Raw genomic sequence first — 57,671 nt, forward strand, 5'->3', positions numbered from 1 at the left:
GGTTTGTGTTCCATTAGCGGTGAACATTGGCACAACACGTCCAGACATAACGGACATTAAAAATACCACTAATAAAACACCGGCATAACCTGAGTAGCTCAACGAAAAACTTTGTGGGTAAAGGGTTGCTAAGTGCATTTCTCCATTGGCGATGGTAAACATCACCAATAGTGGTACAAAAAATAAATTTCGATACTGCTTTATCGCTAATATAGGTTTGGCGAGTGTATAAGCGATAGCTAATAAGAAACTTAAATCTATCAAAGCGCTTAATGTTGCCCCTAATAAGTCGGGCATTAACATGACCACTCGGCCTAATAACCATAGCAAGAATAAAGCGGCGAGGGGTTTGCCTTTAACACTGGCAATACCTGTCCAATTTTGCACTGCGGTGAGTAAAAAACCAACAATGATGGCACTGCCGAAACCAAAAATCATTTCATGAATATGCCACCAATAGCCACCACCGTAAGGTGAAAAGCTAATGGTCCCTTTATAGATTAACAACCATAAAGTAATGGCAATTAAACTAAAAACAGCGCCACCTAAAAAAAAGGGTCGGAAGCCTAAGCGAAATATTGGCAGAATTTTCTGCTCTTCATTTAAATCAGTAATTTGCATTATAGTTTGTATTTCAAATAATCAGTAAAGCCATATTAGCGTATTTATCAGAATAATCGTTGTGATAAATCAACTCTTATTATAATTGCCGCTTGATAATACAATTTAAAATTAATCTTGCAGATAAAGGGTAGAGAATATTGCTAAGGCTCAAGTTAATTTATCTATTTTTGCTCAGTGGTCATTAGTTGGCTGGTTTTTCTAATTGATACATTTCATCAGAAATATAATCAAGTTTTTCTGTTAATAATTGCTGGGCATCATAAATACCTTGATTATAATAATGATTGCCCATTTCCTTAGTAAAAAAATCAAGCAAAAAGTCAGCGTCAAACTGAGCAAGCTCTTGATCAAGTTCGCTTGCAAAATAATGCTGTAGTTTTTGAACCAGTAACTCTTTTTGTGCGGATGAAAACTTAATTTCACTCATATTATTATCTGCTCTTTTAATAAAAATTCTTGACGAGATTATAACCATAATATTTCAATCAATTCTATCTTAAGGGATTATATTTCCTGCTGAAGTAGCGCCTTTGATGTATCATAGGTATATACTTATGACCAAGCGTTAAGGTGGGTGGTTTAAGTGAAAGAGACATTGAAAAAATGGTGGCAAACTGATTGTCAATTTTGCCTTAAATACCGAAGAATGTTTATTTGGTTAATTATCATGATTGCAATAGATGCATTGTGGTTTAATCTTTTATTTTAAAAGTTGGAGTTATATATGGGATATCGTTGGACAGACTCATTAGAGTTAGCATTAGACTTAATGGAAGAGCATCCGGATGCTGATCCACTTAAATTACATTTTCCAGAATTGATGCAATGGGTGATAGCCCTCGATAATTTTGATGATGATCCTAAGCATTGTGGTGAAAGAGTGCTTGAGGCCATTCAATTAGCGTGGATTTCTGAAGTCGATTAGCGGCAGATAAATTTAAGGGTAATTTTTAGTCTTGTTTAGGTAATTGATTGTTTTATAAACCTCATCTGGCTTATACTACCGCATATATCACTACCATGAATTTTGACTATTCATCAACCATATGGTCTACATCAAAAATTATTATGACAATAAATATTAAACGTCCGTTATATATCCACTATGCTGGTCCAAGTCTTTTAGAAACCCCCCTATTAAATAAAGGTAGCGCTTTTGACGAAGAGGAGCGCACTAATTTTAACTTAATGGGCTTATTGCCGCCCCGTTATGAAACAATAGACGAGCAAGTTGAACGTGCTTTTATGCAATATAATAAGTTTCGAACCAACTTAAATAAGCATATTTATTTACGTACAATTCATGATAACAACGAAACTTTATTTTTCAGGCTCGTTCAGGCGCACTTAGCTGAGATGATGCCGATTATTTATACGCCGACAGTAGGTGATGCGTGTGAGCAATTTTCAGATATTTATCGTAGCTCGCGTGGATTATTTATTTCTTATGAAGATAGACATCACATGGATGATATTCTTCGTAATGCGACAAAAAATAAAATAAAAGTCATTGTTGTTACCGATGGCGAGCGTATTCTTGGTCTGGGTGACCAAGGCATAGGTGGAATGGGTATTCCGATCGGCAAGCTTTCACTTTATACCGCTTGTGGCGGTATTAGCCCCGCGTATACTTTACCGGTAATGCTCGATGTTGGTACCAATAACGAAAAGTTATTGAATGACCCTATGTATATGGGGCGTCGTCATAAACGTATTAATCAAGAAGAATACAACGAGTTCGTTGACATGTTTATTCAAGCAGTGAAACGTCGTTGGCCACATGTATTATTGCAATTTGAAGATTTTGCTCAACCCAATGCCACACCATTACTTAATAAGTATCGTGATGAAATTTGTTGTTTCAATGATGATATTCAAGGAACCGCCTCAGTGACTGTCGGTACTTTACTAGCAGCATGCCGCATTAAAGGGCGTAAGCTTGCTAAAGAAACCACATTATCACAGCAAAAAGTTGTCTTTGTTGGCAGTGGCTCTGCCGGTTGCGGTATTGCCGAACAAATTATTGCGCAAATGGTCAGTGAAGGTATTTCTGCAAAACAAGCACGCAGTCAAATTTTTATGGTCGACCGTTTTGGTTTATTAACCGATGGTATGGCTGATTTACGAGACTTTCAGCAAAAACTGGTGCAATCACCTCGTACAATTTCTACGTGGGCTGTTTCAGGGCGATACGCGACATTATTAGAAGTGATGAATAATGCTCAGCCAGATATTTTAATCGGCGTGTCAGGTGTGCCGGGTTTATTTACCGAACCTGTGATTAGAGCAATGAAATCACACTGTCCAATGCCGATTATTTTCCCGCTTAGTAATCCTATTAAACAAGTAGAAGCTACGCCAACACAAGTCATTAATTGGACGCAAGGCGAGGTCATTGTTGCAACCGGCAGTCCATTTAAACCCGTTGAATATCAAGGTAAAACTTTTCCTATCGTGCAATGTAATAATAGTTATATTTTTCCTGGTTTAGGTTTGGGTATTGTTTCAGCCAATATTAACCGTGTTACCGATGAAATGTTAATGGTTGCCAGCGAAACTCTTGCTAAAGCTTCACCATTAGCCAACACCGGGCTGGGTGAACTCTTACCTCCACTCACTGAGATTGCCAGTTTAAGTCGAAAAATAGCCTTTGCTGTCGCGAAAGTAGCTTTTGATCAAAACTTAGCTTTACGCATCGATGATGAAAGTTTACTCGCAAAAATAGAACAGAACTTTTGGCAACCAGAATATCGACAGTATCGTCGAAGCAGTGTGTAGTTAGTATTTTGTTACTCATATAAATAAACTGACTCAATGTCAGTTTTTTTATGTCAGCTTATTTTACGCCTTAAAGTATGATTAAAATCGATGATGTTTTACTCAAGGAGATGAAAAACGCTAAGGTCGGTATGATCGCTTTTGCTTTAGAGAGTAAAAAGCAACTTACGTTACCCATATCTCTAGAAGGATTCGAGGCCGGATTCAAGACATTAAAATCAAAAAGAGTACTAAGTGAATAATATTAGTTTTTTTGTTCAAATTCGTCTATAATCGCGCCAAAATTTATACACCTATTTTATCTAAAATATATATAAGGGCTTATCATGGCTATCGAACGTACTTTTTCTATCGTAAAACCAGACGCAGTTGCTAAAAACTTCATTGGTCAAATTTATAACCGTTTTGAAACTGCTGGTTTAAAAATTGTTGCTTCTAAAATGATTCACTTAAGCCAAGAAAAAGCTGAAGGCTTTTACGCTGAACATAGCGAACGTCCTTTCTTTGGCGCTTTAGTTTCATTCATGACTTCTGGTCCAGTTATGGTTCAAGTTTTAGAAGGCGAAAACGCTGTTCTTAAAAACCGTGAAATCATGGGTGCTACTAACCCAGCTGAAGCACTTGCTGGTACTATCCGTGCTGATCTTGCTGATAGCATCGACGAAAATGCTGCTCACGGTTCTGACGCTTTAGAATCTGCTGCACGTGAAATTGCTTACTTCTTCTCAGATGACGAAATTTGCCCACGCACTCGTTAATCTGATATTAAACGTTGTTAATGGCGAAACTTCTGTAAGAAAAGTGCTCACTTACTAACGTAAGCTCCGCGCTATCCTTTTTGAATTGTCATCATTAACTTAGTTTAATCTAGAAATAGAATATTAAAGGGTTTTACTGTTTCCAGTAAAATCCTTTTGTTATTTTTAGAGTTATAATAAACCTTAAGCTTTTTAATTTACTAACCCTCTGTTTTACAAAAAGAGAAATTTAATTAAAAACGTTAAGGTTTGATATAATTTGATCTGTAAATTGTCATGTTTTGTATGAAAGCTGTACAATTGTTTTTTGTAATTTTGTTGTTTGAGAAGTAGTGAATCATGAGTGAAGTGACTGAAGTTGTAAGCCCGACCGTATCTGCGGTAAAGAAGAAAGTAAATCTATTAAACTTGGACCATCAAGGGATGCGTGAATACTTTGCTTCAATTGGCGAAAAGCCATTTCGTGCCGATCAAATGATGAAATGGATATATCATTTTGGTTACTCTGATTTTGAATTAATGACTAATTTGAACAAAAAATTACGTGAAAAATTACAACGTGAAACAGAAATTAGTGCACCAGAAATATCTGAAAAGCAAGTATCAACTGACGGCACGATAAAATACTCTTTACGCCTCGAAGGTGGTCAAGAAGTTGAAACAGTGTGGATCCCTGAAAACGATCGCGCAACATTATGTGTATCCTCGCAAGTCGGTTGTGCACTTGAATGTACGTTTTGTGCCACGGCGCAACAAGGCTTTAATCGCAATTTGTCTATGAGCGAAATTATTGGTCAAGTATGGCGTGTTGCTAATGATATTGGCGCGACACGTATCGCTGGAAAACGTCCCATTACCAATATTGTTATGATGGGAATGGGCGAGCCGCTTTTAAATATGAAAAATTTAATTCCAGCGCTTGATACTATGTTAAATGATTTAGGCTACGGCCTCTCAAAACGTCGAGTAACAGTGAGTACTTCTGGTGTAGTACCGGCGCTTGATATGTTAAAAGAAAAAATAGATTGTGCATTAGCCATTTCAATTCACGCGGGTAACAACGAGCTTCGTGATGTATTGGTCCCGATAAACAAAAAGTATCCTTTAGAAGAGTTTATTGCGGCAGCTGGACGTTATATTGATGGTTCAAAAGCTAATAAGCAGGCAACGATTGAATATGTGATGTTAGATCATGTTAATGACAGTACTGACCAAGCACATGAACTTGCTATCGCTTTGAAAGATTTACCGAGCAAAATCAATCTGATCCCGTTTAATCCTTACCCTGGATCGCCTTATAAACGTTCAAGTAATTCACGTATTGACCGTTTTGATAAAGTACTGCAGTCATATGGGTTAACCGTTATTACTCGTCGTACCCGTGGTGATGATATTGATGCAGCTTGTGGCCAATTAGCCGGTGATGTTTTTGATAGAACAAAGCGAACAGCAATGAACTCTTCAAAAAATGACGAGTCTAAAGCCCAAGAGATTTCAGTTAAACTGGTCTAACACTTTATTCTCGAGGTATTTATACCCGTTCGACAGCATGCTAGTTCAACAAGCATCTTGAAGTAGATCGGGTATAGGTATAATCTGTAATTATTACATTACGATAAGTGACATTCTGCCATATGATCAAATTTCTGCCGCGGTTATTTATAACGAGCGTTATCGCTTTGTTAATTGTCCTTTCTGGGTGTGTAACACAAAATTATGAGAACGACAGTACAATACCTGTAGTAGAAAGTGACTCAAGTAATAATGAAATGGCGATGACTCGAATTTCATTAGGCCTTGGCTATTTAAAAATGGGAAATACTAGCCAAGCGAAATTAAACTTGGAGAAAGCAAAGCGCTTTTCACCGAACTTATCCCAAGTTTATACGGCCTTTGCTCACTATTATGATGTGGTTGGCGAATCACAGCTTGCTACCAATGCTTATGAACAAGCGTTATCAATTGATGAAAAAAATCCAGATACCTTAAATAATTATGGGGTTTTTCTTTGTCGACATGAAAAGTATGCTGACGCTGAAAAATACACTTTAAAAGCGATAGCAATCCCAACGTACTTAATGGTCTCGCAAAGCTACGAAAACCTGGCGCTTTGTCAACTAAAAGCCGGTGAATTTGTTAAGGCTGAAAAATACTTTACAAAATCTATTCAGCATAGTCCTAATCGTGCATCAGCTTTATTACAAATGGTTCGCTTACAGTACGCTATTGGCGATTATAAATCCGCGCAACGTTATTTGAAACGTTATGAAAAAGCAACTCGTCGCTTTAGTCCTGAAGCACTTTCATTGGCTTATAAGGTTTTTGAAAAGCAGCGCAATTATCGTACAGCTAAAAATTATGCCAGTATGTTGGTAAAAATGTTCCCAACTTCTTACCAAGCTAAGCAATATATTTTAAATGCGCTTGAGCATACTGAAGCGGATGACTTAGCAAAGATTTATCAAGCATCGATATTAACAACTAGTGACGCTTTACCACCGAAACGTGTCGTTGTTTTGTCACCGAATAAGCCCCAAAAAAAACGGCTAAAACAACAGGCTAAAAAAGCAACAGTTGCTAAAGGTACTGACGTAGAGGTGATGAGTATCAAGGATACCCAAGAACAGCTAAAGGCTAACCTTGAAACAAAAATACATGTTATTGTCAAAGGTGACAGTTTATTTAGCCTCTCAAAAAAATACAATATTCATATGAAGACACTAGAGCGCTGGAATAATATTACTCGTAGCGATATTTTAAAGCTAGGCCAAACGTTCTATGTTTATTTACCAGAGCATACTGATACTATGCCAACCAACAATGCTACTAATAAAGTTGAACAAGAGAAAACCCAATGACCCATGTTGAAACGCCTAATAATATCAAAAAGGCACAAGCTACTGCATCATCAGAACCCTTGCATAACAGTTCCGAAGACGACCTTTCTGACAATAGTAAAATCATTGGGCCGGGACAAATTCTTAGTGATGCTAGAAAAAAAGCAGGCTTAACTCAGCAAGAGGTTGCGAGTAAACTCAATTTTCGTCTTACTTTAGTTAATGAGATAGAAAGTGAGCTGTTTAATAGTAATTTACCGGAAACTTATAATCGCGGCTATTTACGTAGCTATGCAAAATTAGTTAATGTTTCTCAAGATGATGTATTGGTAAGCTATGAACAATTAAATATAGCTAAAGCACAAGTTTCTAAACTACAAAGTTTTTCTAAAGGCACGGAAAAGTTAGCAGAAAGCAATCGTATTATGTGGATAAGCTATATCATTTTAGCCATTCTCATTGGTTCTACTATGATGTGGTGGTTGCAAAATAATAAAGAACAAGCTCAAACGCTGGCTGAAGATATTGAGATAATTACTCAAAGTGCTGACGATGTTAACGAAAATCAAACGAGTGATCTTTCGACAGTTAACATTGATAACGTGACTAAAACTATTACTGAGGCACCTTTAGCTACTGCCGTGTTAGAGCAGCAAAGTAATGATATTACACCCGCAGCGGTTAATGTAGAAAATAGTCAAGTGAGCGAAGCTGACATCATTGCAGTTGAAAATACCCCAATAGCAGAGGAAGCATTGACTGAAGTGCCTTTAACTGAAGTTACTTTTACTTTTTCTGGTGACTGTTGGGTAAATATTTCAGATTCAACAGGTGAGCGCATTGCTTGGGGTGTGAAAAAATTGGGTTACGTTATGACAATATCTGGGCAAGCACCTTTTGATGTTACCCTAGGAAGACCTGAATTAGTGGCAATAAACTTTGCCGATGAAGTCATTGATATGAGTCAGTTTAACAGTGGTAATATCGCTAAATTTACTTTGCCTGTTACCAATTAGTCATTAGCATTTTGTATAAATAACGTTTGTTGCGCTTAAGTGACAAACCACCAAAGTTGTGAATTATTATGTTTAAAGAATCTCCAATCATCCGCCGTAAATCTCGTCAAATAATGGTGGGTAATGTTCCTGTTGGTGGCGATGCACCGATAACTGTGCAGTCAATGACCAATACGTTGACGACTGATGTGGCAGCAACCGTTGCACAAATTAAAGCATTAGAAGGTGTAGGTGCTGATATTGTTCGGGTGAGCGTACCGACGATGGATGCAGCCGAAGCCTTTCGCGAAATTAAAAAACTAGTGAAAGTTCCACTGGTTGCTGATATCCATTTTGATTATCGAATCGCCTTAAAAGTTGCTGAGTATGGCGCAGATTGTTTACGTATTAATCCTGGTAATATCGGCCGCGAAGACCGAGTGCGTAGTGTTGTTGAATGTGCACGTGACTTAAATATTCCTATTCGTATTGGTGTAAATGGTGGTTCATTAGAAAAGGATATCCAAGAAAAATATACAGAACCAACGCCAGAAGCACTTTTTGAATCGGCAATGCGTCATGTTGATATTCTAGACAGGCTTAATTTCGATCAGTTTAAGGTTAGTGTTAAAGCCTCAGATGTATTTCTTGCGGTCGAATCTTACCGTTTATTAGCAAAACAGATTGATAACCCACTTCACCTTGGTATTACCGAAGCAGGTGGCTTGCGCTCTGGCTCAGTAAAGTCTTCTGTAGGTTTAGGCTTGTTATTAGCTGAAGGAATTGGCGACACGTTACGCATTTCTTTGGCAGCAGATCCCATAGAAGAAATTAAAGTCGGTTTTGATATTTTAAAGTCACTAAAATTACGTAGTCGAGGTATCAATCTTATTGCTTGCCCAAGCTGTTCTCGCCAAGAGTTTGATGTTATCGCCACCGTTAATGCGTTAGAACAACGTATTGAAGATATATTAACGCCAATGGATGTTTCTATTATTGGTTGTATTGTTAACGGTCCGGGTGAAGCGATTATTTCTGATTTGGGCTTAACGGGTAGTAGCCGAAAAAGTGGTTATTATTTAGATGGCATCCGCCAAAAAGATCGCTTTGATAATAATAACTTAGTAGACCAGCTCGAAGAGCGAATTCGTGCTAAAGCGAAACTTCTTGATGCGGCTTACAAAATAAAATTTAAAGAAATAGAGTAATAAAATAACTTTAAAAAGAGCGAAACGTTATAGCGGTGACAGTTCAGTTGAAACCTGCATTTTGAGGTATCACAGCTGTACTATTTACGTTTCGTCTCAAACTGCCTATAATGCGCGCTGCACTTAATTTTTCCCGTTTTATATAAATATCTATTTTATACAATAGATGAAAGAGAGCCTTACTTTGAGCAAAACATTACAAGCCGTCAGAGGGATGAACGACTGTTTACCCACTGAAACTCCTATTTGGCAAATGGTTGAATCAGTTTTACGCCGAGTTGCTAGTAGCTATGGTTTTGCTGAAATACGTATGCCGATTGTCGAGTCTACTGGACTTTTTAAACGATCTATTGGTGAAGTTACTGATATCGTTGAAAAAGAGATGTACACTTTTGATGACCGTAACGGTGATAGCTTAACACTGCGACCAGAAGGTACAGCATCATGTGTGCGTGCAGGCAATCAGCATGGTTTATTATATAACCAAGAACAACGTTTATGGTACATGGGGCCGATGTTTAGGCATGAACGCCCACAAAAAGGTCGTTATCGTCAGTTCCACCAATTCGGCTTAGAAGCCTTTGGAATTCGAACACCTGACATAGACGCAGAAATTATTATGCTAACTTCTCGTCTTTGGCGGGAACTTGGCATCAATGAGTTTGTCACACTAGAGCTAAACTCGTTAGGTTCAAATGAAGAGCGTGCAAATTATCGCGATGCTTTAGTTGTTTTCTTAACGGAAAAAGAAGATCAGCTTGATGAAGACTCTAAACGCAGAATGCATACCAATCCATTACGCGTTCTAGACAGTAAAAATAAAGATGTACAAGCCGCTTTAGTGGGCGCACCAAAATTAAGTGATTATTTTGATGATGAATCTAAAGCTCACTTTGCGGGTGTTTGTCAGCGTTTAGATGCCGCGGGTATCAAGTATGTGATTAATGATCGCTTAGTTCGCGGTTTAGATTATTACAATCGTACGGTATTTGAATGGGTGACTGACAGCTTAGGCGCACAAGGTACTATTTGTGCGGGTGGTCGTTATGATGGCTTAGTCGAGCAACTTGGTGGTAAAGCAACACCAGCATTTGGTTTTGCCTTAGGCATTGAACGCTTGGTACTCATGTTAACGAGCTTAGAAAAAGCTAACAATATTCGTGCACAAGTTGATGTTTATGTTATTGGTTTAGGTGAGGGGGTTGATATTCAAGCAGCGCTACTCAGTGAACAATGGCGTGACCAAGTTAAAGATATTCGCATACAAAACCACTGCGGTGGTGGTAATATGAAAAAACAAATGAAACGGGCAGATAAATCGAGTGCGCAAGTAGCAATTATCATCGGTGAAGATGAACTTGCTGAGCAAAGCGTGACGATAAAATATTTGCGTGGACAACAAGAACAACAGAAGGTGTCGCTTGAACAAGTGCCAGCTTTATTAAACAGTTTAATTTAAGGTGAAGTAGTGGACGTTTATCAAACAGAAGAACAACAAGTCGAAGCCATCAAAGGTTTTTGGAAAGAAAATGGTACTGCAGTTATTGCCGGTTTAGTTTTAGGTTTTGCTGGTTTTATTGGCTTTAACGTATATAAAGATACCCAACTTGAGAATGAAGTTTTAACGTCTGATGCTTATCAAACAGTGATGGAAAGTGCTGGTGTAGACGGAAAGGCTTTTTCAGCAAGTGCAAGTAAATTTATTGCTGAAAATAAAGACTCTAGCTACGCTTCATTAACGGCGCTTGCGCTAGCAAAAGAAGCGGCTACTCATAAAGATTGGCCACAAGTTGCTATTCACTTGGCAAGTGCTATTGAAAGCTCTACCAATCAAGGTATTAAAGCTATCGCAAGTGTTCGATTAGCGCGTGTGCAAATTCAACTTGAGCAATACACTGAAGCATTGGCAACCCTATCGGTTACACTGCCAGAATCATTTAAAAGTGCGATTGAAGAAACTAAAGGCGATGCCTATTTCAAGCAAGGTAAAGTAGAACTTGCTCGTAATGCTTATCAAGCAGCACTTGACGTTGAAGGTCAAACAAATAATGGTGCCTTACAAATGAAATTAAATGATTTAGCCCAATTATCATCGATTGCTAAATAAAGAGGCTAATCATTCATATGTTAAAAAAATTACGCTTTAATAGAAAGTTATTAGTGATAGCGCTAGTGTCCTTAGGGCTTGTCGCTTGTTCTTCAACTGACGAAGAAGATGAAGCGACTAAAGTTGCTGAATTAACAGAAATCAAACAAGCTTTTGATGCTGATGTGCTCTGGGAAACCAGTGTCGGTAATGGTGTTAGCGATTATTTTTCACGTATTAAACCTAATGTTGCTTACGGCAAACTTTACAGTGCTAGTCGTTACGGTGATGTTGTTGCTTTGGAACTAGAAAATGGTGAAGAAATTTGGTCAACAGATTTAAGTGATGTAAAAGGCGAACGCGGCTTTTTTGAACGTCGACAATCTGCTTTATTAAATGGCGGCCCGATTTTAGGTATTCAAAAAGTCTTTATTGGCAGTGAAAATGGCGAAGTATTCGCATTAGATGCTGATACAGGTAAGCTTGATTGGCAAGGAAAAGTAAAAGGCGAAGTTATTGCAGCTCCCGCTATTGATGCTGGTATTTTAGTTGTCAATACTGCTTCAGGTGTCATCAAGGCTTTTAACGCTTCGAACGGTCAAGATGAATGGCAAATCGAACAAGAAGTACCAGCATTAACGTTACGTGGTGTTAGTTCGCCAGCGATTTCTTCTGGTGGTGTGATGGTTGGTTCAGCTAATGGAACCATGAGCGTCTATATTCTTGAAACTGGTCAACAAGGTTGGACAGTAGAAGTTGGTGAAGCCGGTGGCTCGACACAATTAGAGCGAGTCATAGATGTTGACTCTGCGCCACTTATTTATGGCGATAAAGTTTATAGTATTTCTGTAAAGGGTAATTTGACCGCTATAGATTTACGTACCGGTCGGATGATTTGGGAACGTCAGTATTCGTCATATCATGATATGGCTATTAGTGGTAACAGCCTATTTTTAACTGATATTAAAGGTCATATTTATGCGGTTGACCGTTTAAACGGTTTTGAAAAGTGGAGCCAACTTGCACTGACTAATCGTGGTGTTACCGGTCCTGCTATTATTGGTGATTATATTGTTGTTGGCGACTTTGAAGGCTATCTTCATTTTATCGACCAAACAACAGGTGATATCGTTGCACGTCATGAAGTTGACAGTAGCGGTTTAAATATAGCACCCACTGTACACGAAAATATTATTTACGCACAATCACGTAATGGTGATTTGCAAGCGATAAAAATTCCATAAGTCTTTTTATCAGCTAGAATTAAACGGCTCCATTGCAGAATGCATTGGAGCCGTTGTTTGTTATTAAATAGAGTAAAAGTTTTGCATTTTGCATGACGTTGTTTACTCTACAAATGAATTTATAGAGGTAAACATGCTTCCAGTTGTTGCACTTGTCGGACGTCCTAATGTTGGCAAATCGACGTTATTTAACCGATTAACCCGAAGCCGAGATGCTCTCGTAGCAGATTATCCTGGCTTAACGCGTGACCGTCAATATGGTCAAGCGAAAGTAGAAGATCACCCATTTATTGTTATTGATACCGGCGGTATTAATGGTAATGAACAAGGTATTGACGCATTAATGGCCGAACAGTCATTAATGGCGATAGCAGAAGCCGATGCTGTTTTATTTATGGTTGATGCTCGTGATGGTTTAACATCAGCGGATATCGGTATCGCTGACTACCTTCGTAAACAAAATAAGAAAATATTTTTGGTTGCGAATAAAGTTGATGGTATTGATGCTGATTCTGCCGTTGCTGAATTTTATGAATTATCACTGGGTGATACCGTTCATAAAATTGCCGCCGCGCATGGTCGTGGTGTTACACAATTATTAACACTGGCATTAACACCTCATATAGAAGCACTTGGTGAAGCACGTGAAAATGATGAGTTTGATGGTGCACAAGAATTCTCAGCTAAAACTGATGAAGAAAAAATTGCCGAAGCACCGTTTGAAAATGATAAAATCAAACTTGCTATCATTGGTAAACCTAATGTGGGTAAGTCAACACTGACTAACCGTATCTTAGGTGAAGACCGCGTTGTTGTTTTTGATGCGCCAGGTACCACTCGCGATAGTGTCTATATCCCGATGGAACATGATGGCCGTGAATATACATTAATTGATACTGCAGGTATTCGTCGTCGTAAAAACGTGACTGATGTTGTAGAAAAGTATTCTGTTATTAAAACACTACGTGCCATAGAAGATGCCAATGTTTGTTTGTTAATTATTGATGCTCGTGAAGGTATTACCGATCAAGATTTAAGTTTACTGGGCTTTATTTTAGAAGCAGGTCGTTCTTTGGTACTTGCGGTTAATAAATGGGATGGTTTAGAAGAGCATGTTAAAGATCGTATTAAAACCGAATTAGATCGTCGTTTAGGTTTTATTGATTTTGCACGTATCCACTTTATCTCTGCTTTACACGGTACCGGTGTTGGCCATTTATATGAGTCAGTTGAAGAAGCTTTCATTTCAGCAACTAAACGTATATCTACCTCAATGGTTACCAAAATATTAGATATGGCCACGTTTGATCATCAACCACCGATGAGTCAAGGACGTCGCATTAAGCTTAAATATGCGCATGCCGGTGGTTATAATCCACCTATCATTGTTATTCATGGTAATTTAGCCAAAAAGCTTCCTGTTTCATATAAACGCTATTTAATGAATTATTACCGTAAATCATTAAAAATAATGGGTACGCCGATTAGAATTGAGTTTAGAGAAACAAGTAACCCGTTTGCTGGCAAGAAAAAGTTAACTTATACCGAGCAAAAGAAAATGGCCAGAGCTACTGAAGGTTATAAGAAAGACTAAAAACTTACGTTTTTTTTGATAATAATTTAACATTACTGAAGCCAATCATTTGATTGGCTTTTTGCTAAGTGCTACATTTAAAATACTTATTCTTAAATGTTAACATTATGGCAGCCACTCCTAAAAAAATTGCATTGGTTAACCGCTTAGACAGAAACCTTGGCTTATTGCAGTCAGGCTCAACGATTACTATCGATATAGCCACACCAGCCGGACAAAAAGCAAAGTTTCGTAGCACCTTCATTGGCTACCTCCCCAAGCATTATGTTTTAGTGCAATTTCCTGATGCAAATAAATTAGGGAATTTTTCCCAATATATTACCCAAGGTGCTGGTATTACGGTGCGAGGTTTAATTGAAGGGCATGAGGGCGCGGTGGTTGCTTTTATCAGTAATGTTAAACAAACCTTACAAATACCTTCGAGATTAATTGTCCTTGATTTTCCACGTTCTGTTAGCTTACAAAGCTTACGTTCAGCGATGCGCATTGATACCGATATTGTTGCTAAGATAAATATTGCTAAAGAATATTGGCAAGCGACCATTATAGATATTTCTGTTAATGGCTGCCAAGTATTGATCACTAACGGCGAGTCGTTAGTGATGGAAAAAAATAAATCTGTCGAATTAATTGTCGAAGACTTTCAAGGATTAGGAAATTTAAAGTTTTCTGCAGAAACCTGTAGCTACAAATCACAAGCTAATGGCCTTTGTATCGGTTTAAAGTTTGAAGAAAAAAGTAAAGCATCAGTGATAAAGTTACTTCAGCATGCCGTTATTGCTGAAAATTAAATCTTATCAATAACTTGGCTTAAAATACGACCATCACTGACTTGAATAGATATTTCATCGCCAATACTCACTTGATCTTTTGTGCGAACAATTTGCTGATGACTATTTCGACTGACACTATAACCACGGGCAATAGTCGCTAGCGGACTGACAATATGGAGCTGCTCAATAATGCTAACAAAGTGCTCAGATTTATTTTTTACGCTAACGTCTAATGCCCGTTGTAATCTGTCATCTAAATGGCGCAAGGTACTTTGATGTTGAATGATCACTTTTGTTGGATCTACATGTTGTAAATCTCGTACTAACTTTTCGGGTTTTTGTTTGAAGCGTGCCAATTCACGCTTTATTGCTTTATCTAAACGAATATTCAATTCATCTGATTTTTGTTGATGCTGCTGAAGTTTTCTTTCTGGATGAACTTGCGTTAAGCGATGATTAAGGTTTTGTAGGTATGAGTTTTCTTGTTTTACTTTTTGAGTAAATAACTGCTGAGCCCGTTTTGATAATTCTTGTAGGCGACTTTGTAATTCACTATTGTCTTGTGAAACCAGTTCTGCCGCTGCTGAAGGTGTTGGCGCTCTTAAATCAGCAACGAGATCACTTAATGTTGTGTCTATCTCATGACCAACAGCGCTGATAATTGGAATGCGACTATGAAAAATAGCATTGACTACATCTTCTTCATTAAAGCTCCATAAGTCTTCTAGAGAGCCTCCTCCACGACCAACAATTAATACTTGGCATTCTTCACGTTGATTAGCGATATCGATGGCATGAACAATGTCATTCTTAGCATGCTCGCCTTGCACAAGTGCAGGGTATATAACGATAGTAATTGCTGGATTACGTCTTTGCAAAACAGATATAATATCTTTAACTGCAGCACCCGTTGGCGAGGTAACTATGCCAACCGTGTTAATATTTTTAGGAATGGCTTGCTTGAACTGCTGAGCAAACAAACCTTGTGCATTGAGCTTACTTTTTAATTGCTCAAATTGTTGTCGCAATAAACCTTCACCCGCATCCTCCATCATTTCAATAATTAATTGAAAATCACCTCGTGGCTCATACAAAGAAACCTTGGCGCGTACTAACACCTGTTGGCCGTTGCGAGGCGTTGAACCATCCGCTAACCTTACTCGTCGATTGTTGCCCTTAAACATTGCGCAACGCACTTGCGATTTACTGTCTTTGAGTGACAAATACCAATGACCCGAGCTAGCAGCAATGAAATTTGAGATTTCACCACACAACCATACGGTATTAAGTTCACTTTCTAGCATGAACTTAACTTTTCTCGTCAGTTCACTTATCTGTAAAATGTGCTGCGTAGCCATAAAATACTTACTTTATCTAATGTTAAGGCGATTTGAGTCGATATATCCGCTCTGCTTAAATATACGAGTTTCAGCAAACCTAAGCGAATCATAATCTAAGCACATATTTTTGTTAAAGGTTATTCCCTTAAATAAAATGTAACGACGCGTATTACTTGTTCCGATTCCCCGAAAGGGGCTTATGAACACTTTATTTTACGTTATTGATTTCAATAATAGAATAACTATTATTTTCAATCAATATCTTGCTTAAAGGCGTTTATAATTCCCTTTGGATCTTACCTATTAAAGTGGAACCAGTAAATTATATATTCCTTTAAACTCCCCAGAGATAATTATTTCAGTTTATCGTTAAATTTAAGTTGTTCTTAAACCACAAAACGGTTAAAATTCTGCCGCAATATTCACTCCCTAACCAACCTTTTTAGAGAGATGTTGCGATGCTAAGAATTGCCCAAGAAGCACTAACTTTTGATGATGTATTACTTGTACCTGCTCATTCAGAAGTACTCCCACATACGGCCGATTTAAAAACTAAATTAACCCGTAAAATTAATTTAAATATACCTATGGTATCTGCATCTATGGATACAGTTACTGAAGCACCTTTAGCTATTACACTAGCGCAAGAAGGTGGTTTAGGTTTTATTCATAAAAACATGACCATCGCTGAGCAAGCGGCTAACGTATTAAAAGTTAAAAAATACGAAAGTGGTATTGTTTCCGATCCCGTGACCGTCAATGCTAACTTTACTATTGAAGAAGTCATGCATAAAGCTGATGATCTTGGCTTTTCAGGTTTCCCTGTTGTTGATGAAAATGGCAATCTTACCGGTATAATTACTGGCCGTGATTTACGCTTTGAAACAGACTTAACTAAGCCTGTCTCAGCGTTAATGACGACTAAAGAAAAATTAGTCACGGTTAAAGAAGGTGCCGCGCGTGAAGAAATACTTGGCTTAATGCACAGTAACCGTATTGAGAAAATTTTAGTGGTTGATGATGCCTTTAAATTAGTGGGTTTGATCACCGCTAAAGATTATCAAAAAGCTGAAAGTAAACCTAATGCTTGTAAAGATAAATTAGGTCGTTTACGAGTGGGCGCCGCTGTAGGTGTTGGCGCGGGTACTGATGAACGTATTGACGCGTTAGTTGCCGCAGGTGTTGACGTCTTATTAATTGATACTTCACATGGTCATTCCCAAGGTGTTCTTGATCGAGTAAAAGAAACCCGTCAAAAATATCCTGACTTACAAATTGTTGCTGGCAATGTGGCGACAGGGGCTGGTGCAAAAGCATTAGCCGATGTTGGCGTAGATGCGGTTAAAGTGGGTATAGGCCCAGGTTCAATATGTACTACGCGTATTGTAACTGGCGTTGGAGTACCACAATTAACGGCTATCTCAAATGCAGTAGAAGCGCTTAAAGGTACTGGCATTCCTGTTATTGCCGATGGTGGTATTCGATTCTCTGGTGATATTGCTAAAGCACTGGTTGCTGGCGCTCATTGTGTGATGGTTGGTAGTATGTTTGCTGGAACCGAAGAAGCACCTGGCGAAGTAGAACTTTATCAAGGTCGCTATTACAAATCATATCGCGGTATGGGCTCTTTAGGCGCAATGAGCCAGAAAGAAGGTTCAAGTGATCGTTATTTCCAAAAATCTGATGGCGAAGCTGACAAGTTGGTACCGGAAGGTATTGAAGGTCGTGTCGCTTATAAAGGACCTGTTTCTGCAATTATCCACCAGCAGATGGGCGGATTACGCTCATCAATGGGTTTAACCGGCAGTAAAGATATTGAGACCATGCGAACTAAACCCGAGTTTATGAAAATTACCTCGGCAGGTATGGGTGAGTCGCATGTCCATGACGTAACCATCACCAAAGAAGCACCAAACTATCGTATGGGGTAGTAATATCGGTTGAGTTATTTAACTCTATTTCTGCGTTGCAAGTGCTCATTGACTATCGTCAACTCCGCGCTATCGCCTTGAACTAGAGCTAAAATACTCTCAACTTGATGCACTGAAAATATTCTTAGTTACTTTTAGGTAACTGGAAAACAAAAGATTCTACAGGCTGAGTTATCAATAAATAACTCAGCCTGTTCATTTTATAAATCCGCCCTAAATGAATGAGCTTTAGGCAAGGCTGTTGAGTAATTAAACAAATGACTTATCTTATTATAAATAAGGTTTTATAAATTATTTTGTTTCATTACGAATACAACGCAGTATAAAGTTTAGACATAACGAGCGTTAAAGTAGGAAAACAACATGAGTAAAGACATTCATGATCACCGAATACTAATTTTAGATTTTGGTTCACAATATACTCAGCTAATTGCTCGTCGCGTACGTGAAATAGGTGTTTATTGTGAACTTTGGTCTTGGGATGTAACCGAAGAGCAAATTAAAGGTTTTAACCCGACAGGTATCATTCTAGCTGGCGGCCCTGAGTCGGTCACTGCAGAAAATTCACCTCGTGCACCTGAATATGTTTATAACGCTGGCGTTCCTGTTCTAGGTATTTGCTATGGCATGCAAACAATGGCTGAACAACTTGGTGGTGGTGTTGAAAGTTCAACGCACAAAGAGTTTGGTTATGCCGCGGTTGAACTTATTGCTAAATCTGCGTTATTCAACAATGTTGAAGACAGTATTGGTACTAACGGTAATGCTTTACTAGATGTCTGGATGAGCCACGGCGACAAAGTGTCAGCTATACCAACAGGCTTTGTTACGGTTGCACAAACAGCAAGTTGTGCTTATGCAGCAATGGCAAACGAAGAAAAGCAATTCTATGGTGTGCAGTTTCACCCTGAAGTGACCCACACTAAACAAGGTTTACGCATTTTAGAAAACTTTGTTGTTGAAATTTGCCAGTGTGAAAAATTATGGACTTCATCATCAATCATTGATGATGCTATTGCAAAAATGAAAGCTCAAGTCGGCGACGACGAAGTTATCTTAGGTCTTTCAGGCGGTGTTGATTCATCAGTAGTTGCTATGTTATTACATCGAGCGATTGGCGATAAATTGACCTGTGTATTTGTTGATAATGGTTTACTTCGTTTAGATGAAGGCCAGCAAGTCATGGATATGTTTGGTGATCACTTTGGTTTAAATATTATAAAAATTGAAGCTGAAGATAGATTTTTAGACCGCTTAGCGGGTGAAAGTGAGCCAGAAGCAAAACGTAAAATTATTGGTAATGTTTTTATTGATGTTTTCGAAGAAGAGTCGAATAAGTTAGATAATGCCAAATGGTTAGCACAGGGCACTATTTATCCTGACGTCATTGAATCTGCGGCCTCAGCGACCGGTAAAGCGCATGTTATTAAATCACATCATAATGTTGGCGGCTTACCTGATTACATGAAACTAGGCTTAGTTGAACCATTACGTGAGTTATTTAAAGATGAAGTACGTAAAATAGGTTTAGAGCTTGGCTTACCGTACGATATGCTTTACCGTCATCCGTTTCCTGGCCCTGGGTTGGGTGTACGTATTTTAGGTGAAGTTAAAAAGGAATATGCTGATTTATTACGTCGTGCCGATGCTATTTTCATTGAAGAATTACACAAGCATGATTTATACACTAAAGTAAGCCAAGCGTTTACCGTATTTTTACCGGTAAAATCAGTAGGAGTTATGGGCGATGCCCGTAAATATGATTGGGTTGTATCATTACGTTGTGTTGAAACCATCGACTTTATGACAGCACGTTGGTCACATTTGCCTTATGATTTCTTAGGTTTAGTGTCTAATCGGATCATTAACGAAATTGATGGTATTTCACGTGTCGTTTATGATATTTCAGGTAAACCACCCGCGACGATTGAGTGGGAATAAACAGCACTTTTATTACTTATAAATAATAATGGCCTTAGCATTTAAATGTTAGGGCTTTTTTTTATTATTTTTTTATAGATGGCTCTAATAAGTAAAAATAAAGTAGGTGATGATGAGAGATGTTAGGGATGAAAAGGAAATATATTTAGCCTTCAAAAGAGTTGAAGGCTAAATAAAGCATCTTAGTTTAGGTCAACTAGAAGCTATAAACGAGCGTTAACGCCGTTTGAGTATTGGTGTTTTCTTTGCCTTCTTCAACATCAGTATTATAATCAATCTTAAAACTAACTTTTAATTGTAACGTTGAAATAAGCTTAGTAGTTATTGAGCTTTCTGCTTGATAATTACTGTTTTCACCACTTTTAGTCGCATACTTAGCAACAAATCGCTGCTTAAATTTAACATGTTCGTTTAAATTACGTGTATACAAAGCTTGTGCTTGTATAATGAAAGCAGACTTGTTTTTAGTATACTCATTACCATTTTCATCTTCTAAACGTACAACGTCTTTTTTATAACCGGGTCCGATATCAGCATCAAATGTGCCTGTTTTACTTTCAAACCAACGACGACCCCAACCAGCAGAGATAGAGCTTTGAGTCTCAAATCCGCCAAAACGATTATCGTCGTGAGATACATTAGCGTATACGTAGTTAGTTTTTTTAGCGCCAATGGTATAGTTAGTTTGACCGACTATTTTCCATTGCTGATCTGTTGTTTGAGATTGTTGAACACCCTCTTCATCTTCAATCTCTGCTTTACTTGCAAGCAAGTCAAAGCGAACAGTACTTCGCCATAAACCTAATTCATGATCTAAATCGAAGCCAGCTTTTATATCTGTGCTTTTATTGTCACCCGTTTTAAATAGTGCGCCTAATTCAGCAGACATACTTAATGGATCTTTTGGAGCGACTGCTTCTTCGGCAAAAGCATTAAGTGATAAGCTGCTACATAAAGCAACCATTGCTAATTTATTGTTCATTTTTGGTCTCTTGATTAACATGTACAGAAAGTTGTGGAAAAGGTATTTCGATACCAGCTTTGTCTAATTCTATTTTAATCGCTTCTAGCAAATCAAAATGCACAGGCCAATAGTCTGCTGTTTTTACCCATGGACGAACGACAAAATTCACTGAACTATCAGCTAAGGCACTAACACCAACAGTAATAGCTTGGTCTTTTAATACTAAATCATGATTACTCACAACATCTTTTAGTATTTGCTTTGTTTGTTTTAAATCTGCGCTATAACCAACACCAATGACTAAATCTATTCTTCTGGTTGCTTTAGCTGAATAATTTGTAATGGTGCCACTTGTAATGCCACCATTAGGAATAATAACTGTTTTGTTATCACCGGTTCTTAACTGTGTTGAAAATACATGAACCTCTTCAACAATACCTGCGGTACCTGAAATCTCAACAAAATCACCAGCTTTAAAAGGCTTTAATGAAATTAACAAAATACCTGAGGCAAAGTTTGATAATGAACCTTGTAATGCTAAGCCTATTGCAAGACCTGCAGCACCAACAATGGCCACTAATGAGGTGGTATTAAAACCTAAGTGAGAAATCGCAGCAATAAAGGCAACCATCACAACTAAGCCATAAATTAAGCTAGCGATAAAAGAAGTTACGGTATTATCGAATTTTTTGTGAGTAAGGATTTTTTTTGTTGCAGAACTGATCAGTTTTGCGACAAATTTACCAATCACAAAGATAGCGATTGCGATGATAAATTTTATTAGATTTTCTTGTAACATAGCCTGGTTTTCAACTAACCAATTAGTAACATTGTCCATTTTTTGTACTCCGTTTAAAAATAGTCGAGTATTATAGTGAATTTGACAACATATTTCTAATAATATTACATTTTTCTAATAATATAACGAAAAATTTACAAAAAAAGGAGCCGAAGCTCCTTAATCTTAATGGCTAGCTGATGTTATTTTATAATAGCGTTCAGTTTGCCAGCATCATATAAATCAAACATAGTATCTAATGAAATGGGTTTGATTTTATCTGCATTACCTGATGCGCCAAATGAATCATAGCGAGCTATACAAATTTCAGTCATGGCTTTAGTGGTTTCAGCTAAAAATTTACGTGGATCAAATTCGCTTGGGTTGTGTGCTAAGAAGCGACGAGTTGCCCCCGTTGATGCTAAACGTAAATCAGTATCAATATTAATTTTACGAACACCATTTTTAATGCCTTCTTGAATTTGCTCTACTGGCACGCCGTAAGTTTCAGGAATATTACCACCATATTCATTGATGATAGCAAGCCACTCTTGTGGCACTGATGATGAACCGTGCATAACTAAATGGGTATTTGGGATACGGTTATGTATCGCTTTAATACGGTCAATCGCTAAGATGTCACCTGTTGGTGGACGCGTAAATTTGTAAGCGCCATGAGAAGTTCCACAAGCAATCGCTAAAGCATCAACTTGAGTTTTCTTAACAAAGTCAGCGGCTTCTTCTGGATCAGTTAACATTTGTTCTTTTGTTAATATCCCTACTGCACCAATACCGTCTTCTTCACCCGCTTCACCTGTCTCTAATGAACCAAGACAACCTAATTCACCTTCAACAGAAACACCACAAGCATGTGCCATTTCAACGGTTCTGCGTGTTACATCAACGTTGTATTCATAGCTTGAAGGGGTTTTACCATCAGACATTAAAGAACCATCCATCATAACTGATGAAAAACCCATTTGAATTGAACGCTGACAAACACTCGGCGAAGTGCCGTGATCTTGATGCATTACCACGGGAATATGAGGGAATTCTTCAATTGCTGCAAGAATTAAATGACGAAGAAAAGGAGCGCCAGCATACTTACGAGCACCTGCAGAGCCTTGTAAAATAACCGGGCTATTGGTTTTGTCTGCAGCGATCATTATTGCTCTAACTTGCTCTAAGTTGTTAACGTTAAAAGCGGGAATACCGTATCCGTATTCTGCAGCGTGATCTAACATTTGGCGCATAGAAATTAAAGCCATTGAATTACTCCTAAGTGTTTAAGATGTCATATATTATTTGCCCAATCTCAAAAAAAACAAGTTTCATTGTGAAATTTAAGCTTTCGTAACGTAAGTATATCAGATAAGAAATTGACATGGCAAAAGAAAAAATAATGCCATTAATGGTTTTTATCTGTTTATTTATAACGGTTTTAAATAATGTTCTATAATTACTATCAAGAAGGTCGATAAACTCGATTTATAGCGAATATTTGTGCTTTTGTTTTGTAAGTTTACAACGAAAGAGTGAAATGTAATGAAAGCGCCGTTGATGGTTTTTATGAAGTTTTTTAGAAATAATAAAGAAAGCTAAAAAAAACCGCCTTTTATAAAATAAAGAGCGGTTTGACGTTGATGATTTAATTAACGTGTTTTACGTTTTAGCGCGTTCTTCTAAGATAGCGACAGCGGGTAACACTTTCCCTTCTAAAAATTCTAAGAAAGCACCACCACCGGTTGAAATATAGGAGATTTTATCGGCTATATCATATTTATCAACAGCAGCTAAGGTATCGCCACCACCAGCAATTGAAAAGGCTGAGCTTTCGGCAATTGCTTTTGCAATAGTTTCTGTACCACTACCGAATTGATCAAATTCAAAAACGCCAACAGGTCCATTCCAAACAATAGTGCCAGCATTTTTAATTATTTCTACGAGTGCCTGCGCTGAATCTGGTCCGATATCAAAAATCATATCTTCATCGCTAACATCGTTAACTGACTTTAACGTTGCGACAGCCGTTTCTGAAAACTCTGTACCAGTAATAACATCTGTTGGCACTGGAATATCGCCATCATTTGCTCTTGCCTGCTGCGTTAAACGGTTAGCTTCATCAAGTAAATCGGCTTCGTATAATGATTTACCCACATTATGTCCGCTTGCTGCTATAAAAGTATTTGCAATGCCGCCGCCAACCACTAATTGGTCAACAATTTTCGCTAATGACTCTAACACGGTTAATTTTGTAGAAACTTTAGAACCACCAACGATCGCCACTAATGGGCGTGCAGGATTGTCTAGTGCTTTACCAAGTGCTGCTAATTCACCGGACAATAGTGGACCCGCACAAGCAATAGGTGCAAACTTTGCTACGCCGTGTGTACTAGATTGCGCGCGGTGCGCAGTACCAAAGGCATCCATGACAAATACATCACATAATGCAGCTAATTTTTTTGATAAAATATCATCATTATTTTTTTCGCCGACATTAAAGCGAATGTTTTCAAAAACAACTAATTCACCTACTTTTGCATCAACGCCATCTAAGTAATCTTTTGCTAGATGCACGGGGACATTTAATGCGGCAGCTAAATAGTCAACGACAGGTTTTAATGAAAATTCTTCGTTGTACTCACCTTCAGTTGGACGACCAAGGTGAGACATTATCATCACTTTTGCGCCCGCTTCTAAAGCAAGTTTAAGGGTAGGTAAAGCCGCTCTTAATCGAGCATCAGAGGTTATTTTTCCGTCTTTAAGAGGTACATTGAGATCTTCTCGGATCAAAACTCTTTGATTGGCTAGCGCCAAGTCGGTCATTTTAATTACTGACATTTGCTGTTTCCTATTCGATAAATTTTAAAGTTATGGGTGTTTTTTACTGTTATTATTTTTTAAGCTGAATATCTTTTGCCATGGTTTTTGCCGTATCTATCATACGATTTGCAAAGCCCCACTCGTTATCGCACCAGACTAGCATTTTCACTAAACGCTTGTGGCTAACACGCGTTTGGTTGCCGTCAACAATACAAGAATGTGGGTCATGATTAAAATCTACAGAAACCAGTGGTTCTTCTGTGTAGCCTAAAATTCCTTGTAGTCCATTATTTTGTGCACGAATAATGGCTTGGTTAATCGCGTTAATATCAACATCTGTCGACAAGGTTAGGCTTAAATCCATCGCGGTAACATTAATCGTTGGTACTCGCACGGCAATCGCTTCGAAGCGTCCAGCAAATTTAGGCAGTATTCTTTCAATACCTGCTGCTAACTTGGTGTCAACCGGGATGATAGATTGGCTTGCTGCTCTACTAAGACGAAGATCTGGATGGTAAGCGTCGATAACTTGTTGATCATGCATAGAGGAATGGATAGTGGTAATACTGCCACTTTCAACGCCAAAAGCTTCATCAATGACTTTTATGACAGGTACAACGCAATTCGTGGTGCATGAGCCGTTCGAGACTATTTTATCTTTTTCACTGAGTTGCTGATGATTAATACCATAAATAATGGTGGCATCAACGTCTTGTTCACCAGGATAAGAGTAAAGTACTTTACTGGCTCCTTGGCTCAAGTGAATATTTCCATCGTGTTGATTGGCAAATTTACCGGTGCAATCAAGAACGATATCTATGTTATGTTTTTTCCATGGCATGTCTTCGAGGGACTTTTCATGGCTAAGTTGTATGACATCGCCAGCGATAACTAATTGATTGTCAGCTAACTCAACTGAAAAAGGGAAACGACCATGGGTGGTGTCATATTTTAATAAATGCGCAATACCTTTAGGCTCGGCAAGCTCATTAATTGCGACAAGCTTTAAATATTGGTTATCAGCATTCTCATAGAGGGCACGAGCAACACTTCGACCAATTCGGCCAAAGCCATTAATAGCAATGTTTACAGACATAAGTTTATCGGCATAGGTTGATGGTATTAATTTAGGGTGTTGATAAAAGTCAAAGTCCTTCAAACGAGTATACATTTCGCTTGAAGGCTTTAACTTATAGGCTTTAGTTAATGACTAAAGCTGGTTTACAGTCTTAACAACATTTGCCACGGTGAAACCAAAATGTTCAAGTAACACGTTACCTGGTGCAGATTCACCAAAAGTTGTCATACCGACAACAGCGCCAGAAAAACCAACATACTTGTACCAAAAATCAGTGTGAGCAGCTTCGATAGCGACACGTTTTATCACAGATGAAGGTAAAACTGATTCTTTGTATTCGCTTGATTGTACATCAAAAGTATTGGTTGACGGCATAGAAACTACGCGTACTTTTTTACCATCAGCGGTTAATTGTTTTGCAGAATCAAGGGCTAATGATACTTCAGAACCCGTTGCAATGAGTATAACGTCAGCAGTACCCTCACAGTCTTGCAATACATAAGCGCCTTTGGCGATGTTTGTTACTTGTGAACTGTTACGCGCTACTGCCGGTAAACCTTGGCGAGAAAATATTAATGACGTAGGGCCATTTTTACGTTCAATCGCTGATTTCCAAGCAACAACAGATTCTGTTGCATCACATGGGCGCCAAGTATCCATATTCGGGGTAGTACGTAAATTCGTTAACTGTTCGATTGGCTGATGTGTTGGACCATCTTCACCTTGACCAATAGAATCGTGAGTGTAAACAAATATATTTTGAATACCCATTAAAGCCGACATACGAACTGCGTTACGCGCATACTCCATAAACATCATGAACGTTGCACCGTAATTAATGAAACCACCGTGCAATGAAACGCCATTCATAATGCCGCTCATACCAAATTCACGTACGCCGTAATAAATGTAGTTACCGGCAGCATCTTTTTCAATACCTTTAGAGCCTGACCATAACGTTAAGTTAGAACCCGCTAAATCAGCAGAACCACCCAATAACTCAGGTAATATAGCGCCAAAAGCTTCAATAGTATTTTGTGAGGCTTTACGCGAAGCAATATTTTCGCCTTTATCTTGGCAAGCTTGCACTAAGGCATTGGCTTTTTCTTCGAAATCGCTCGGTAAATCACCTTTAATAACTCGACGCTCGTATTCGGCAGCAAGTGCTGGGTGAGCTTGTTGGTATGCTGAAAATTGGTCATTCCAAGAAACTTGGCTCGATTGGCCTTTTTCTTTTTGATCCCATTCAGCATAAACATCGCTTGGAATTTCAAAAGGGGCATGTGGCCAGTTTAACGCTTTACGTGTCGCTGCAATCTCATCATCACCTAATGGTGCGCCATGACAATCATGTGTGCCTTCTTTATTCGGTGAACCAAAACCAATAATTGTTTTACAACAAATCATTGATGGTTTATCCGTTACTGCTTTAGCTGCAGTAATTGCCGCCGCTATAGCTGCTGAGTCGTGACCGTCAACGCTTATTACGTGCCAGCCATAAGCTTCAAAACGAGCAGGTGTGTCATCTGTAAACCAACCTTCAACTTTACCATCAATTGAAATACCGTTGTCATCCCAAAAAGCGACTAATTTACCTAATCCTAAAGTGCCGGCTAATGAACATACTTCGTGAGAAATACCTTCCATCAAACAACCATCACCTAAGAAACAATAAGTAAAGTGATCAACGATGTCGTGACCTGGACGGTTAAATTGTGCAGCAAGTGTTCTTTCAGCAATGGCCATACCAACTGCATTAGAAATACCAGCACCTAATGGTCCTGTCGTTGTTTCTACACCTGGGGTGTAACCGTATTCTGGGTGGCCTGGTGTTTTAGAATGTAATTGACGGAAATTCTTTAATTCTTCAATCGGTAATTCATAACCGGTTAAATGTAATAAAGAATATATAAGCATTGAGCCATGACCGTTCGACAAAACAAAACGATCGCGGTCGGTCCAATTTGGATCTGTTGGATTATGTTTTAGAAAATCGCGCCATAGTACTTCGGCAATATCTGCCATGCCCATTGGGGCTCCAGGGTGTCCGGATTTCGCTTTCTGTACGGCATCCATACTTAAAGCTCTAATTGCATTGGCCAGTTCTTGACGAGACGGCATATTGACTCCAAATCTTTATTATATTTATACTTAAAATGAACTAAGTATATGAGGGGTGAAAGTGCCACCATTTTCACCTAGACCACCACTAAACTGCAAACGATATTATGCAAATAAGTGTTTTTTTTGGTATTACTTAGACCAAATGGCTAAAAAGACCATTAATATAACATTCTCTCACTGGTCGATTGTTTATAATTTATCTGTTTTATTAATTTTAAATGGTTGAATTACCAATGTTAATCGTATAGATTGGTTGAGTTTTGTACAGATGTCAAAATAACAACTATAAAACCTGACACAGGAACATTTATGAACAGGTCATCTTCACGAGGATTTAAGCTGACAACAGTGATTTTTGCGGTAATCGTATTGGCTGTTTCAGCGGCATTGAGTAATATCTCAATCGTAGGTGACAAGGAAGTTACAATAGAAAAATCTACCAGTGAGTAGTCGTTGGTAATAAATTATATGAATTTTAAAGGCCTCGTTTACGGGGCTTTTTTATCTCTACGCTGCATTAGTGCATTCTGCACGTTATTTTTTTACGAAAAATTATAGACCCTCATCCATGGAGGCAATAGTACGGTGCTGTGACCGTATTGATGCAGGAAGTAGAGTAAAGCAGTAGCGGTTACCGAGGTGGCAAGGAGTGTCTATGTTCCGAATCAACCAGCGATCAAGCTAGTTCTTTCTGTAGCCATTTAAGTGCTTGCTGGCGACCGAGCTCTAAACCATTAAACTGCTTAACGTTTAACTTATCATTACTACGTTTATTGATAATATCTTCAGTGTTAGCAACACCTTCTTTAGAATAGTTGATTGAGGCTATTGATTTCATATGAATTAGAGAACCCATCGTTAACTGCGCCTCAAGTGAATAGGTGTAAGGATAAATTTTATTGACGATAACACCAAAATCAGTTTTAAAAAAAGTACAAAAAAAAGTTTCAATTTCTTCCATCATTTCAATTGAGATATAAACGCCTTTATCAAAAATCACTTCGGCAATCTTTTCATTTAAAAGGTTTATTTGAACAAAACTTAATCTGTGTTTTTCCATTTGGGGACTCATAGTGAAATGTATTTGATTAAGCAACAATTGTAGTCTGTTTTTGGAATTACTAGTAGGCTGATCTACGGATAAATTTATCGAGGGGCTAGTTAATAATAAAATAGCGGCTTTTAGGTTAATAGCTGATATTTAGTCATAAAACCACTTATTAGACATGGACAATTCAGAGTTGGGCGCAATACTATGATGTTATCTATAAAGTAGATTATGTGATGTATGTGATGTATGTGATGTATGTGATGGTAAATCAATAGAGGGATGCTCTCTACATTATAGGTGTTTCTTTGATTGTGACTTTATTATAGCAATGATAAGTGTGAGGGCTGTTAAAAGTGGGTTACCTAGCGATAAAAGGCTAGTTGTCTGTTTTTAAATTATCACTTGATTTAGTGATTTTGGTGTCCCTGAGACGATTCGAACGTCCGACCTAGCGCTTAGGAGGCGCTTGCTCTATCCAACTGAGCTACAAGGACATTATAACGCAAAAAGCGTTGTTAATTTATCTTAAAAGTTGTTGTTGTTCTAGTTTTATTTTCTCTGTATGTGGATGAAAAATAATTAATTAGAAATAACGGTTTATCATTCGCTTTAAATCGTTTTATACTGCAACTGAAGTTGATTAGACTATGGCTAAAACTATAAATAAGAGGTTGAATTTGTTAAAAAAACGTTACAAACAAGTTGCCTTGGTTTTTTGGTCTCTATTAAGCGCTTTGTTGATAACTACGCAAACATTTGCAGATAATGGCACAACCAATCGTGACTTTATCTTTTTTGTTGAACGCGTTGAAAAATTACAAAATACCAATGTTACCGATGCACTTGCGCTGTTAGATTCTTATCAAACCAACATCAATGCGTTAACCGTTGGGAACCAGGTAAAGTATTACCAAGTACTGTCAGAAGTTTATATTGAAGCCTCTCAATATAAATCGGCGTTTAGCGCCGCATCGCAAGGGTTAAAAATAGCACAACATTTAACTAGTCCTACAATATTGATTTCACAACTTTCATACTTACGTGGCTTTTCTTTAGAAAGTTTAGGTGATGCTAGTGGCGCGGTTGAGAATTATTTGAATGGCTTAGAAGTTGCCGAATCCTTAGATGCTAAAAAATTTATTGCCGATGGCTTTATCAACTTAGGTGCTATTTATTACCTAACTGAACAATATGAAAAGTCGTTGACTATGCTCAATAACGCGCTGGTTATTGCCAATACTCTAGATAATGAAGAACTTAAAGGTTCCGTTAACAGCGAGTTGGGTATTTTATACTCTTATATGTATAACCCTAAAAAATCGATAAAATTTTACCAAGCGTCTTACGAACATTATAAAAAAGCGGGTATGGCACTCTATGCGTTAAATAGTTTACAAAATATTGCAGTGAACTACATGGATCAAAGCCGATATGAACAAGCTATTGAGCTATTTGAAGAAGTCATAGCCAGTGCTAATAAATTTAGTAACAATGAAGTTATAAGTGGAGCTTATACTCGTTTGTCTATGTCGCACGCTAAGAAGAAAGATCCTGATTTAGATGTTGCTTATCAATATATTACCCTTGCTGAACAATACCTAAAAGGTGTACAGCAACATAATGCCTTATTATTTTTTAACGTTAATAAGGCATACGTACTTGAAGCCATGGAACGATATGATGAGGCGCTTGAAAACTTAGCTGTCGCTGAAAAAATATTAGCAAAAAATAGTCAAACAAAAAATACTTTTTCAAATTATCACTTGATGTATTTGCAGTCTGAAATTTATTATAAAACACAAAGATATCAGCAAGCTTATGAAAAACAATCTCAATTTTTAACGCGTTTATTTAAAGATCAAGAAAACATAAACATGGAACAAATTGAAGAGTTACGATTAAGTTTTGAAAGCAAACAAGCAGACTTAAAAAACAAAATACTTGAACAGGAGAAGTCTGTACAAATAATAGAACTTAACGATGTGACCTACTACGAAGAAAATTTACATTTGTTGATTATTTTTGTCGGTACGGTGCTTGTCATACTCGCTTGGTTTTTGCTTAAAATGTTACAAAGTCAACAACATCTTGTTCGAATTAGCCAAGTTGATGATTTAACAGGTGTTGCTAACCGCCGGCGTTTAATCGAATTGGGTGAGCAAATGTTTACGCGAGCAGAAGAAGAACAGGCACCTTTTAGTATATTAATGCTCGATGTTGATAATTTCAAAGCGATAAATGATAGCTTTGGTCATAATACCGGTGACAAAATACTCAAAGATATTGCTGACTTGGCTAACCATATTATGCGTCAAAGTGATTGTTTTGGCCGTTTCGGTGGCGAGGAATTTATTGCTTTATTAGCGAACACTTCACCCGAAAATGCTTATGATTTGGCTGAGAGATTACGCTTGAGTATTCAAAATAAAGTTTGGTCATATAAAAAGCTCACTGGGGTTACGGTCAGTATTGGTATATCTTCTTACCAAAAAGGAAGTACTACAAGTTTTGCTCAACTGATAAAAGACGCGGATATTAATATGTATCAAGCAAAAAATTTAGGTAGAAATAAGGTGTGTTTTTAATGAAACATTACTCTTTTTCTAATATATCACTGTGTGTCTTATTGAGCTTCTACTTGGCAAGTGCAGCATTTTCTCCAGTAGCGCAAGCTTATTCAGTTGGCGAAGCGTTAGCCGCAGAAGAGAATAAGAGTGACAATGCGCCTGCTGAGCCTGAAAATATTTTGAACAATAAAGAGCCGTTACCAATTAATGCTCGTATTTTGTCTTTGCTATCACTGGTTCAACAAAACGATCAAAAAGATGCTGTGCAAGTTACCGGTGTTTTATTACAACTAGAAGAAATCAACTCAACTTTTAACGCCGCAGAACAGTATTTAATATTTTTGATACACGCTTTAATCGAGCACCATGCACAACAGGATAAACAGGCTATTGCTTGGCTTGAGAAAACATTAATCTTACGAGATGAAATCCCTGAAAAGCAGCTTTATTTACCTGAATTCTCTGAAGTGAATCTGATTTTTGCTCGCTCATTTTCTGCTTTGGGTGACTTTAAGCAAGCGTTCGATTATAAGAAAAAATATATAAGAAATGGTTACCAATACTTTGATGGAACCCGAGCTGATAAAATTAAAGATCTTAATAAAACCTATGCAACGGATGAAAAAATTAAGCAAAATGAATTACTAGCCAATCAAAATAAAATTAAACGTTTAAAAATTATTGCTGCAGAGAATAAAAAGTTTGCTCAACAACGTAATATTTTAATACTAGTTGTCACTGTTATTGTTTTCTTTGTACTTCTGTTGAGACAAATAAAAGTCAGAAAAAAATTAAAATATTTAGCAAAAGTAGATAGTCTAACTAACTTATATAATCGACGTACTTTGTTTGAAAAAGGCGCTGAAGCAGTCGCCACAGCGGTCAATGAAAAACAGAGTTTAAGTGTCATTCTATTAGATATAGATCACTTCAAAAATATAAATGATACTTACGGTCATGATATTGGTGATGAAGTTATTAAAATAATTGCCGAACTAGGCAGTGAAACTATGCGCTCTCGCGATCTTTTTGCTCGATTAGGTGGTGAAGAGTTTGCCGGTATATTACCAGAGGTAGGCTGTGCTGAAGCTAAGGCAATAGCCGAGCGTTTACGTGAGAAAGTGGCAAGTAAAGACTGGTCTGAATTTAATATTAATGAACAAGTATCGGTATGTATTGGCGTTGCTTGTTTAGAGCAAGTCGAGTTAAATTTTGATGACTTACTTAATGCAGCTGACATAGCGATGTATTATGCTAAAGCTAACGGACGCAACCGCGTCTGTCAGTTTAATGATGAAGGCCAAAATAATAACGACTAATTTACAGATTTTGATAAAGAAGTGTTTTCCTGCCTTGTCTCCCTATTGTCATTCAAAATGTACTCTCAAAGGCGCATCTTGATTGGCAACAGCTATATAATCATATAAGCTAGAGTCTAGCTAAATGTAATCTAAAAATAATAACCAAAGTCACGGGTAGGGCTACTCCCTAACAGGTTGACAATTCAGGAATTAATTCATGTCAGACGCGCTTAATTTTAGCCTCGAAGGTATTGAACAGCGACCACTTCGACAATTTACCGAAGAGTCTTATTTAAACTATTCGATGTACGTGATCATGGATCGAGCTTTACCACATATTGGTGATGGCTTGAAGCCAGTTCAAAGACGTATTGTCTATGCGATGTCTGAATTAGGTTTGTCTGCCAACGCAAAATATAAAAAATCAGCGCGTACTGTTGGTGATGTGTTGGGTAAATTTCATCCACATGGCGACTCTGCTTGCTATGAAGCTATGGTATTAATGGCTCAGCCATTTTCATATCGATATCCGCTGGTTGACGGGCAAGGAAACTGGGGCGCGCCAGACGATCCGAAATCTTTCGCTGCTATGCGTTATACCGAATCACGTTTATCACGTTTTAGCGAAATATTACTCGCCGAATTAGGTCAAGGCACCGTTGATTGGACACCAAACTTTGACGGTACCATGAATGAACCTAAAACCTTGCCTGCTCGTTTACCTCATATACTCTTAAATGGTATTACCGGCATCGCTGTTGGTATGGCTACCGATATTCCGCCCCATAACGTTCGTGAAGTTGCTAATGCATGTGTGCATTTAATTGAACAACCTAAAGCGGAAATTAGTGATTTACTTGAGTATGTCAAAGGTCCTGATTACCCCACCGATGCTGAAATAATTACACCTAAAGCCGATATTGAAAAAATATATAGAACCGGTAAAGGTAGTATTAAGATGCGCGCCATCTTTGAGGTTGTGCAGGGTGATATTGTTATTACAGCTTTACCTCATCAAGCTTCTGGCGGCAAAATACTTGAACAAATTGCTGGGCAAATGAATGCGAAAAAACTACCTATGGTGGTTGATTTGCGTGACGAGTCTGATCATGAGAATCCAACCCGTTTAGTGGTGATCCCTCGTTCTAATCGAGTTGATATAGAACAATTAATGAATCACTTGTTTGCCAGTACCGATTTAGAAAAAAGTTATCGTGTTAATCTAAACATGATTGGCTTGAATAATAAACCTGCAGTAAAAGACTTGCGGGTTATTTTATCAGAATGGCTGGTATATCGTCGCGAAACTGTGCGTCGTCGCTTGCAGTATCGTCTCGACAAAGTGTTAGCTCGTTTACATTTATTAGACGGTTTATTGATCGCCTATTTAAATATTGATGAAGTTATCGAAATTATTAGAAATTTTGATAAACCCAAAGAAGAACTGATTTCTCGTTTTGATTTATCAGAACGTCAAGCAGAATCAATTTTAGAAATTAAGCTTCGCCAACTTGCTAAACTTGAAGAAATTAAAATAAGAGCAGAGCAAGCAGAGCTTAATATAGAACGTGAATATCTTGAAAAAATATTAAACTCAACAGCGCGAATGAATACGCTAATGAAAAAAGAAATTCAAGAAGCGGCTGAAAAATATGGTGATGACCGTCGTTCTGTTCTTATTGAGCGCAGCGAAGCAAAAGCACTATCTGAAAAAGATTTAGTCCCCAGTGAAGCCGTTACCGTTGTCGTTTCTCACAAGGGTTGGGCGCGTTGTGCCAAAGGTCATGATATTGAACCAGAAGCGCTGAGTTATAAATCAGGCGACAGCTACTTATGTTCTTCAAAAGGGCGCAGCAATAATCCTGTGGTCTTTATTGACTCAACGGGGCGTGCTTACACCACCGACGCTCATACATTGCCAACGGCAAGAAGCCAAGGTGAGCCGTTAAGTGGCCGTTTTAGCCTATCGACAGGAGAAACGTTTGTCACGAGTTTAATGGCAAGTGATGAAAGTAAATATTTACTCAGCAGTGATGCTGGCTATGGTTTTGTTGGTAAATTTTCTGACATGATCAGCCGCAATAAGAATGGTAAAGCATTATTAAGCGTGCCAGCAAATGCCAAAGTGAATACACCATTGCCAATTGCTAATATTGATAATATGTTAGTGCTTGCCATTACGTCTGAAGGTCGAATGCTGGTATTTCCAGTTAAAGACTTACCGATACTTAGTAAAGGTAAAGGTAACAAAATTATTAATATTTCTGCAGCAAGAGCGAAAAGCCGTGAAGAATTTGTTTCGATACTAAACGTTATTTCAGCAGAGAGTTCGGTAACATTGCACGCGGGTAAGCGTAAGTTAACCTTAAAAGCCAGCGATGTTGAGCACTATCGTGGTGAGCGTGGTCGCCGTGGCAATAAGTTACCAAGAGGTCTACAACGCGTTGACCGTGTCGAAGTGGGTATGATCGCCGAAGAAATTAACATGGAAGACGTGGTAATTCCAACAGCCAATGATGAGATATAAGTAACCGTAACTTTTAATCACTATTTACTTCATCATTTATTAAAAACTCAGGTAAAATAACATTATTATTTTACCTGAGTTTTTTATCTTTATGTCACAGCCTTTTACCTACTCAACAACCTACGAACTAGACAAAGCCCATTTTCAAGAATGTTTTAGCGAATCTGTTGTCATCGTTACTTCAATAAGTGCCTATAAAAAATCAATTGCCTTATCCGTTGCTGGAATGTTGTTAGTACTGTTTACCGAAATGAATCCCTATGCAGCTTGGTTTGTTTTTGCTTTAGGTATTCTTGAAGCCGTCAGTACCTATTATCAAAAACCGTGGTGGGTGATGCGACAAATGCTCAGTAAAGCCGCCAAAGGTAATGTTGATTTAACGATTGATGAACAGGGCATTGTGAGTAAATCATTTTACGCTAGCTTGACATTATTGTGGTCAGACGTGCAATTAATACAAAACACCCAGCTAGGTTGGTTAATAAGACACGCTCAGGGGCGTAGTTACATTTCTAATAAAAATTTATCGGCAGCAGCGATAACATTCCTTACCGATAAACAGGCTCAGCAAAGTAAGCGTTAATATTCAGTGAATTTTTTTCGCTTAAATAACCCTAAATTTATTTTAATATTCATTTCGATTTGGTTTGGCATGCTAGTAATGTCTCCTATAGCTATCGAAGATATTCGTGAGTATGGGGTCTTTAGTTTTATTGGCTTACTTGGCGGTATTTTTGCCAATTCAACGGGAGCAGGTGGCGGGGTTGTCTTTATCCCATTGTTTAATCAACTCAACTTTACTGAACAACAATCTATAGCGACCAGCTTTGCTATTCAATGTTTTGGTATGACTGCCGGCGCTTTTATTTGGTGGTTTCATTATCATAGTGAAAAAACACAATTACATTTATGGCAAGGGTTTAAACGTATTATCAGTGTGACCACAATAAGCTCAATTATCGGTATTTGGTTTGTTTATGGTAATCAACTTAGCTCACCCACTTCTTTGCATCACAGCTTTAGCTGGTTCTCTTTAGTGCTTGGCCTATTTATAATTGGCACTATCTTCTTTATTAAGCCACATCGCGAGCGTAGCCAACTCTACCTTTTTGATTGGCTCGCTTTAACCACCATAGGACTATTTGGTGGTGCGCTTACCGCTTGGCTATCGGTAGGTGTTGGTGAGTTATTGGCTATTTATTTAATTCTTCGACGTTTTGACATTAGTATGGCGGTGGCCGCAGCCGTGATTGTTTCAGCTTTTACTGTTTGGTCCGCCATCTGGCAGCATACCTTGATTCAATTTGAAGTTTATTGGCAAGTGGTGCTATTTGCAGGCCCAGGTGCCTTGCTTGGCGGTATTTTTGCTAAGAGCTTAGTGACGCACCTCTCAGCAACTAAGTTGAAATTATTTTTTGCTTTTTGGTTGTTAATAATAGGACTCATTGGTATCAAGTAAGTAGTCGCTAACCGCTCATCTTTTCTTCGAAATTAGCTAAAAAATTAATTGTATTACATATTCTGGGGCAAGGATCCACAAAACCCCACAAATTCATCAACTTTGCTCAAAGCCTTAATTTTATTGGCGTTCGGCCAGATCATTTATACCAATCTTTGCTTGACATGACTTCACTTTTCTCACTAAACTGTATCAATGTGGGAATAAGTGGGAATTAGTGGATCTTAAAGGATTACTAAAATAATAAAGCAGGATTATGTTTAGAGGCACAAGCGCAATTACGCTCGACAGTAAAAATAGAATCACGGTACCGACCAAGTACCGCGAAGAGCTATTTGCCGATTGCCAAGGAAAAATGGTTTGTACCGTTGATATTCAACATCCCTGCCTACTACTTTACCCGCTTCCTGAATGGGAAGAAATAGAATTAAAATTGTGTAGTTTATCGAGTATGAACCCACAAGAACGATTGTTACAGCAAGTACTTTTAGGCAATGCTTCTGATTGTGAAATTGATAAGAGTGGTCGCTTATTGATTAATGGTCCGTTGCGTTTACATGCCAATTTAGAAAAAGGTGTGATGCTGGTAGGACAATTAAAGAAATTTGAAATTTGGAGTGAAAATGCCTGGCAAGCGCAAATGCAAAAAGGCATTAGCCAAATTCAGTCGGGTGAAATTGAACTGACTGACCGCTTGTTAGACTTATCACTGTAAATAGCAAAAATAAGACTAAAAATAGTTAATAACCCGATACCGAATTGATCACTTGGTATTCAGTAACATGGTGTTACCCAAAATGAAATTAGATAATTCACATATCTCGGTATTGCTTGACGAAGCAGTGACCGGACTCGCAATCAACCCCGATGGTACCTATATCGACTGTACGTTTGGTCGAGGCGGGCACTCAGCCCTTATACTTTCTCAACTCTCTGAAAATGGTCGGCTTATTGCCATTGACCGAGATCTTACGGCAATTAAAGCAGCAGAAAAATTTGCTGACGATGCTCGATTCACTATTGAGCACGAAGGCTTTGCCGACTTACAAAACATTGCTGAAAAGCATCAATTACTTGGTAAAGTTGACGGTATTCTCCTTGACCTTGGCGTGTCTTCGCCACAGCTTGATGAAGCCGAACGTGGCTTTAGCTTTATGAATGATGGCCCATTAGACATGCGTATGGATACTTCGCGTGGACAAACCGCAGCAGAATGGATTGCTGTGGCTGATGTTGAAGATATTACTTGGGTACTACGTACTTTTGGTGAAGAAAAACACGCTTGGCGAATTGCTAACGCCATTGTTGATACACGTGAAGAAACCCCTTATACCCGTACTAGTCAGTTAGCCAAAATCATTCAAACGACAGCACCACAACGCGAAATTAAAAAGCACCCAGCGACACGAAGCTTTCAAGCGATCCGTATTTACATTAATAGTGAGTTAGAGCAAATTGAAAAAGTACTTGCGGCATCATTATCGGTACTTGCTGAAAATGGTCGTTTAGTGGTTATTAGCTTCCATTCATTAGAAGACCGTCTTGTTAAGCAGTTTATGAAAAAACACTCGCAAGGCAAAAAAGTGCCTCGTGGTTTACCGATCAGTGAAGCAGAATTGAATAAAGGTAAAAAATTAGAACTTGTTGGTCGAAGACTAAAACCCAGTGAAAGTGAAGTTGAAGAAAATAAACGTTCACGAAGTTCAGTCATGCGGGTTGCAATGAGATTACCGCTTTAATGCGGCTGATATAGTTATGGCAAACTCAAAAATGGCATTGCCATTAGAAGTTTGGTACGACATTCAGCGACATATATTTATATATCTGTTGTTAGTTATGGTGGTTATTTCGGCATTTTCGGTGATTTACTTCACCCATTTAAATCGTCAAACCACCAGTGGTTTAGAAATATTATTAACAGAAAGAGATGAGTTAGATATTGAGTGGCGTAATTTATTGTTAGAGCAAAATAGCCTAGCTGAGCACAGTACGATAGAAAGCAAAGCTAGAAAATTATTACAGATGAAAAGACCGAATATAAATTCGGAAATTATCATTCAACAACAATGAGCAAGTTAGTGAAGAAACAAGTAGATAAACAGCAAATTTCGGTGGCATGGCGTTTTTACGTTGTGGTCGGCCTAATAGTGTTTGTTTATGCAGGTTTGTTGGCTCGCAGTGCATATATTCAAATCATTGAACCCGACATGTTGAAAAAACAGGGAGATATGCGCTCATTACGTACCGCTGCTCATACAGTACAACGTGGTTCAATTGTCGATCGTAACGGCCGTGAACTGGCGATCAGTGTCCCGGTTGAAACCGTGTGGGCAGATCCTAAAATTATCATGGACAACAATGCGCTAGCAATGAAAGAGCATTGGCAAGCACTTGCCGATGTTTTAGGGCGTAATGTTAACAAACTAACTTCACGTATTGTTAAAAACCCAACTAAACGTTTTGTTTATGTTGAACGTAAAGTATCGCCAGCAATGGCTAAATACATTAAAGAATTAAAAATACCGGGTATTCATTTACGAAAAGAATCAAAACGCTTTTATCCGTCAGGAGAAATAAGCGCTCATGTTGTTGGCTTTACCAATGTAGATGACAAAGGTATCGAGGGTGTTGAACGCGTTTACGATCAATTACTGACGGGAACTGACGGCGAAAAACAATACCGTAAAGATGCTAAGGGCCGTAAAATAGAAATACTGTCTGAGCAAGAATCTACTCAGCCCAAAGATATCGTTTTGAGTATTGATCAGCGTATTCAAGCCATCGCTTATAAAGAATTAAAAGGTGCGGTAAAAGCATTTAAAGCGACATCAGGCTCAGTCGTTGTTACTAATGTTCATACAGGCGAAATTTTAGCGCTGGTAAATAGCCCATCTTATAATCCTAATAATCGTCGAAACACAGCGATCCATCGTTTTCGAAATCGAGCGATCACCGATTTTTATGAACCGGGTTCAACCTTAAAACCTTTAACTGCATTAACCGCCTTAGAGTTTGGTTCAGTAAAAGCCGACAGCATCATTGATACCAGTCCAGGTTGGATGCGTTTAGGTGGCCGCAGAGTTGGCGACCCAATTAACCGTGGCAAATTAAGTATTACTGATATTTTGGTGCATTCATCAAATATGGGCACGACAAAATTAGCACTTTCAGTACCGAAAGAATTTTTACTGAATAAATTCTTTGATGCTGGCTTTGGCGAAGAAACCGGTGTTGGCTTAGTTGGCGAAAGTTCAGGTATTATGCATGATCGCCAACGTTGGTCGAAATTTGAATTAGCGACCTTATCTTGGGGGCATGGTGTTGCGGCAACCCCGCTTCAACTAGCACGTTTTTATTCAACCTTAGCTAATGGCGGCATTAAAAAGCCGCTCACTATTATCAAAAAAGATACCTTGGATACTATTCCACTTCGAGATGTACGGATTTTTTCAGAGCAATCGAGTGAACAAGTTGTTGGCATGTTAGAAAATGTGGTTAATGAGCATACCCCAAATGCTAAGGTAGAAGGTTACCGTGTTGGTGGCAAAACGGGCACTGCAATTAAAGCTTTCGCTGGTGGCTATGGCAATGAATACGTTGGCTTGTTTGCTGGCATGGCACCAATTTCTGATCCTGAGATTGTGGTTGTTGTTGTTATCAATGAACCTGGCGGCGATTTATACCATGGTGGCGAAGTTGCTGCCCCTGTCTTTTCAAGAGTAATGAAAGGCGCATTGCGGGTATTAAATATTGCCCCAGATGCAAAGCGTGTTGCTGATATAAGACCTGTGGTCAGTGAAGACAAGCCAACAATGAAAGTAAAACAGGAGCATGCCGATGCCTAAGTTTACTTTTTCATTGAGCCAAGCACAATTATTTGACGTTTTTAAACGGTTTAATTTACCGTTACCCGCATTGGCTGAACGGGCTTATTTCCCAATGAATTGTGGAGATTTGGTTAATGATACCCGTAAATTAAAAGCGGGCGATGTCTTTTGTGCGATTATCGGCCATCAGCAAAATGGTAATGATTATATTAACCAAGCCGTATCATTAGAGTGTGGGTTAATCATTGCTGAATGCAGCCATGCCAGCCAACATGGTGAAATTGTTTATTTAACGACAGAAAATTCAGATAAAAAAATAGCACAAGTCTATTTCTATCAACTCAATGAAAAGTTATTTTCATTTGCTAAGGGGTATTATCAAAGTCCACAAGATAATATGACGATTATAGGTATTACTGGCACCAATGGTAAAACCAGCACCAGTCAAATAATCTCAAAATTATTAGCGAGTTGCCAACAAAGAACAGCGGTTATAGGCACCAATGGCGCTGGACAAATTGAATCGCTACAAACCGTTGAAAATACGACACCGGCAGCAACACAGTTGCATCAGTTAATGGCTGAGTTCTCTGCAGATCATTGTAAAAATGTTGCTATGGAAATATCTTCTCATGCACTTGAGCAGCGGCGTGTTTTAGCAAATTTACTTGATATTGCCGTGTTCACCAATTTGACACGCGATCATCTTGATTATCATAAAACCATGACAAACTATGCTGACGCCAAATATCAAATTTTTAGTCATGATGCCAAACAAATAGCCATTATTAATGGTGATGACCAGCAAGGTAAACAATGGTTAGCGCATTGGCCAAATAAGCAAAGTCTTATTGTTTATGGTAAATCGGCCGCAGTTACTCAATTTTCAGCTTATGCCCAAGCCAGTGAGATTAAAACCCATGCTAATGGTGTTCAATTCATCTTGAATACCCATCTTGGTCAACAAGAAATTGACAGCGTGCTAATGGGCGATTTCAATATTGAAAATTTATTAGCGGGTATTGCTGTATTGATGAGCAAAAATATTTCATTACATGATATCGCGTTAGCGGTTAAAGCATTAACACCGATTGTTGGCCGCATGGAAACATTTAAAGCTAATAATAAAGCGACCACTATTGTTGACTATGCACATACTCCCGATGCATTAGTCAGTGCACTGCATGCTTGTCGCCACCATTGTAAAGGTGAGTTATGGGTGGTGTTTGGTTGTGGAGGAGACAGAGACAAAGGTAAGCGACCACTAATGGCGCTAGCAGCCGAGAATGGTGCTGATCATCTGGTGTTTACCACAGATAATCCAAGAACAGAAAAAGCTGAAGATATCGTTGCCGATATGCTCGCGGGGTGTCTTTTTCCTGAAAAAATCACCGTTTTACTTGACCGCGAAGCCGCGATCAAAGCTACCTTGGCAAAAGCAAAGGCTGATGACATGGTTTTACTTGCGGGTAAAGGCCATGAAGACTACATCATAGTAGCTAATGAAAAAATTAATTATAACGAACGTGAATTGGTTAAAGCCATTTATGACGTTTATCAACAACAAAGTAACACTGCAGGAGCAATATCATGATCCCATTATGCTTAGCTGAAATTGCTTTAGCCGTTGATGGTAAGCTCGTTGGAGAAAACATCACTATTGATAGCATTAATACCGATAGTCGAGCATTAGCAAAGGGTGAATTATTTCTTGCGCTCAAGGGACCAAATTTTGATGCACACCGTTTTTTGAATCAGGTGATTGAATTAGGTTGTGCAGCCGTGATTGTTCAAGATGATTGCCAACTGAGTATTCCTCAAATTATTGTTGAAGATACGCATAAAGCCTTAGGCAAGATAGCTGCTTATGTGAAAGAAAAAGTTGCCCCTAAAACGGTTGCTATTACCGGAAGTAGTGGTAAAACCACAGTAAAAGAAATGGTAGCGGCAATTTTATCACGCTTGGGCAAGGTATTAGCAACAAAAGGGAATTTTAATAACGATATTGGTGTGCCACTCACCTTATTGCGCCTTGAGTCACAGCACGAATTTGCTGTGGTTGAGTTGGGTGCAAATCATATGGGTGAAATAGCTTACACCTCAGCATTAGTGAAGCCTGATGTTGCTATTATTAATAATATTGCCGCGGCTCATTTAGAGGGATTTGGCGATTTATGCGGTGTGGCACGTGCAAAAGGTGAAATTTTTGAAGGCCTAAGCAGTGGCGGCATTGCTCTATATAACCAAGATTGTAAATTTGCCAATAAATGGCAATGGCGTTTGGTTGACAAAAAAGTAAGAACGTTCTCATGTGAACAAGCTGCTGACTGTTTCTCAAGTGATGTAATACTTGATGATACAGGTTGTGCTGGCTTTAAGCTTAATACTCACTCTGGCAATACGTTCATTGAATTAACGGTGCCGGGGAAACACAATGTTTGCAATGCGGTTGCTGCAGCTGCGATTGCTTTAGAATTTGGTGCTAGCCTTGACGATATTCGTTTAGGCTTGGCTGAAATGTCACCGGTGAAAGGCCGATTAAATTTACATCAGTTAACACCCACGTTTAAATTAATTGATGATACTTACAACGCAAATGTTGAATCAATAAAAGCGGCTAGCGATTTATTGGCTAGCTACTCAGGCCGACGCATCCTTATCCTTGGTGATATGGGCGAATTGGGCGCACAAGCTCGAGGTTATCATCATGAAGTTGGCGATTATGCTAAACAATGCAAAATTGATGATTTACTGACGCTGGGCGTGCTGAGTCAAAGTTCAGCTGATGCTTTTAATGGCCAACATTTTAGTGACAGAGTGTCGTTAATGCGTTGTTTAACTTCTTTATTGGAAAATGAGCAGCAAGCGATCTCTATCCTAGTCAAAGGATCACGTAGTGCCCGTATGGAAAATGTAGTGCAAGATATTATTAACTGGCGTAAAAATTTAGAACTCTCTTCGTCAACTTCAGAACATAAATCATCGGAGATAAGTTCATGCTAGTTTGGCTAAGTGAATATTTAACACAGTATTACAGTTTTTTTAATGTTTTTTCTTATCTAACATTTCGCGCCATTGTAAGTACATTAACCGCGTTAACTATATCTTTGTACTTTGGTCCTAAGCTGATCCGTTTCTTGCAAAATATGCAAGTGGGTCAGGTTGTTCGCGATGATGGCCCTGAAAGCCATTTGGTGAAAACCGGCACGCCGACTATGGGTGGGCTGTTAATTTTAGCCGCTATTGTGGTCAGTGTTTTACTCTGGGCCGATTTAAGTAACACCTACGTTTGGGTTGTGCTTTTTGTTATCACCAGTTTTGGCCTAATAGGCTTTGTTGATGATTATCGAAAAGTTATTCGCAAAGACCCTAATGGTTTAATTGCGCGTTGGAAATACTTTTGGCAAACCGTTGCGGGTTTAGCGACCGCCTTGTTTTTATATTCTCTTGCTCAAAGTCCCGAAGAAACAAGTTTGCTTATTCCGTTCGTTAAAGACGTATTACCTCAACTGGGTATTTTTTACGTTGGTATGACCTACTTTGTGATTGTTGGGACCAGTAACGCAGTTAATTTAACTGATGGTTTAGATGGCTTAGCAATAGTGCCAACGATAATGGTCGCTGGCGCTTTTGCTATTTTTGCCTACATGACAGGACACGCAAACTTCTCTGAATATTTAAATATTCCCCACATTGCGATGGCGAGTGAGTTAGTGGTTGTTTGTACGGCTATTGTTGGCGCAGGTTTAGGATTTCTCTGGTTTAACACTTACCCTGCACAAGTATTTATGGGCGATGTTGGTTCTTTAGCACTTGGTGCAGCCTTGGGTGTTATCGCGGTTTTAGTTCGACAAGAATTAGTGTTGTTCATTATGGGCGGTGTTTTTGTTATGGAAACGGTGTCAGTTATTTTACAAGTTGGCTCTTATAAATTACGTGGCCAACGTATTTTCCGTATGGCGCCTATTCACCATCATTACGAATTAAAAGGCTGGCCTGAGCCAAGAGTTATTGTCCGTTTTTGGATTATCTCATTAGTACTGGTATTGATTGGTTTAGCGACATTAAAACTACGCTAACAATGATTGATTAATAAATCGTTTAATAAAAAATAGTATTTAAAGTAGGTATAAAGCATAAAATGACGCAAAAAATTTCACAAGCTCCGCTAGCGATAGCGCAGTTAACAACCCAAAAAATTGTTGTCCTCGGTGCAGGGTTAACAGGGTTGTCTTGTGTGCGTTATTTAGCAAAAAATGGCTTAACTTGCTCGGTAAATGACAGTCGTGATAATGCCATTAATATTGACGTTTTTAAGCAAGAGTTTCCACATACAGCGTTAACGTTAGGTGGCTGGGATAAAACACTGATCGCTTCAGCCGATGTTTTACTGGTCAGCCCAGGTGTAGATACCAGTATTGCTGACATTGCTAAGCAGATAAGCAAAAATTGTATTGTTGCTGGAGACGTTGAGCTTTATTGTCAAAATAATAACACCGCTATTCTTGCTGTTACCGGTTCAAATGGTAAATCAACGGTGGTGTCTTTATTGGCTTTTCTCGGACAAAGGCTGGGTAAAAAAGTTGAACTAGGCGGTAATATTGGAGTACCGGTACTAGAACAATCGCAAAAATCACTCGACTGCTTAGTCTTAGAACTTTCTAGTTTTCAATTAGAAACATTACGCAGTATGAAGGCGATTGCTGCAACTGTTTTAAATGTGAGCGATGATCATTTAGATCGTCATAAAACCTTAGAAAACTATGCCGCGATTAAACGAGGTATTTATCAACAGTGTCAAACGGCTATTACTAATCGTGATGATGTTAATACTCAACTTGTTGGTAAGGCGCAAAAGTCACTTTCGTTTGGTAGCGATGTTGCACTCGACGGTCATTTTGGCATGTCGGTGATTGATGGACAAAGACAATTAATGTTTGGCTCAAAGCCGCTTATTGGTGTTAATCAACTACCTATTGCCGGTTTACACAATGCCTTGAACTGTTTAGCGGTATTGGCACTAGGTCATAGTGCTGGTTGGCCACTTGACGAGATGTTAGTACATTTAGTTGAATTTAAAGGCTTGGAACATCGTTGTCAGCTGATATCAACGTATAAAAATGTGCAATGGATTAACGACTCTAAAGCAACCAATGTTGGCGCAACCCTAGCAGCGATTGAAGGCTTAGCCGCTATGATGTCAGTAGATAACAACTTATATGTTATTGCGGGTGGCGATGGCAAAGGAGCAGACTTTTCCCCATTAACTAACGTTTTTTCTAAAGATGTTAGCCATGTTTTTACCTTAGGTAAAGACGGCGATGAAGTGGCTGCTGTCGCTAATAAAGCAAAGATAAAAAATAGTAAAGTTACCCGTATTGAACAAGCGATTAATATCCTTGGCAATATCGTTAAATCAGGTGATGTAGTGTTACTTTCACCGGCTTGTGCCAGCATTGATATGTTCAAGAACTTTGCTGAACGTGGCGAAGTCTTTGTCAATGCGGTTAACAAGTTGAGCGGAGAAAATAAAACACCAAGCTTGCCAGAGGAGAACTCATGACAACATCAGTTCTCTCTAAACTCGATAATATAAAACTACCCATGTGGTTATCGGCAGAGCAAGGTGCTAGCAGCGCTACATTTGATCGTACGTACTTATTACTCGCTATTAGTATGTATATGATTGGTCTCATTATGGTCGCCAGTTCGTCTATGCCTGTAGCAGAAAGATTGTTCAATGACCCGTTTCATTTTGTCGAGCGTCACTTTATTTATATTTGTATAAGTTTGTTGGTGGCCGTTGTCACGATGAGCGTACCGATGAGTCTTTGGCAAAAACATAGTGGGCATTTACTGCTATTGGGGATTTTGCTGTTAGTTGTGGTGTTAGTGATTGGCCGAACGGTTAATGGTTCGACACGGTGGATTGTTGTGGGTCCAATAACGTTACAAGCGGCAGAGCCTGCGAAATTGTTTTTCTTTTGTTATTTATCGTCTTATCTTGTTCGACGTCGTGATGAAGTGATGGAAAACGTTAAAGGGTTTGCTAAACCACTCGTTGTCTTTACTGTACTTGGTGGTTTGTTATTAATGCAACCAGATTTAGGTACCATTGTTGTGATGTTTGTGACCACTTTTGGTCTGTTATTTTTAGCTGGCGCTAAACTTTGGCAATTTGCTTGTGTATCTGGCGTTGGCATTAGTTTATTATCCGCGCTCGCTTATTTTTCTCCTTATCGTTGGGCGCGAGTTACCGGCTTTTTAGACCCTTGGGAAGATCCCTTTGGCAGTGGTTATCAATTAACACAATCATTGATGGCATATGGCCGTGGTGAGATTTTTGGACAAGGGTTAGGAAATAGTATTCAAAAGCTAGAATATTTACCCGAAGCGCATACCGATTTTGTTATGGCGGTTGTTGCAGAAGAACTTGGCTTTATTGGTATAAGCGTGATCTTAATGCTGAGTATGTTTTTAGTGCTCAAGGCACTGTTACTTGGCAGAGCCGCTTTACAAAAAGAAAAATATTTCGAAGGTTTTTTTGCTTACGCTATTGGTATTTGGATAAGCTTTCAAGCTGCGGTCAATGTTGGTGCTAGTGCAGGTGTAGTGCCCACTAAAGGGTTAACGATGCCGTTATTAAGTTATGGCGGTAGCTCGATGATCATTATGACCATGGCGGTGTTTATCTTGATGAGAATAGATCATGAGATACGTTTGCAAAGTATTCAGGCGACCACTAAGAAAAAATCAAAGAAAAACAAAATAAAAAAAAGTAATGCAATGAATAAAATAGTAGTAAAACCCAAAACTAAAGATGATAAGGAGGGTGAACAATATGACTGGATTTGAAAATACAACTAGCAAAAAAGCACCCACTTTATTAGTGATGGCTGGTGGCACAGGTGGTCATATTTTCCCAGGTATAGCTGTGGCAGAAATGCTCAAAGCTCAAGGCTGGAAGATACATTGGCTTGGCACTGAAAAACGTATGGAAGCAAAAATTGTTCCTGAGCATGGTTTTGATATTTCATTTATCAATATTGCCGGTGTACGCAATAAAAGCTTGTTAGAGCGTGTTAAAATACCGTTTCAATTATTACTGTCGGTTTTACAATCAATTGCGATATTACGCAAAGTAAAACCCGATGTTGTCTTAGGCATGGGCGGTTATGCAAGTGCTCCTGGTGGCTTTGCTGCTTGGTTAATGCGGATCCCTTTAGTTTTACATGAACAAAATGCGGTTGCTGGCATGACAAACCGTTATTTAGCGAAAATTGCCACTAAAGTGTTGAGTGCATTCCCAAACGCTTTTACCGCTAATATTGACTTTCAGGTGGTTGGAAACCCGTTGCGTAAAGAAATAACCGCGTTAACGCCAGTGATCCCCGAGAATCCAAGTAGTAGTAAAAAAGTACTAGTGGTTGGTGGAAGTCTTGGCGCTAAAATTTTGAATGAAACCGTGCCACAAGCGCTAAAACAAATACAACTGCAAAATATTGACGTTTGGCATCAAACGGGTCGTGATAATCAAACAGCAGTACTGGCCAGCTATAAAAAGTTTGGCTTGTCAGAAGATAAAGTTAAAGTGACTGAATTTATTGAAGATATGGCGGCCGCTTATCAATGGGCAGACATTGTTGTTTGCCGAGCAGGTGCCTTAACCGTTTCAGAACTCGCTATGGCAGCTAAACCTGCTATTTTTGTGCCTTTACCTCATGCCGTTGATGACCATCAAACCAAAAATGCGATGTATTTAGTTTCACGTGGTGCTGCAAAATTATTACCACAAAAAGAATTTAACGGTACGACTTTAGCGCAAATGCTTAACAGCCTTTTTATTTCCGACAGCGTAGTAAGGTCGATGGTTAAAGCGGCGCACGATGCTGCTCACGTTGATGCAACTCTCCGTGTTGCTAATACTTGCGCGGAGTTAGTTAACTAATGAGTAAGATAATGAGAAATAAGATAGCCAATAACACTGCACCTATTAAATTACCAGAAATGCGCCGCGTAAAAAGCATTCACTTTGTCGGTATTGGCGGTGCAGGTATGGGGGGTATTGCTGAAGTATTGTTAAATGAAGGCTACCAAATTACTGGCTCTGATATTGGCGAAAATCAAGTTGTTACTCGCTTAATGGCGTTAGGTGCAAATATTACTATAGGTCATGCGGCAGATAACATTGTTGGTGCGAGTGTTATTGTTGTTTCAACGGCAATTAAAGCAGATAACCCTGAATTGGTGAATGCGCAAACGTTACGTATTCCTGTGGTACGTCGTGCTGAAATGTTAGCTGAATTAATGCGTTTTCGCCATGGTGTTGCGATTGCGGGGACTCATGGCAAAACAACAACGACCAGTTTGATTGCAAGTATTTTTGCTGAAGGTGACCTAGACCCAACATTTGTGATTGGTGGTTTATTAAATAGCGCTGGCACCAATGCGCGTTTGGGTAAAAGTCGTTACCTTATTGCAGAAGCCGATGAGAGTGACGCGTCATTCTTGCATCTGCAGCCTATGGTTTCAGTGATCACTAATATCGACGAAGATCACATGGAGACTTACCAAGGTGATTTTGAAAAACTTAAAGATACCTACATCGAATTTTTACATAACTTACCGTTTTATGGTTTAGCGGTTGTTTGTATTGATAACGATGTTGTGCGTGAACTCATTCCAAGAATGGGTCGTCAAGTGATCACCTATGGTTTTAGTGAAGATGCTGATGTACGAGCGACAAACTTTCAACAAAATGGTGGCGTTAGTCATTTTACCGTACAGCGTGAAGGTTTTGCTGATATCAATATGTCAGTAAACTTACCCGGTGAACATAATGTGCTGAACGCCTTGGCGAGTATCGCTGTTGCAACTGATGAAGGCGTTGACGACGCGGCCATTGTCAGTGCTCTAGAAAAATTTGCGGGTATCGGTAGACGTTTTGAACAATTGGCTAATTTAGCGACAGAAAAAGGTGAGATGATCTTAGTCGATGATTATGGACATCACCCTCGTGAAGTTAAAGCAACAATTAAAGCGATGAGAAATGGCTGGCCTGAAAAACGCTTAGTGATGATTTTTGAGCCACACCGTTATTCTCGTACGCGCGATTTATACGAAGACTTTGTTGAAGTGTTGTCTGAAGTCGATTGCTTATTTTTACTCGATGTTTATGCGGCGGGCGAAGCGCCTATCAACAGTGCTGACAGTAAGAGCCTAGCGCGAAGTATTCGCCAGCGTGGTCAAATTGAACCTATCTATGTTAGTAGCGCTGAAATATTAGCAGAATTGTTGCAAGCGCAATTACAAGACGGCGATATGGTTATTACACAAGGCGCAGGTACTATTGGCGTTATAGCTCGTGAAATTATGATAAACCCATTACTAAATGTTGACCTTAAAGGGGCTAAAAAGTGAAAGCACTGAAAGACCAAAGGTTAGCTGTTTTATATGGCGGCGACTCAGCAGAACGCGAAGTATCACTTAATTCTGGAAAAGCGATTACCAAGGGTCTACAACAAGCTGGTTTTGACGTTGAACTCATCGACACTCGAGGGTTTTGTTTAGCTGACTTAACTAAACGAAATATCGATCGTGTTTTTATCGCTTTGCATGGTCGAGGCGGTGAAGATGGTTGTGTGCAGGGGGCTTTACAATATATGGGCATCCCCTATACCGGTTCTGATGTCTTAGGATCTGCGTTGTCCATGGACAAAATTCGTAGCAAGCAAGTGTTTCAAGCACAAGGATTACCGACTGCGCCTTTTGCTATTGTCGAAAAAGAGGCTTACCAAGAAACTCAAGCAGAAAAAATACTGGCGACACTCGGTGGTATGGTCATGGTTAAGCCAGCGAATGAAGGCTCAAGTATTGGTATGGCCAAAGCCAAAACAGCCAATGAATTACACCAAGCATTAACGACTGCCTTTGAATATGATGACCAAATTTTAGTAGAAGCATGGATTAATGGTCCTGAATATACGGTGGCTATTTTAGGCGAAGAAGCGTTACCCGCCATTCATATGGAAACGCCTCGTGAGTTCTATGACTACGAAGCTAAATATCAATCAACGACAACACAATATCATTGTCCTGCTGGTTTGAGTGATGAAGATGAACAAGCGCTTAAAGCATTAGCGCTTAAAGCTTTTAAAGCAACCGGTGCAAAAGGATGGGGGCGCGTAGATGTTATGCGTAACAATGAAAATAAATGGCAGCTACTGGAAGTCAATACTGTTCCAGGTATGACTGAAACGTCATTGGTACCTAAAGCAGCAAAGGTACACGGCTTAAGTTTTAGTGAGCTGGTAACAAAAATAGTCGCCATTAGCACAGGACAATTAGCAGATAAATAATGACAATAACTAGTAGAAATCAACCGTCATTGTCACCATTAATGACGGAGCAACAAGAAAAATTACACTGGTCTTTTTGGCTCGGTGTGACTTTTTTTGTGCTGGTGATTGTTACTATTATTTCATTCAGTTGGTTTTTAAATAATAAAATGTCATCTGAAGAGTCAATGCCTGTTACGTCGATTGTTATTGGCGGTGAAATGCCGTTTACCAATAGACAAGATATAGAAAATGCGATTGAAGATGTTAACTTAGGAAACTTTTTTAATGTTGATGTCAATCACGTACAACAGAAAGTGGCTGAATTGCCTTGGGTATACTCGGTATCGGTACGAAAAAAGTGGCCGAATGAACTGAAAATTTATGTTGTTGATCAAACGCCGATTGCTTTATGGAATGGTGACTTTTTAATTAATCAATACGGTAAAGCATTTCAGGCGGACACTGCACGTTTACAGTCTGCATTACCGGCATTTTTTGGTCCTGAAGGCAGTGAAGATCTTGCCTTAAGTAACTTTGTTAATTTAAGTAAGTTGCTGAAGTTTAGTGAGCTGTCAATTGATGAGTTGTTACTTACCGAACGTCATTCTTGGCAGTTAACGCTTAAGAACGGCATAACGCTTAATTTAGGTAGAGAAAACAAAATTGAGCGTGTACAAAGATTTATGGATGTCTACCCGCAAATAATGAAAACAAAAGAAGAAAATCAGCAAGTGGATTATGTTGATTTACGTTATGACACTGGACTCGCTGTTGGTTGGAAAACCGCAGAGAATAAACAAAGAGCTTAACTTTAATGTCAAAAGTAAACGAAAGAAACTTGGTAGTAGGTTTAGACATAGGAACGTCGAAAATATCTGTTGCTGTTGGTGAAATAACACCGGACAATCAATTAAGTATTGTTGGTGTTGGAAATCAACCTGCACGAGGTATGGATAAAGGTGGCGTTAATGATTTGAATTTGGTTATTCAATCAATTCAGCGTGCTATCAACGAAGCTGAATTAATGGCCGATTGCCAAATTAGCTCGGTTTACTTAGGTATTTCAGGTAAGCATATTAGTTGTCAAAATGAAAATGGCATGGTGCCAATCAATGACAAAGAAGTCATTCAAGAAGATGTTGATAACGTAATACATACCGCGCGTTCAGTACCGATTTCCGCGGAACGACGCATGTTACATGTATTACCACAAGAATTTAGTATTGACTGCCAAGATGGCATAAAAAGCCCGATTGGTATGTCAGGTGTCCGAATGGAGGCCAAAGTTCATATTGTTACTTGTGCTAACGACATGGCTAAAAATATTGTTAAATGTGTTGAGCGCTGTGAAGTAAAAGCCGATCAACTTATTTTTTCAGCATTAGCATCTAGTTATGCTGTGCTAACAGATGATGAGAAAGAACTCGGTATTTGTGTGGTAGACATGGGCGCAGGTACGATGGATATTGCGGTATTTGCTGGCGGTGCTTTAAGACACACTGCGGTTATACCTGTGGCCGGTAATCAGGTCACCAGTGATATTGCGAAAATTTTTAGAACGCCGTTAAGCCACGCAGAAGACATTAAAGTGCAATATGCTTGTGCGCTTCGACAAATGGTGAGTATGGAAGAGAACATTGAAGTACCGAGTGTTGGTGGTCGTCCTGCACGCTCAATGTCTCGTCACACTTTAGCGGAAGTTGTTGAGCCACGTTACCAAGAGCTTTTTGAACTTATTCAAGAAGCAGTTCGCGAAGCGGGCTTAGAAGATCAAATTGCCGCAGGTTATGTGTTAACCGGTGGTACAGCGAAAATGGAAGGTGTTGTTGAGTTTGCTGAAGAAGTTTTTCAAATGCCAGTACGTGTCGCTAAGCCAAAAGGTATGAGTGGTTTAAAAGAGTATGTTGATGATTCAACTTACTCAACGGTTGTTGGTTTATTACATTACGGTATGCAAGCCAATGAACAACAAAGTATAGAGAGTAAGAAAAGTGAAGGTATTGCTAGTATTACTTCGCGTATCTTAGCTTGGTTTAAAGGTGAGTTTTAACCCTCATTAAGAGCCTTGTTATAAGAAGAGTAAATAAATTTTTATAATCTGCCTCAATCATGGTGGATAAGTAAAAAGTAAGAGTTAAATCGCGTTTTGGTGGAACAAAACATAAAAATCGGAGAGAGTAAAAATGTTTGAATTAATGGAAGATCATAACGAAGAAGCAGTAATCAAAGTCATTGGTGTTGGTGGCGGTGGCGGTAATGCAGTTGAGCACATGGTTTGTCAAACCATTGAAGGTGTTGAATTTATTACGGCAAATACCGATTCACAAGCATTACGTAATTCAGCAGCCAATGTTACTTTACAACTTGGTGCAGATGTTACTAAAGGCTTAGGTGCCGGCGCTAACCCTGAAATAGGTCGTCGCAGCGCTGAAGAAGACAGAGAAACGATTAGAGAAACGCTACAAGGGGCTGATATGATCTTTATCGCCGCAGGTATGGGTGGTGGTACAGGTACGGGTGCTGCTCCAGTTGTTGCTGAAATTGCAAAAGAAATGGGCATATTAACGGTTGCTGTTGTTACCAAACCCTTCCCATTTGAAGGCAAGAAACGCATGAACTATGCAGATCAAGGTATTGAGTTATTATCAAAAAGTGTCGACTCATTAATTACTATACCTAATGAAAAATTATTAAAAGTTTTAGGCCCAGGTACGTCGTTACTTGACGCTTTTAAAGCCGCAAATAATGTATTGTTAGGTGCTGTGCAGGGTATTGCAGAGCTAATTACTCGTCCAGGTTTGATTAACGTCGATTTCGCCGATGTGCGTACCGTTATGTCAGAAATGGGCACAGCAATGATGGGTTCTGGTATTGCATCGGGTCCTGATCGTGCAGAAGAAGCTGCAGAAGCTGCAATTTCGAGTCCATTACTTGAAGATGTTGACCTAGCTGGTGCTCGCGGTATTTTGGTAAACATTACTGCTGGCATGGATATTAGTATCGATGAATTTGAAACAGTGGGTAATGCAGTAAAGGCCTTTGCTTCTGAAAATGCAACGGTTGTTGTTGGTGCGGTTATCGACCCTGAAATGACTAATGAATTACGTGTAACTGTAGTTGCAACCGGTATTGGTGCTGATCGCAAGCCAGATATAACATTAGTAAATCCAGCTCCTACTGTTGCACCTATTGCCGTTGGCCAAGAATTTATTGCTAGCCCACAGGCAGAAGTAAATACAGCGCCGATAACAATGCAAGACAGCAATGCTCAAGTACAAACTGCAGCAGATATCGAGAACTATTTAGATATCCCGGCATTTTTACGTAAACAAGCTGACTAATTTGAACGGTTAATTTTGTCATCAGAGAATAAAAATAGTGTATATAATCGCTAATATTATTCGAATTAATATGTGACTAGGATACAGCTGGTTGAACAGTTGTGTGTAAAATAATGTGAAGCTAAAAGCTGATATTTTGATTTTGTTATGTTTTTCTGCTATATTGTGCGCCCGTCGAAAGAGGACGGTGCATTTCAAGGTTAGTAAAAGCTTAATAAGGCATTTATGATTAAACAACGTACATTAAAAGACAGTGTAACCGCCGTTGGTGTTGGTTTACACAAAGGTGAAAAGGTGCAGTTGACTCTCCGTCCTGCGCCAGCCAATACTGGTATTGTTTTTCGCCGCATAGATTTAGATCCGATTGTTGAAATTTCAGCAACGCCTGAAGCTGTGGGCGAGACAACTTTGTGTACGTGCTTAGTCAATGAACAAGGTGTGAAGATTTCCACCGTCGAGCACTTGTTATCAGCTGCCGCAGGTTTAGGTATTGACAACTTAATTGTTGAAATAGATTCTCCTGAAATCCCGATTATGGACGGTAGCGCATTGCCGTTCGTTTATTTAATACAGTCGGTTGGCATCAAAACATTAGCAGCAGCAAAACGTTTTATTCGCATAAAGAAAACTGTTCGTGTTGAAGAAGGTGACAAATGGGCAGAATTAAAGCCTTACCATGGTTTTAAAATTAATTTTGCTATTGAATTTGAACATCCTGTTATTTCTAAAACATGTCAGACGATGAGCATGGACTTATCTAGCTGTTCTTTTATTAAAGAAATTAGTCGAGCACGTACTTTTGGCTTTATGAGTGATATCGAATTTCTTCGCTCTCACGATTTAGCTTTAGGTGGCAGTTTAGAAAATGCCATTGTACTTGACGAATACCGCATGCTTAATAAAGATGAATTACGCTATGACGATGAATTTGTTAAACACAAAATACTCGATGCGATTGGCGACTTGTACATGTGTGGTCACAGCATTTTAGGTGAGTTAAATGCCTTTAAATCCGGACATGGCTTAAATAATATCTTGTTAAGAGAAGTCTTTAAGCAAAAAGAAAGTTGGGAATGGGTGACTTACGAAGATGAAACACCGTCTCCTATCCAATATCAAGAAGTAACTGCTGCAGCATTTTAATTAAGATACTGCTAATGTAACTCAATAAAAAAACCAGTCAAATGACTGGTTTTTTATTTTAAGATAAAGGGTATAAATCATATCTAGGCAAAATTATCATATGGCGTTTTTGTCAGCGTGTTTTGCCAATTTTTCTAATTTTTTACGTAAACTCTCTGGCGCGTTTTTAGCAATAGCCAATAATTGGTTAGCGGTGTTTTGTGAGATATGTAATGGCTCCGCGGGTTTTTCTTCAGATTGATAAACGACTTTATTGCGATAAGGCGATACCTTAATTTCAATTTGATCAAAAGCCTTGTCGGTAGCAATGGCCAGTTCACGGCAAATATTCATCCGTTCAAACTGTAGTCTTTGGCTCCAAACAGCAGATGTGACTTCAATTACTAAAGAATTTTGCTTAAAATTGGCAATATGCCAGACATCTGCTGGCAGGTCAGGGCAAGTTTGGCGTACAATGTCAGACAAGATAGTTAAAGAGTTGGTTTTTGCTGCTATTTGTGCCAAAGTGCCTTTCGATGATTGAAAGAGCTCTGACATATCTGAAGGTTTTCTTGTTTTGCGTGCCATTAACCACTCTACTTTGGAATAGTATTTAAGTAATTATGAGTTTAACACTACTATATCGTGGAAAGAACGTTAGATTTTCAATGACGCTGAATAAGTTGCATTGGTTGTCTGCGATCACTGTATTTGCGCTAATATCAGGCTTTGTTGTTCATTTAATTTTTTCTGCTGATGACGTGCCACAAGCTGTACCCTATGCTTTGAATTCACCCGCTAAGATAGATCCTCGGCAATTAACTGAACCACAATTAACCGCACTAACGATGAAACTCGCTGAGTTGCAAAGCCAAGTGTTACGACTGAATGCTTTAGGTGACCGTTTAGCAAGTGAAGCATCAATTCCAGAAAATGAATTTAATTTTCAACAATTACCGCCATCAGGTGGTCCTATGCTGCAGAGTGAAAACCATTATAAAAAGCCACTGGCAGAGTTGTTAACTGAAATATCAACACTAGAAGAAAGTTTGCACCACGAAGAAAATCAACTGACTACGCTTGAATCTTTGACTTTGGGTCACCATATAGAAAGTAGCAGCTATTTGTCTGGTCGACCAATGATTGGTGGTTGGCTCTCTTCATATTACGGTGTACGAAAAGACCCATTTAGTGGTAAAGCAGCGATACATAAAGGTGTAGACTTCGCAGGTAAAGAAGGTGCTGCGATAATTGCAACGGCTTCAGGTGTTGTTTCTTGGGCAAGTGACCGGTACGGCTACGGGCAACTTATCGAGATTAATCACGGTAGGGGATTAAAAACTCGTTATGGTCATAATAAAAATTTACTCGTTAAAGTAGGAGATGTGGTTAGCAAAGGACAAATTATTGCACGTATGGGTAGCACGGGGCGCTCGACTGGACCTCATGTTCATTACGAAATTTTACGCAATAATGCACAAATAGATCCAATTAAGTTCGTATATAGAAAAGCAAAATAAAAACAATTTATGTGACCCTTGTTGGTCACGTTATTTTCAGCGGAAGTATTTCTTCTAATATCAATATGGTTTAACAAGATGTTTGTAAAGTTAATGACGAAAATGTTTGGTAGTCGTAATGATCGATTAATTAAACAAATGAATAAAGAAGTTTTAAAAATAAACGCCTTAGAGCCCGTTATGGAAGCTCTTTCTGACGAAGAACTAAAAGCAAAAACCGCAGAATTTAAAGAGCGTTTAGCCAAAGAAGAATCTCTATCAAGTATCCTACCAGAAGCATTTGCTGTTGTACGTGAAGCCAGTAAACGTGTCTTTGGTATGCGCCACTTTGATGTACAAATGATCGGCGGCATGGTCTTAAACGATGGTAAAATTGCAGAGATGCGAACTGGTGAAGGTAAAACGTTAACCGCGACACTTCCTTCTTACCTCAACGCATTAACAGGTAAGGGTGTTCACGTTATAACGGTGAATGATTACCTAGCAACACGTGATGCTGACTGGTGTCGACCATTATTTGATTTTCTAGATATGACGGTAGGTTGTAATATTGCCGGATTAGCATCAGCTGAGAAGCAAGCGGCTTATAATTCAGATATTACCTATGGTACTAACAACGAATTTGGTTTTGATTACTTACGTGACAATATGGCCTTTTCGCCAGAAGAACGTACGCAAAAGCCATTGAATTTTGCTGTTATTGATGAAGTCGATTCAATTTTAATCGATGAAGCTAGAAC

The 57,671-nt window shown here is 38.8% G+C and carries 50 protein-coding genes and 1 tRNA gene (2 of these 51 cut by a window edge); 39 read left to right on the forward strand and 12 right to left on the reverse strand.

From position 1 onward, the window contains the following. Together H4J69_RS05450 and H4J69_RS05455 are read right to left on the reverse strand one after the other, a co-directional pair. On the reverse strand, positions 1-621 hold the 5' portion of the coding sequence (locus H4J69_RS05450) for an NnrS family protein (RefSeq protein ID WP_182244156.1). Its footprint begins 582 nt before the window's first position; 621 of the gene's 1,203 nt are visible here — the first part of the coding sequence; the start codon lies at positions 619-621; its stop codon lies beyond the left edge, outside the window. 184 nt (positions 622-805) lie between these two features. Beyond that, the gene (locus tag H4J69_RS05455; protein WP_182213260.1) at positions 806-1,051 is read right to left on the reverse strand and encodes a DUF2164 domain-containing protein; all 246 of its coding nucleotides are present in this window, start codon (positions 1,049-1,051) and stop codon (positions 806-808) included. A 297-nt stretch (positions 1,052-1,348) separates the two neighbouring features. Here H4J69_RS05455 and iscX point away from each other — a divergent pair, with 297 nt between their 5' ends. The 13 genes from iscX (at position 1,349) to H4J69_RS05520 (ending at position 14,915) form a co-directional block, all read left to right on the forward strand. Next, a complete protein-coding gene (gene iscX / locus H4J69_RS05460) occupies positions 1,349-1,549 on the forward strand; it encodes a Fe-S cluster assembly protein IscX (protein WP_070374809.1) in 201 nt (66 codons plus the stop codon). 143 nt (positions 1,550-1,692) lie between these two features. Then, positions 1,693-3,402, forward strand: a complete 1,710-nt coding sequence (locus tag H4J69_RS05465; protein ID WP_182213262.1) for an NAD-dependent malic enzyme — start codon at positions 1,693-1,695, stop codon at positions 3,400-3,402. Positions 3,403-3,479: 77 nt separating this feature from the next. Beyond that, on the forward strand, positions 3,480-3,644 hold the full coding sequence (locus tag H4J69_RS20320) for an invasion associated locus B family protein (protein ID WP_182229949.1): 165 nt from the start codon (positions 3,480-3,482) through the stop codon (positions 3,642-3,644). Between the two features lie 84 nt (positions 3,645-3,728). Then, positions 3,729-4,160 (forward strand): nucleoside-diphosphate kinase, encoded by a 432-nt coding sequence (gene ndk, locus H4J69_RS05475; protein WP_070374808.1) that lies wholly within the window; start codon positions 3,729-3,731, stop codon positions 4,158-4,160. 339 nt (positions 4,161-4,499) lie between these two features. Next, on the forward strand, positions 4,500-5,672 hold the full coding sequence (locus H4J69_RS05480; RefSeq protein ID WP_070374807.1) for a bifunctional tRNA (adenosine(37)-C2)-methyltransferase TrmG/ribosomal RNA large subunit methyltransferase RlmN: 1,173 nt from the start codon (positions 4,500-4,502) through the stop codon (positions 5,670-5,672). 122 nt (positions 5,673-5,794) lie between these two features. After that, a complete protein-coding gene (gene pilW, locus H4J69_RS05485) occupies positions 5,795-7,018 on the forward strand; it encodes a type IV pilus biogenesis/stability protein PilW (RefSeq protein WP_182251925.1) in 1,224 nt (407 codons plus the stop codon). After that, a complete protein-coding gene (locus tag H4J69_RS05490) occupies positions 7,015-8,013 on the forward strand; it encodes a RodZ domain-containing protein (RefSeq protein WP_182244248.1) in 999 nt (332 codons plus the stop codon). Before pilW ends, H4J69_RS05490 begins: the two co-directional genes overlap by 4 nt. 68 nt (positions 8,014-8,081) lie before the next feature. Next, positions 8,082-9,200, forward strand: a complete 1,119-nt coding sequence (gene ispG / locus H4J69_RS05495) for a flavodoxin-dependent (E)-4-hydroxy-3-methylbut-2-enyl-diphosphate synthase (RefSeq protein ID WP_070374804.1) — start codon at positions 8,082-8,084, stop codon at positions 9,198-9,200. Between the two features lie 184 nt (positions 9,201-9,384). After that, complete coding sequence (hisS, locus tag H4J69_RS05500; RefSeq protein WP_182244247.1) at positions 9,385-10,659, forward strand: histidine--tRNA ligase; 1,275 nt, start codon at positions 9,385-9,387, stop codon at positions 10,657-10,659. Between the two features lie 9 nt (positions 10,660-10,668). After that, positions 10,669-11,307, forward strand: coding sequence for a tetratricopeptide repeat protein (locus H4J69_RS05505; RefSeq protein WP_182221153.1), 639 nt, complete (start codon positions 10,669-10,671; stop codon positions 11,305-11,307). 17 nt (positions 11,308-11,324) lie between these two features. Continuing rightward, positions 11,325-12,530 (forward strand): outer membrane protein assembly factor BamB, encoded by a 1,206-nt coding sequence (gene bamB / locus H4J69_RS05510; RefSeq protein ID WP_182213272.1) that lies wholly within the window; start codon positions 11,325-11,327, stop codon positions 12,528-12,530. Between the two features lie 133 nt (positions 12,531-12,663). Then, the gene (der, locus tag H4J69_RS05515) at positions 12,664-14,124 is read left to right on the forward strand and encodes a ribosome biogenesis GTPase Der (protein ID WP_182176297.1); all 1,461 of its coding nucleotides are present in this window, start codon (positions 12,664-12,666) and stop codon (positions 14,122-14,124) included. Between the two features lie 107 nt (positions 14,125-14,231). Then, the gene (locus tag H4J69_RS05520) at positions 14,232-14,915 is read left to right on the forward strand and encodes a PilZ domain-containing protein (RefSeq protein ID WP_182213275.1); all 684 of its coding nucleotides are present in this window, start codon (positions 14,232-14,234) and stop codon (positions 14,913-14,915) included. Here the strand turns inward: H4J69_RS05520 and xseA are convergent. Further along, positions 14,912-16,255 carry an exodeoxyribonuclease VII large subunit gene (gene xseA, locus H4J69_RS05525; protein WP_182244246.1) on the reverse strand — a complete coding sequence of 448 codons (1,344 nt, stop codon included), beginning with the start codon at positions 16,253-16,255 and terminating at the stop codon, positions 14,912-14,914. The genes H4J69_RS05520 and xseA overlap by 4 nt on opposite strands. Positions 16,256-16,695: 440 nt before the next feature. Here xseA and guaB point away from each other — a divergent pair, with 440 nt between their 5' ends. Beyond that, on the forward strand, positions 16,696-18,168 hold the full coding sequence (guaB, locus tag H4J69_RS05530; RefSeq protein ID WP_182213278.1) for an IMP dehydrogenase: 1,473 nt from the start codon (positions 16,696-16,698) through the stop codon (positions 18,166-18,168). Between the two features lie 363 nt (positions 18,169-18,531). Further along, positions 18,532-20,109, forward strand: coding sequence for a glutamine-hydrolyzing GMP synthase (guaA, locus tag H4J69_RS05535; protein WP_182221150.1), 1,578 nt, complete (start codon positions 18,532-18,534; stop codon positions 20,107-20,109). Between the two features lie 196 nt (positions 20,110-20,305). Here guaA and H4J69_RS05540 read toward each other — a convergent pair whose 3' ends face one another. The 6 genes from H4J69_RS05540 to tkt form a co-directional block, all read right to left on the reverse strand. Beyond that, positions 20,306-21,091 carry a YdiY family protein gene (locus H4J69_RS05540; RefSeq protein WP_182244245.1) on the reverse strand — a complete coding sequence of 262 codons (786 nt, stop codon included), beginning with the start codon at positions 21,089-21,091 and terminating at the stop codon, positions 20,306-20,308. After that, positions 21,081-21,911 (reverse strand): mechanosensitive ion channel family protein, encoded by an 831-nt coding sequence (locus H4J69_RS05545; protein WP_182213283.1) that lies wholly within the window; start codon positions 21,909-21,911, stop codon positions 21,081-21,083. The genes H4J69_RS05540 and H4J69_RS05545 overlap by 11 nt, the downstream gene beginning before the upstream one ends. A gap of 143 nt (positions 21,912-22,054) precedes the next feature. Next, positions 22,055-23,119 (reverse strand): class II fructose-bisphosphate aldolase, encoded by a 1,065-nt coding sequence (fba, locus tag H4J69_RS05550; RefSeq protein ID WP_070374794.1) that lies wholly within the window; start codon positions 23,117-23,119, stop codon positions 22,055-22,057. Between the two features lie 394 nt (positions 23,120-23,513). After that, positions 23,514-24,692 (reverse strand): phosphoglycerate kinase, encoded by a 1,179-nt coding sequence (locus H4J69_RS05555; RefSeq protein WP_182244244.1) that lies wholly within the window; start codon positions 24,690-24,692, stop codon positions 23,514-23,516. Between the two features lie 52 nt (positions 24,693-24,744). Next, complete coding sequence (gene epd / locus H4J69_RS05560; RefSeq protein ID WP_182213568.1) at positions 24,745-25,770, reverse strand: erythrose-4-phosphate dehydrogenase; 1,026 nt, start codon at positions 25,768-25,770, stop codon at positions 24,745-24,747. A gap of 114 nt (positions 25,771-25,884) precedes the next feature. After that, positions 25,885-27,873, reverse strand: a complete 1,989-nt coding sequence (gene tkt / locus H4J69_RS05565) for a transketolase (protein ID WP_182221148.1) — start codon at positions 27,871-27,873, stop codon at positions 25,885-25,887. Positions 27,874-28,185: 312 nt separating this feature from the next. Between tkt and H4J69_RS05570 the strand changes: the two genes are divergently transcribed. Continuing rightward, complete coding sequence (locus H4J69_RS05570; RefSeq protein WP_182213288.1) at positions 28,186-28,326, forward strand: hypothetical protein; 141 nt, start codon at positions 28,186-28,188, stop codon at positions 28,324-28,326. A 226-nt stretch (positions 28,327-28,552) separates the two neighbouring features. On the opposite strand, the gene H4J69_RS05575 is transcribed toward H4J69_RS05570, so the two are convergent. Both H4J69_RS05575 and H4J69_RS05580 read right to left on the reverse strand, forming a co-directional pair. Then, entirely contained in the window at positions 28,553-28,936 is a 384-nt protein-coding gene (locus tag H4J69_RS05575) for a hypothetical protein (RefSeq protein ID WP_070374790.1), read from the reverse strand. A 408-nt stretch (positions 28,937-29,344) separates the two neighbouring features. Then, a tRNA-Arg gene (locus H4J69_RS05580) sits at positions 29,345-29,421 on the reverse strand. A gap of 183 nt (positions 29,422-29,604) precedes the next feature. On the opposite strand from H4J69_RS05580, the gene H4J69_RS05585 reads away from it, so the two are divergent. From H4J69_RS05585 to lpxC, 21 genes are all read left to right on the forward strand, one after another. Next, on the forward strand, positions 29,605-31,512 hold the full coding sequence (locus H4J69_RS05585; protein WP_182213303.1) for a diguanylate cyclase: 1,908 nt from the start codon (positions 29,605-29,607) through the stop codon (positions 31,510-31,512). Further along, positions 31,512-32,813, forward strand: coding sequence for a GGDEF domain-containing protein (locus H4J69_RS05590; protein WP_182213305.1), 1,302 nt, complete (start codon positions 31,512-31,514; stop codon positions 32,811-32,813). Before H4J69_RS05585 ends, H4J69_RS05590 begins: the two co-directional genes overlap by 1 nt. A gap of 199 nt (positions 32,814-33,012) precedes the next feature. Continuing rightward, positions 33,013-35,322, forward strand: coding sequence for a DNA topoisomerase IV subunit A (gene parC, locus H4J69_RS05595; RefSeq protein WP_182213307.1), 2,310 nt, complete (start codon positions 33,013-33,015; stop codon positions 35,320-35,322). A gap of 91 nt (positions 35,323-35,413) precedes the next feature. Further along, on the forward strand, positions 35,414-35,905 hold the full coding sequence (locus H4J69_RS05600; protein WP_182213309.1) for a YcxB family protein: 492 nt from the start codon (positions 35,414-35,416) through the stop codon (positions 35,903-35,905). 78 nt (positions 35,906-35,983) lie between these two features. Next, the gene (locus tag H4J69_RS05605) at positions 35,984-36,781 is read left to right on the forward strand and encodes a sulfite exporter TauE/SafE family protein (protein WP_259367714.1); all 798 of its coding nucleotides are present in this window, start codon (positions 35,984-35,986) and stop codon (positions 36,779-36,781) included. 256 nt (positions 36,782-37,037) lie between these two features. Continuing rightward, complete coding sequence (gene mraZ, locus H4J69_RS05610; protein ID WP_070374782.1) at positions 37,038-37,496, forward strand: division/cell wall cluster transcriptional repressor MraZ; 459 nt, start codon at positions 37,038-37,040, stop codon at positions 37,494-37,496. Positions 37,497-37,578: 82 nt separating this feature from the next. Then, positions 37,579-38,520: a 16S rRNA (cytosine(1402)-N(4))-methyltransferase RsmH gene (rsmH, locus tag H4J69_RS05615; RefSeq protein WP_070377051.1), complete on the forward strand. Its 942-nt coding sequence runs from the start codon at positions 37,579-37,581 to the stop codon at positions 38,518-38,520. A gap of 16 nt (positions 38,521-38,536) precedes the next feature. After that, entirely contained in the window at positions 38,537-38,851 is a 315-nt protein-coding gene (gene ftsL / locus H4J69_RS05620; protein ID WP_182213312.1) for a cell division protein FtsL, read from the forward strand. Continuing rightward, complete coding sequence (locus H4J69_RS05625) at positions 38,848-40,626, forward strand: penicillin-binding protein 2 (protein WP_182213314.1); 1,779 nt, start codon at positions 38,848-38,850, stop codon at positions 40,624-40,626. Before ftsL ends, H4J69_RS05625 begins: the two co-directional genes overlap by 4 nt. Next, positions 40,619-42,202, forward strand: a complete 1,584-nt coding sequence (locus H4J69_RS05630) for a UDP-N-acetylmuramoyl-L-alanyl-D-glutamate--2,6-diaminopimelate ligase (RefSeq protein WP_182244242.1) — start codon at positions 40,619-40,621, stop codon at positions 42,200-42,202. Before H4J69_RS05625 ends, H4J69_RS05630 begins: the two co-directional genes overlap by 8 nt. Next, positions 42,199-43,611: a UDP-N-acetylmuramoyl-tripeptide--D-alanyl-D-alanine ligase gene (gene murF / locus H4J69_RS05635; protein WP_182213318.1), complete on the forward strand. Its 1,413-nt coding sequence runs from the start codon at positions 42,199-42,201 to the stop codon at positions 43,609-43,611. Before H4J69_RS05630 ends, murF begins: the two co-directional genes overlap by 4 nt. Beyond that, complete coding sequence (gene mraY, locus H4J69_RS05640) at positions 43,605-44,687, forward strand: phospho-N-acetylmuramoyl-pentapeptide-transferase (RefSeq protein WP_182213320.1); 1,083 nt, start codon at positions 43,605-43,607, stop codon at positions 44,685-44,687. The genes murF and mraY overlap by 7 nt, the downstream gene beginning before the upstream one ends. A gap of 62 nt (positions 44,688-44,749) precedes the next feature. Then, positions 44,750-46,171: a UDP-N-acetylmuramoyl-L-alanine--D-glutamate ligase gene (murD, locus tag H4J69_RS05645; protein ID WP_182213322.1), complete on the forward strand. Its 1,422-nt coding sequence runs from the start codon at positions 44,750-44,752 to the stop codon at positions 46,169-46,171. Positions 46,172-46,212: 41 nt separating this feature from the next. Further along, positions 46,213-47,463 (forward strand): cell division protein FtsW, encoded by a 1,251-nt coding sequence (gene ftsW, locus H4J69_RS05650; RefSeq protein WP_259364715.1) that lies wholly within the window; start codon positions 46,213-46,215, stop codon positions 47,461-47,463. Continuing rightward, a complete protein-coding gene (gene murG, locus H4J69_RS05655) occupies positions 47,450-48,556 on the forward strand; it encodes an undecaprenyldiphospho-muramoylpentapeptide beta-N-acetylglucosaminyltransferase (RefSeq protein WP_182229973.1) in 1,107 nt (368 codons plus the stop codon). The genes ftsW and murG overlap by 14 nt, the downstream gene beginning before the upstream one ends. Positions 48,557-48,567: 11 nt before the next feature. Next, positions 48,568-50,028: a UDP-N-acetylmuramate--L-alanine ligase gene (gene murC, locus H4J69_RS05660; protein WP_182221130.1), complete on the forward strand. Its 1,461-nt coding sequence runs from the start codon at positions 48,568-48,570 to the stop codon at positions 50,026-50,028. Continuing rightward, the gene (locus H4J69_RS05665; RefSeq protein ID WP_070374774.1) at positions 50,025-50,966 is read left to right on the forward strand and encodes a D-alanine--D-alanine ligase; all 942 of its coding nucleotides are present in this window, start codon (positions 50,025-50,027) and stop codon (positions 50,964-50,966) included. Before murC ends, H4J69_RS05665 begins: the two co-directional genes overlap by 4 nt. Continuing rightward, complete coding sequence (locus H4J69_RS05670) at positions 50,966-51,757, forward strand: cell division protein FtsQ/DivIB (RefSeq protein WP_259364711.1); 792 nt, start codon at positions 50,966-50,968, stop codon at positions 51,755-51,757. The genes H4J69_RS05665 and H4J69_RS05670 overlap by 1 nt, the downstream gene beginning before the upstream one ends. A 5-nt stretch (positions 51,758-51,762) precedes the next feature. Next, the gene (ftsA, locus tag H4J69_RS05675; protein ID WP_070374773.1) at positions 51,763-52,998 is read left to right on the forward strand and encodes a cell division protein FtsA; all 1,236 of its coding nucleotides are present in this window, start codon (positions 51,763-51,765) and stop codon (positions 52,996-52,998) included. 133 nt (positions 52,999-53,131) lie between these two features. Then, on the forward strand, positions 53,132-54,289 hold the full coding sequence (gene ftsZ, locus H4J69_RS05680) for a cell division protein FtsZ (RefSeq protein ID WP_070374772.1): 1,158 nt from the start codon (positions 53,132-53,134) through the stop codon (positions 54,287-54,289). Positions 54,290-54,514: 225 nt separating this feature from the next. Further along, positions 54,515-55,432, forward strand: coding sequence for a UDP-3-O-acyl-N-acetylglucosamine deacetylase (gene lpxC / locus H4J69_RS05685; RefSeq protein ID WP_070374771.1), 918 nt, complete (start codon positions 54,515-54,517; stop codon positions 55,430-55,432). A 96-nt stretch (positions 55,433-55,528) separates the two neighbouring features. Here lpxC and H4J69_RS05690 read toward each other — a convergent pair whose 3' ends face one another. Further along, the gene (locus H4J69_RS05690) at positions 55,529-55,999 is read right to left on the reverse strand and encodes a DUF721 domain-containing protein (RefSeq protein WP_070374770.1); all 471 of its coding nucleotides are present in this window, start codon (positions 55,997-55,999) and stop codon (positions 55,529-55,531) included. 80 nt (positions 56,000-56,079) lie between these two features. Between H4J69_RS05690 and H4J69_RS05695 the strand changes: the two genes are divergently transcribed. Then, on the forward strand, positions 56,080-56,931 hold the full coding sequence (locus H4J69_RS05695; protein WP_259367715.1) for a M23 family metallopeptidase: 852 nt from the start codon (positions 56,080-56,082) through the stop codon (positions 56,929-56,931). Positions 56,932-57,009: 78 nt separating this feature from the next. Next, positions 57,010-57,671, forward strand: partial view of a preprotein translocase subunit SecA gene (secA, locus tag H4J69_RS05700; protein ID WP_182202586.1) — the beginning only. It continues 2,038 nt past the right edge of the window; 662 of the gene's 2,700 nt are visible here — the first part of the coding sequence; it begins with the start codon at positions 57,010-57,012; its stop codon lies beyond the right edge, outside the window.

It is taken from the genome of Colwellia sp. BRX10-9 (assembly GCF_014077405.1).
Classification (GTDB): domain Bacteria; phylum Pseudomonadota; class Gammaproteobacteria; order Enterobacterales; family Alteromonadaceae; genus Colwellia_A.

Coding starts and splice junctions, on each gene's coding strand:
- H4J69_RS05455 (WP_182213260.1), bottom strand. CDS start 1,051: ATGAGTGAAATTAAGTTTTCATCCGCACAAAAAGAGTTACTGGTTCAA.
- iscX (WP_070374809.1), top strand. CDS start 1,349: ATGGGATATCGTTGGACAGACTCATTAGAGTTAGCATTAGACTTAATG.
- H4J69_RS05465 (WP_182213262.1), top strand. CDS start 1,693: ATGACAATAAATATTAAACGTCCGTTATATATCCACTATGCTGGTCCA.
- H4J69_RS20320 (WP_182229949.1), top strand. CDS start 3,480: ATGATTAAAATCGATGATGTTTTACTCAAGGAGATGAAAAACGCTAAG.
- ndk (WP_070374808.1), top strand. CDS start 3,729: ATGGCTATCGAACGTACTTTTTCTATCGTAAAACCAGACGCAGTTGCT.
- H4J69_RS05480 (WP_070374807.1), top strand. CDS start 4,500: ATGAGTGAAGTGACTGAAGTTGTAAGCCCGACCGTATCTGCGGTAAAG.
- pilW (WP_182251925.1), top strand. CDS start 5,795: ATGATCAAATTTCTGCCGCGGTTATTTATAACGAGCGTTATCGCTTTG.
- H4J69_RS05490 (WP_182244248.1), top strand. CDS start 7,015: ATGACCCATGTTGAAACGCCTAATAATATCAAAAAGGCACAAGCTACT.
- ispG (WP_070374804.1), top strand. CDS start 8,082: ATGTTTAAAGAATCTCCAATCATCCGCCGTAAATCTCGTCAAATAATG.
- bamB (WP_182213272.1), top strand. CDS start 11,325: ATGTTAAAAAAATTACGCTTTAATAGAAAGTTATTAGTGATAGCGCTA.
- der (WP_182176297.1), top strand. CDS start 12,664: ATGCTTCCAGTTGTTGCACTTGTCGGACGTCCTAATGTTGGCAAATCG.
- H4J69_RS05520 (WP_182213275.1), top strand. CDS start 14,232: ATGGCAGCCACTCCTAAAAAAATTGCATTGGTTAACCGCTTAGACAGA.
- xseA (WP_182244246.1), bottom strand. CDS start 16,255: ATGGCTACGCAGCACATTTTACAGATAAGTGAACTGACGAGAAAAGTT.
- guaB (WP_182213278.1), top strand. CDS start 16,696: ATGCTAAGAATTGCCCAAGAAGCACTAACTTTTGATGATGTATTACTT.
- guaA (WP_182221150.1), top strand. CDS start 18,532: ATGAGTAAAGACATTCATGATCACCGAATACTAATTTTAGATTTTGGT.
- H4J69_RS05540 (WP_182244245.1), bottom strand. CDS start 21,091: ATGAACAATAAATTAGCAATGGTTGCTTTATGTAGCAGCTTATCACTT.
- H4J69_RS05545 (WP_182213283.1), bottom strand. CDS start 21,911: ATGGACAATGTTACTAATTGGTTAGTTGAAAACCAGGCTATGTTACAA.
- fba (WP_070374794.1), bottom strand. CDS start 23,119: ATGGCTTTAATTTCTATGCGCCAAATGTTAGATCACGCTGCAGAATAC.
- H4J69_RS05555 (WP_182244244.1), bottom strand. CDS start 24,692: ATGTCAGTAATTAAAATGACCGACTTGGCGCTAGCCAATCAAAGAGTT.
- epd (WP_182213568.1), bottom strand. CDS start 25,770: ATGTCTGTAAACATTGCTATTAATGGCTTTGGCCGAATTGGTCGAAGT.
- tkt (WP_182221148.1), bottom strand. CDS start 27,873: ATGCCGTCTCGTCAAGAACTGGCCAATGCAATTAGAGCTTTAAGTATG.
- H4J69_RS05570 (WP_182213288.1), top strand. CDS start 28,186: ATGAACAGGTCATCTTCACGAGGATTTAAGCTGACAACAGTGATTTTT.
- H4J69_RS05575 (WP_070374790.1), bottom strand. CDS start 28,936: ATGGAAAAACACAGATTAAGTTTTGTTCAAATAAACCTTTTAAATGAA.
- H4J69_RS05590 (WP_182213305.1), top strand. CDS start 31,512: ATGAAACATTACTCTTTTTCTAATATATCACTGTGTGTCTTATTGAGC.
- parC (WP_182213307.1), top strand. CDS start 33,013: ATGTCAGACGCGCTTAATTTTAGCCTCGAAGGTATTGAACAGCGACCA.
- H4J69_RS05600 (WP_182213309.1), top strand. CDS start 35,414: ATGTCACAGCCTTTTACCTACTCAACAACCTACGAACTAGACAAAGCC.
- H4J69_RS05605 (WP_259367714.1), top strand. CDS start 35,984: ATGTCTCCTATAGCTATCGAAGATATTCGTGAGTATGGGGTCTTTAGT.
- mraZ (WP_070374782.1), top strand. CDS start 37,038: ATGTTTAGAGGCACAAGCGCAATTACGCTCGACAGTAAAAATAGAATC.
- rsmH (WP_070377051.1), top strand. CDS start 37,579: ATGAAATTAGATAATTCACATATCTCGGTATTGCTTGACGAAGCAGTG.
- ftsL (WP_182213312.1), top strand. CDS start 38,537: ATGGCAAACTCAAAAATGGCATTGCCATTAGAAGTTTGGTACGACATT.
- H4J69_RS05625 (WP_182213314.1), top strand. CDS start 38,848: ATGAGCAAGTTAGTGAAGAAACAAGTAGATAAACAGCAAATTTCGGTG.
- H4J69_RS05630 (WP_182244242.1), top strand. CDS start 40,619: ATGCCTAAGTTTACTTTTTCATTGAGCCAAGCACAATTATTTGACGTT.
- murF (WP_182213318.1), top strand. CDS start 42,199: ATGATCCCATTATGCTTAGCTGAAATTGCTTTAGCCGTTGATGGTAAG.
- mraY (WP_182213320.1), top strand. CDS start 43,605: ATGCTAGTTTGGCTAAGTGAATATTTAACACAGTATTACAGTTTTTTT.
- murD (WP_182213322.1), top strand. CDS start 44,750: ATGACGCAAAAAATTTCACAAGCTCCGCTAGCGATAGCGCAGTTAACA.
- ftsW (WP_259364715.1), top strand. CDS start 46,213: ATGTGGTTATCGGCAGAGCAAGGTGCTAGCAGCGCTACATTTGATCGT.
- murG (WP_182229973.1), top strand. CDS start 47,450: ATGACTGGATTTGAAAATACAACTAGCAAAAAAGCACCCACTTTATTA.
- murC (WP_182221130.1), top strand. CDS start 48,568: ATGAGAAATAAGATAGCCAATAACACTGCACCTATTAAATTACCAGAA.
- H4J69_RS05670 (WP_259364711.1), top strand. CDS start 50,966: ATGACAATAACTAGTAGAAATCAACCGTCATTGTCACCATTAATGACG.
- ftsA (WP_070374773.1), top strand. CDS start 51,763: ATGTCAAAAGTAAACGAAAGAAACTTGGTAGTAGGTTTAGACATAGGA.
- ftsZ (WP_070374772.1), top strand. CDS start 53,132: ATGTTTGAATTAATGGAAGATCATAACGAAGAAGCAGTAATCAAAGTC.
- lpxC (WP_070374771.1), top strand. CDS start 54,515: ATGATTAAACAACGTACATTAAAAGACAGTGTAACCGCCGTTGGTGTT.
- H4J69_RS05690 (WP_070374770.1), bottom strand. CDS start 55,999: ATGGCACGCAAAACAAGAAAACCTTCAGATATGTCAGAGCTCTTTCAA.
- H4J69_RS05695 (WP_259367715.1), top strand. CDS start 56,080: ATGACGCTGAATAAGTTGCATTGGTTGTCTGCGATCACTGTATTTGCG.